We start from the raw sequence: 47,228 nt of genomic DNA, 5'->3' as shown, positions 1-47,228 counted from the left end.
ACATAGTAGTTTTTATATCGGATTATATGGTCAAACTTGGGTCAATTTTAAGGAGATTTGTATGGATTTGGTTACAGAATTAATAAGATTAAATCGCAATAAGTGTAAGTATTATCAACAAGGTCTAAGAGCTATGAGGCTTATAGAGTCTGTCTTGTAGCTGATTTCGTCCCCCCGTCAGTATCAAAAGTTAAAGCTTGAGTAACTTTATTTTGTTTCATTACCACAAAAGAAACACAATCAACTAAACCCCACGATTTATCTTGATGTTGTTTGTATAAATTTAATGCTTCTTCAAATAAATCAGGATTTAACCGGATAACTTCTACATCATCAGAATTTAAAAAGGTTTCCATTAATTCCACAGCTTCACTTTTATAATTACTCGATAAAGCATTACCAACTTCTAATAAAATTGCATCAGTTGTAATCAAAGGATAATTTTCACATTGTTGAGCTAATTCTAAAGCTCTTTGATGATATTGATCCCGTTTGTTTATTAAAGCTACAATAAACAGCGTATCAACAAAAATTTTATCCCTCACTTACATCTCTCCCTAAACTAACACTAACTTGAATCGAGAAATCTTCAGGAGCATCAATTTTAATGTTTCGTAATTTAGACATTAAACTAGGTTTTGTAACAGCATTTTCAGAACCACTTAACTGTTCAATAATTCCATAAACTTGATTAAGTTGTTCTTCTGTTAAATTTTTTAGTTTATCTTGAATCATTTGTTTTGTAATCATAGTAACTTACCTCAACTAACTATTATTAAGTACAATTATAGCAAATAACTCTCTAAATTTTCTGGTTTTGTACATTGTAGCATTTTTTAGTTTTGTGATGTCTGTTCATTACTCCAGTGTTAATTTGTGAGTAATAGATTGTGTCAGATTTTGAAGTTAATTGTTTAATTATTAAGTTTTACATTGTATACTTAAAAAAGTTTTGACGTTCCTAGACACACTTAAAGATGCATGTTATATTTATAATCGTATCTATTTTAGATTGTGTTATCAAAGGATGCAACGATATGATGGGGTGGTTGTTTGGGGCTGTTGCTAAAAAATTTGACAGTGCAACCAAAGAGGTTGTCAAAGAAAGTAGCCATAATATAAACCGTCGGATGTTTTTAAATTTGATAGCTTCGGGTGTTATGGTTTATCTGATTAAAGATTTTATATATCCAGAAATTGCTAGTGCTAATAATGATATCATCAATGAAAAATATCACGTCTTTATACCTTACGAAATTGCTAAAAGAGGTGGTATTCAAAAAGTTGCTTTGAGATCTGGAAATATTTGTCAGGTAAAAATTCCTGCTAGAATTATAGAAAATTATGAAATTTCCGTTCCTAAAGTTGGCTTACAAGGTAATGATATTACTTTGATTTTGCATACATTATACGATTCGCAAATTAGAATTGCTGACAAAATTTATCAAGAAATTGACCAAGCTGATTTTATTCGTAAAGATGCTACGAAAGAAAAAGCTAAACAGACTTATGAATTACTTGAAGATGGTGAGTATATAGAAGATATTGCTTCTCTTGATTTATTGCAATATCTTGTAGCTTCATCGAAATTAGATGAACAAATTCGACAAAGATATGATATAGCTTATCAAAATTGTCAGTTAAATATAATTGAAAATGCAATTGAATCCGCCTTATCTAAATCTGAACTTTCTGAAGACCAAAAGAAACGAATTAGAGGTACATACCAATACGTTAGGGCTTCAGAACCAGTTCCAGATTTTAGCTATCTCAAAGAGTTAGAAGCTATTATTGCTGGTTCGGATATTCCTATAGGAGTTAAACGTGCTTATTCACTTGCAAGTGCTAAATCTAGAGCTTTTACTGTAGATATAATTATTGTCAGGTTAATTAAAGAGACTCAGAATTTAAGCTTGCCAGAGAAACAAAACTATTTACTTACTTATCAAGAAATTCGGGATGGAAAAAAAATATCTCATCAAGAAGATTTGCCATTACTAAATAAATTTATCCTTGATTCTAATATTTCATATAGTAGCAAAGTAGTTTATTTGCTGGCACAAAATGTATTTCTTGATAAGGATGCAAAATCAGCAAAAGAAGACTTTGGTACAGTTGAAAATGTTGGTCGTTTTGTAACTAAAGCAGGTAGCTCAATTGTACCGATAGGTAGTGGTGTTCTCAATGTTTTAGGAGCAGAAACAGCAACAGGTGTAGTATTAAGTGGAGCGCCTATGACAGCTACTTTGGCATACTTAGGAGGTGGTTCTGTAGCTGCTGGTGGACTAGGAATGTTAGGAGGTTTAGCAGTAGTTACCGGGGGAGCAGCTTTAATTGGAGCGGCTGGAATACTATCTGTTGCGCTTGTGTCTCAAATGGACGGAGAAGACTATAAAAACTTAGGCATTGCAACAGTAACAGGAACTTTAGCAGGTGCAGGTGCAGTTCTGATTGCCTGGACTGCCGCTTCTGCGTTGGAGGTAGCAGGTACATTATCAGGAGCGGCCGCTATTACTACACTCATTTCAGCCTTGGGAGGAATTAGTGTCATCACAGGAGGAGCATCTTTAATAGCCTTTGGGGCTGGTTTTGTTGTCTGGTCATTCCTCAAAGGGCAAAAACGTAGAGATGCGAATATACTACACCAGCTAGAATCACGATTGTACACTTTAACAGAAATGCCAATCTCTCCTAAGTTAAAGGAATTTATTGAGTTTCTTAACCAGAAATTAAATAACGAGTATAAAATGGAGGGCTTTGAAATTGCTCCTAATATTACCTTAGATAAGTTATCAAATACTATATCTAGCTATGCGGCTTCCGTTATGGAATCTGATGAAAAAATATTAGCCTTAAAGAATACTAGCTTTTGGAATGATGCTAAAGAAGGTATTGTATTAACGAATAAAAAAGTAATTTGGAAAAGTGGGTGGTCAGCACCTGATTTTACTACTTTTTATACAATATCTGAATATCTAAAATTACCAGAACTGTCTAAAGAATCTGAATATTTAGTATTTCCAGAACTGTCTAAAGATGAAGAACAAACAAATTTACTTAGGTTAATGCAAGAAATAGGAGAAAAATACAGTTCTATTTAAAAGTGGAAAGTTTCTCATTTTTTAACTTGATGTTTATGTTTGAGAATGACAATTCTTTCCCGTTTCCTCGTTCCTAGTCTCTGACTAGGAATGCAGTTGATGAGGCTCTGCCTCAACTATCAGCACAAAATCGGGTAAAGTACCCTGTATCCTGGGATTGGAGGCAGAGCCTCCTGGTAGGTATTCCCAGTCAGAGACTGGGAACGAGTAATTGTCGCTTTTATCTATATAAACACATTTATTGAAAATAATTTCCCATAAGTCATGCAAAAACCGCAACCATCATATCCGCTTTCTGCATGAATACCTAAATTTCGTAACCTACTATACGAATTGTTATGAAAATTCACCTTAACGTAACAACATCGCAACTGTTACAACTACCAACCAGGAAATTACTATCAGTTATTTCCCCAAAGTGGCAAGTACATCAGCGAGAAGAACACGGATAAGCAGTTAATTAAGTCCTGTTCCTAATACAAAATCCCATGACAGAAACAGCAACTACCACCGAAAAACTCAATAAATTCGAGAAATTCAAAGCTGAAAAAGACGGACTTGCAGTTAAAAACGAAATAGAAAATTTTGCCCAAATCGGTTGGGAAGCAATGGACGAAAACGACCTTAACCATCGCCTAAAATGGTTGGGTGTATTCTTCCGTCCAGTGACTCCCGGTAAATTCATGATGCGGATGCGTTTACCTAACGGTATTCTCACCAGCAATCAGATGTCTGCTTTAGCAGAAGTGGTACAGCGTTACGGTGAAAATGGCAGCGCTGATATTACCACCAGACAGAATATACAATTACGCGGGATCAATATTGAAGATATCCCAGATATCTTTAATAAATTTCACAAAGTTGGCTTAACCACCATTCAATCAGGGATGGATAACGTCCGCAATATTACAGGTGATCCCGTCGCGGGTTTGGATGCAGATGAGTTTTATGATACCAGGGAATTGGTGCAGCAAATCCAAGATATGCTCACTAACAACGGTGAAGGTAATCCAGAATTCAGCAATCTTCCCCGTAAATTTAATATTGCAATTACTGGCGGAAGGGATAATTCAGTTCACGCCGAAATTAACGATTTAGCTTTTATTCCCGCTTTTTGGGGAAATGAAGATCAATTACCAATATTCGGTTTTAACGTCCTTGTCGGCGGCTTATTTTCAGCAAAACGTTGTGAAGCTGCTATTCCTCTAAATGCTTGGGTATCTCCCGCAGAAGTCGTATCATTATGCAAAGTCATTGTTGAGATTTTCCGAGATCATGGCTTACGTGCAAATAGACAAAAAGCCCGGTTAATGTGGCTACTTGATGAATGGGGTATAGAAAAATTCCGAAATGAAGTAGAAAAGCGTTTTGGGAAATCATTATTACCCGCAGCAGCTAAAGATGAAATTGACTGGGAAAAACGGGATCACGTGGGGATATACAAACAAAAACAACCTGGATTTAACTATGCAGGTTTAAATATTCCCGTCGGGCGATTGTATGCTGATGATATGTTTGAAATTGCCCGGTTAGCCGAAGTTTATGGAAGTGGAGAGATCCGGTTTACCGTAGAGCAAAATATCATTATCCCCAATATTACCGATTCCAGTTTAACAACATTTTTCACCGAAGCGATATTAGAGAGATTTGCAGTTAATCCTGGTTTATTGATGCGATCATTAGTATCTTGCACAGGCGCACAATTTTGCAACTTTGCATTAATAGAAACCAAAAACCGCGCCTTAGCAATGATTAAATCATTGGAATCTGAATTAACTTTATCTCGTCCTGTGCGAATTCATTGGACTGGATGCCCTAATTCCTGCGGACAACCCCAAGTAGCAGATATTGGCTTAATGGGAACTAAAGTGCGTAAAAATGGCAAAATGACGGAAGGTGTAGACATTTACATGGGTGGAACAGTTGGGAAAGATGCACATTTAGGAACTTGTGTACAAAAAAGTATTCCCTGTGAAGACTTACAACCCGTGTTAAGAGAAATACTCATTCAAAACTTCGGCGCAAAAGTTCGGGAAGAAGCCTTAATTTCCCATTAAATCAATCGCCAAAATCCAGACATAAACGTAAACCCAAATAAAAACTGACTAAGAGTTTATAATGAGCAATATTTCTCGCAGAAAATTTATTATTACCTCAAGTGTAGCAGCAGCAACTTCTATCTTGGTACACGGTTGTTCATCTAGTAACTCTAAGTCAGCAACAACAGATACTGCTGCTTCTTCCACTGCTAAACTGGCTAACAATTCCACAGTTAGCAATGCCCCAAAAGTAGAAACAACCACAGCCAAATTAGGATTTATTGCTTTAACAGATTCCGCACCTTTAATTATTGCTAAAGAAAAAGGTTTCTTTGCTAAATATGGCATGACTGATGTTGAAGTCAGTAAACAAAAATCCTGGCCAGTCACTCGTGATAACTTAAAAATTGGCTCATCTGGTGGTGGTATTGATGGCGCACACATTCTTACACCCATGCCCTATCTTCTCACCATGAATGATAAAGTGCCAATGTATCTATTGGCGCGATTAAATATCAATGGTCAAGCGATTTCAGTTGCTGAAAAATTCAAAGAGTTGAAAGTTGGTTTACAAAGTAAATCACTGAAAGAATCAGTAAATAAAGCCAAAGCAGATAAAAAATCCATCAAAGTTGCCATGACTTTCCCCGGTGGTACTCACGATTTATGGATGCGCTATTGGTTAGCTGCTGGCGGTATTAATCCTGATCAAGATGTCATTTTGGAAGCAGTACCACCACCACAAATGGTAGCCAATATGAAAGTTGGGACTGTTGATGCTTTTTGTGTAGGAGAACCTTGGAACGCTCAATTAGTCAGCCAAAAATTAGGTTATACCGCTTTATCTACAGGTGAATTATGGAATGATCATCCAGAGAAAGCCTTTGCTATGCGTAAAGATTGGGTTGATAAAAATCCGAATGCGACACAAGCAATATTGATGGCAATTATGGAAGCACAACAATGGTGTGATCAGCCAGAAAATAAAGAAGAAATGTGTAAAATCTGCGCTGATAGAAAATACTTTAATGTTGCTGTGGCTGATATTTTAGAACGAGCTAAAGGTAATATTGACTATGGTGATGGACGCAAGGAGCAAAACTTTGCATATCGGATGAAGTATTGGGCTGATAATGCTTCTTATCCCTATAAGAGTCATGATACTTGGTTTTTAACTGAAGAAATTCGTTGGGGTTATTTACCTAAAGATACGAAAGTGAAGGAAATTGTTGATCAGGTAAATAGAGAAGACTTATGGAAAGAAGCTGCTAAGGCTTTGGGTGTAGCTGCTGCGGAAATTCCAGCCAGTTCTTCTCGTGGTGTGGAAACATTTTTTGATGGTGTGAAATTTGATCCTGAAAAACCGGAAGAATATTTAAAGAGTTTGCAAATTAAGAAGGTGTAATTGTAGGTTGGGTTAAGCGAAAGCGCAACCCAACAATATCTACTAGATTAATTGGATTTTTGAGTCTCACGCAGAGACGCAGAGACACAGAGAAGAGAAAGAAAAGAGATTAATTGTTGTGTAATCATTTTTATTAAGCTTTGCAGGAGAAATAAATGGCTGCTATTGTTGGAAGTCGTAGAATTAGTAGTAAACAGCAAAAGGTAATTAATAAGTTTTTGATCAATAAGGTTCTACCACCGCTGTTTGGATTGGTTATTTTTCTGGTGTTGTGGGAATTACTTTGTTTAATTCCTAATTTTCAATTACCTGGTCCGATAGAAACAATTCGTGAAACTTGGGACCCTTTTGTTATTCATCCTTTTTTTGATAATGGTGACAGTGATAAAGGTTTAGGTTGGCAGATATTGACCAGTTTAGGACGGGTTGCTTTAGGTTTCTCTCTAGCAGCAGTTGTCGGGGTTGCTTTAGGAATATTAATTGGCTCTAATACTTTTCTGTATAATGCTGTAGACCCAATTTTTCAGGTATTAAGAACTATCCCGCCTTTAGCTTGGTTGCCTATTTCTCTCGCTGCGTTTCAGCAAGCTAATCCTTCGGCAATTTTCGTAATTTTCATTACTTCGATTTGGCCGATTGTGATTAATACAACTGTGGGTGTGCAGAATATTCCCCAAGATTATGTAAATGTGGCTCGTGTTTTGCGTTTGCGTAAGGAAAATTATTTCTTGAAAATAGTGTTTCCGGCAACTGTTCCTTATATTTTCACGGGTTTGAGAATTGGCATCGGTTTATCTTGGTTGGCAATTGTCGCAGCAGAAATGTTAGTTGGTGGTGTGGGTATTGGTTCCTTTATTTGGGATGCCTATAACACGACTACAGAAACCAATATGAGTGAGATTATTATCGCTTTGGTATATGTCGGTTTGGTGGGATTAGTTTTAGATAGAATGGTGGCTTTTGTTGCCCAAAAGGTTGTAACTACAGAACAAAAATAATTCGTCGTAATTATTTGAATTACCTGTTCCCTGTTCCCTATTCCCTGTTCCCTATGAAGACTTTTTTAGAAATTGACCATGTAGACCGAATATTTAACCTCCCCGATGGTGGTAAATATATCGCCTTAAAAAATATTGAATTGAAAATTTCTGAAGGTGAATTTGTTTCTTTAATAGGACATTCTGGTTGTGGTAAGTCCACTTTACTTAATATTATCGCTGGTTTAGATCGAGCCAGTATTGGTGGTGTGACGTTGGAAGGTCGGGAAGTGAGAGAACCTGGTCCCGATAGAATGGTAGTTTTTCAAAATTACTCTTTACTTCCTTGGTTAACTGTTCGAGAAAATATCGCTTTAGCTGTGGATGAAGTCTATCAAAATCTACCTAAAGGAGAACGTCGAGGAATCATAGAAGAACATATTGATATGGTGGGGTTGCGACGTGCAGCTAACAAACGTCCTAGTGAATTATCAGGGGGAATGAAACAGCGAGTGGCGATCGCTCGTGCTTTAGCTACCCGTCCGAAGTTGTTGTTGCTAGATGAGCCTTTTGGCGCTTTGGATGCTTTGACAAGGGGCAATTTACAAGCACAATTAATGCAAATCTGTAATGAACACAGAATTACCTGTGTGATGGTGACACATGATGTCGATGAGGCTTTATTGTTGAGCGATCGCATCGTTATGCTTACCAATGGACCAGAAGCACACATTGGGCAAATTCTCGAAGTTCCTATCCCCCGTCCTCGTCAGCGTTTGGAAGTAGTTAACAATCCCTGTTATTACGACTTACGGAATCAAATAATCTACTTTCTCAACCAACAAAAACAAGCGAAAAAACGTCAAAAACAACCCACAGCACCAGCAATTATTTCTAACAACAACTTAGAAAAAGTTCATTTAGAAATTGGCTATATTCCCCTCACTCAAGCCGCGCCTTTAATAGTCGCCAAAGAAAAAGGTTTCTTTGCTGAATACGGTTTAGAAGTCAACCTCAACCCTGAAACTAGCTGGAAAGACATAGCCAAAGGTGTAGCAACTAGCAAACTTGATGCTGCTCAAATGGTAGCAGGTATGCCCCTAGCCATGACTTTAGGTGCAGGAGGTAAAAATGCGGTGTCAATGGTCACAGCCATGACCCTCTCCCGCAATGGTAGCGCCATCACTTTCAGCAAAGAACTACTCAACGCTGGGGTCAAAAACCTAGCAGACTTTCAAACTACCATCAACGCTGACTTAGACAAAACCCACACCTTGGGAATTGTCCATCCTGCATCCATGCAAAACCTGTTATTGCGCTATTGGTTAGCAGAGTCTGGAATTCAACCTGATGTAGATGTCAGTTTGATGGTAATTCCACCAGAAGAGATGCTAACCGCCCTCCAAGACGGGAAAATTGATGGTTACTGTGTTGGTGAACCTTGGAATTCTCACGCAGTTGATCAAAATGTGGGTTTTATCACCGCTATCACATCAGAACTTTGGAATGGACATCCAGACAAAGTATTAGGAGTACGAGAAGATTGGGCGCAGGAAAATCCCCAAACACATTTAGCTTTAGTAAAAGCCCTATTAGCAGCTTGTGAATACTGCGACGATATTCGCAACCGGGAAGAAGTTCTCACCTTAATTTCTCAACCTGACTATCTTGGTAGCAATTCTCTCCATCTTCGTCCAGGTTTAATAGATGCTTACAAGCATAATCATCATCAACAAACCCAAACTTCCCATCAGTTTTATTTCAATAAAGCTAACTATCCCGACCGTAACGAAATGCTATGGATTTTAACCCAACTAGCCCGTTGGGGTTTAGTAGCTTTCCCCAAAAACTGGGTAGAAGTAATTGATAGAGTTTGTCGTCCAGATATATTTGGTGCAGCCGCAAGAGAAAGAGGCATTTTAGATATTGGACGGGAAGAACCCATTCAATTATTTGATGGCAAAGTTTTTAATCCTTCAGAACCAATAGAGTATCTAAAAAGTTTGGAAATCAAACGTCAACTTCGAGTTGAAGAAGTATTTATTTAGTAGGGGCGGGGTCTCCCCGCCCTCGTTCGCTCGTTCGCCCATAATAATGAATTGTAATAATTTAGGAATATATCATCATGACCACAATAAACTTTAATCACAAAACCCAAAGCCAACAATTACAAACTCAGAAAAAAGAAGACTTTCTAGTAATTGAAGGTGTTAATAAAATTTACCCCACGTCCGAAGGACCTTACACCGTACTAGATGACATTAACCTGAAAGTACGTGAAGGTGAATTTATTTGTTTGATTGGACATTCCGGCTGTGGAAAATCAACACTCCTCAACATGGTTTCTGGGTTTAATAAACCTACCAACGGTGTTGTCTGGTTACAAGGTCAACCCATCACCGAACCAGGGCCAGACCGAATGATGGTATTTCAAAACTATTGTTTACTACCTTGGTTGAATGTTTTTGATAACGTTTACCTAGCTGTTGATGCCGTATTTCCCAGAAAAAGCCAAGCTGAAAAGCGGGCAATAGTCAGAGAACATTTAGCAATGGTAGGACTAACAGAAGCAGCCGAAAAGAAACCCGGTCAAATTTCTGGAGGGATGAAACAACGAGTAGCGATCGCTCGTGCTTTAGCCATCCGTCCCCAACTCCTCATTTTAGATGAACCCTTCGGCGCTTTAGATGCTATCACCAAAGAAGAATTACAGGAAGAACTACTGCAAATTTGGTCAGAACATCAAGTCACAGTTTTAATGATTACCCATGACATTGATGAAGCACTTTTCTTAGCAGATAAATTAGTCATGATGACAAACGGCCCTGCGGCAAATATTGGCGAAGTCTTAGAAATACCCTTCTCTCGTCCTCGCAACCGTCGCCGCATCATGGAAAACCCAGAATATTACAATCTGCGAAACTACGCCCTAGATTTTCTCTATCGTCGCTGCGCTCATGTTGATGAGTAATTGGCATAATTCGTAATTGGAAAAAAGCCACAGGAAACAGGTAATTCTTCCCCATTTCCTATCTCCATAAATAAGTATGGCTACGCAAGCTATTTTAAATCAACAGGAAACTTTAAATGCTAAAAGGATTATTTTCATTAAAAGGACGCTATCGAATTTTACATCAGACATGGTTTGCTTTCTTTCTCACCTTTGTCTGTTGGTTTAACTTTGCACCTTTCGCTACCACAATTGGTAAAGAATTAAATTTATTACCTGAACAAATTAAAACTTTAGGTATCTGTAATTTAGCTTTAACAATTCCAGCCCGAATTATTATTGGGATGTTACTGGATAAATTTGGACCCAGAATTACCTATTCCATATTATTGATGTTTGCTGTTGTTCCCTGTTTAGCAACAGCATTAGCCCAAGACTTTAACCAACTAGTTATCAGTCGCTTATTAATGGGAATAGTCGGTTCTGGATTCGTTGTTGGTATCCGCATGGTAGCCGAATGGTTTCCTCCCAAAGAAATGGGAATTGCTCAAGGTATTTATGGCGGTTGGGGTAACTTTGGCGCATTTGGAGCAGAATTTGCTTTACCAACAATTGCAATTGCAACCAGCTTTTTAGGTGGTGGTGGTTCTAACTGGAGATTAACAATTGCATTAACAGGAATTATAGCCGGAATTTATGGCGTAATCTACTACAACAGCGTTCAAGATACACCCATTGGTAAAGTTTACAAAAAACCCAAGAAAAATGGCTCCTTAGAAGTAACATCGATTAAAAGCTTTTGGGCGATGATTGTTTCTAACTTCGGGTTAATTTTCGCATTAGGCTTATTAGCTTGGCGCTTAGAACAAAAAAATATTCACTTCCTTACACTCAGCCAAATGTATATAGCTTGGTTGGCGTTAGCAGGATTATTCGCTTACCAAAGTTATCAAGCATATCAAGTTAATCAAGAATTACTAACTGGACAAAAAACCTACCCTGCAAATCAACGTTATCAATTTGGTCAAGTAGCATTACTAGAATTTACCTATATCACCAACTTTGGTTCAGAACTTGCAGTCGTTTCCATGCTACCTTCCTTCTTTGAAAAAACCTTTGGTTTAGAACACGTAGTAGCCGGAATGATCGCCGCCACCTATCCCTTCTTAAACCTAGTTTCTCGTCCTAGTGGTGGTTTAATTTCTGATAAATTAAAATCTCGTAAATGGACAATGACAATTGTTTCCGCTGGGATTGCTTTTGGCTATTTAATGGCGCACTTCATTAACAAAGATTGGCCTATCCCCTTAGCAATTGCTGCGACAATGTTTGCTGCTTACTTTGCTCAAGCAGGTTGTGGTGCAACTTACGGAATAGTCCCATTAATCAAAAAAGAAGCAACTGGACAAATAGCAGGAAACGTTGGCGCTTACGGCAACTTTGGTGGCGTAGTTTATCTCACAATATACAGCTTAACTGACCCATCAACCCTATTTGCCACAATGGGTATAGCCGCCATGATTTGCTCATTTATGTGTGCATTCTTCCTCAAAGAACCGAAAGATTCATTTGCATCTGATAATGAAACTGAAGAAGAAACAATTAATCATCAACCGATTTTAATAACCGAAGAATAATTATCTCACGCAGAGGCGCAAAGGTAACAAGACAAAGAAAGTAAAAACATCCTGAAAATCACACATTCCTCTTCTCTCTGTACCTCTGCGTCTCTGCGTGAAATAAAAAAAATATAACTACCATGAATGAATTCACAAAAACACTTTGTCCTTATTGCGGTGTTGGTTGCGGTTTAGAAGTTTCCCCACCAGCACAACATGGAAAAGCCACAAATCGAGATAGTGAAGGAACTCCAACTTGGCGGGTACGTGGTGATAAATCACATCCATCTAGTCAAGGAATGGTATGCGTTAAAGGTGCAACAATTGCTGAATCTTTAGATAAAAATAGATTGCATTATCCCATGATACGCGATTCTTTAGATCAAGAATTTCGTCGTGTCAGTTGGAATGAAGCTTTTGATATTATTACCCAACGGATGCAAACATTGCGCTTGAAGCAAGAAACAAATTCTATCTGTATGTATGGTTCTGGACAATTTCAAACAGAAGATTATTATATTGCTCAAAAATTACTTAAAGGTTGTTTAGGAACTAATAATTTCGATGCTAATTCCCGTCTTTGTATGTCTAGTGCGGTGGCTGGGTATATTCAAAGCTTTGGTGCAGATGGACCTCCTTGTTGTTATGACGATTTGGAATTAACTGATTGTGCTTTTTTAATTGGCACAAATACAGCAGAATGTCACCCGATTATTTTTAACCGATTAGCAAAATATCATAAAAAAAATCGTCATGTAAAAATGGTTGTGGTCGATCCTCGTCGCACTCCTACCGCAGAAGCAGCAGATTTACATTTAGCTATTCGTCCTGGTACAGATATTGATTTGTTGAATGGGATTGCTCATTTATTAATGCGCTGGAATTACATTGATACATTATTCATGGATGAGTGTACAAGCAATTTTCCAGCTTATGCCGAAGTAATTCGCCATTATTCGCCGGATGTGGTAGCTAGTCGATGTGGTATTAGTATTGAAGATTTAGAAACGGCTGCTAAATATTGGGGAAAATCGAAATCGGTACTTTCTTTATGGTCAATGGGTGTCAATCAATCTTCAGAAGGTACGGCTAAAGTTAGAACTATTATTAATTTACATTTAATGACGGGACAAATCGGTAAACCAGGTGCGGGGCCTTTTTCTCTCACTGGTCAACCTAATGCTATGGGAGGAAGGGAAGCGGGAGGTTTGGCGCATTTGTTACCGGGATATCGTCTGGTAAAAAATGAACAACATCGGGCAGAAGTTGAAGATTTTTGGGGTTTAGAAAGAGGTAAAATTTCACCTGTTCCTGGTTTAACTGCTTGGGATATGATTACTGGTTTGGAATCTGGAAATGTGGGTTTATTGTGGATAGCTGCAACTAATCCCGCTGTGAGTATGCCAGATTTAGAACGCACTAAAAAAGCTTTATTAAAATCTCCTTTTACTATCTATCAAGATGCCTATTACCCTACGGAAACATCAGCTTATGCTCATGTTTTGTTACCTGCGGCACAATGGGGTGAAAAAACTGGGATCATGACTAATTCGGAAAGAAGAGTAACGTTGTGTTCAGCTTTTCGTCAACCACCAAGAGAAGCAAAACCAGATTGGGAAATTTTTGCAGAAGTAGGAAGACGTTTGGGTTTTGAGAAGGAATTTGCTTTTAATAATTCGGCGGAAGTGTATGCGGAGTTTGTACAATTAACTCGTCAGCGTCCTTGTGATATGTCGGGTTTGAGTCATGAGGTTTTACAAACAAAGGGTCCCACTCAATGGCCACACCGAAAACAGGACGTTCTTATGCGCGGACGCGAGGACGCAGGGAAACGTCTTTACACTGATTTACGCTTTCATACTCCTGATGGACGCGCTAAGTTTGGGGCATATTATTCAAAAGGACTCGCGGAACCACCTGATGAGAATTATCCTTTTGTATTAACTACTGGGCGACTTTACGGACATTGGCACACCCAAACGCGCACTGGTAGAATTGAGAAAATTCGCCAAATGCATCCCCAACCGTTTATTGAAATTCATCCCCGCGATGCTGCGACGTTGGGAATTAGTGATAATCAGTGGTTGGAAGTGCGATCGCGCCGTGGTATAACTAAGTTTCCTGCTAAAGTTACAAAAGCTATTTCTCCAGGTACTGTTTTTGTCCCCATGCACTGGGGTAAGCTTTGGGCAGATGATGCTGAAGCTAATGCACTGACTCACTCAGAAGCTTGCCCAGATTCTTTACAACCAGAATTAAAAGCTTGTGCTGTGCAATTAGTACCTATCTCTGTAGAAATTACTAGCAAAAATTATCAAGTTTTGTCCTCACAATGGTAAGCTGCTTAATATGTTTCCTAAACTGGGAATTATTAACTTAACCTAATATTAATATTCAATAGTTATGATTAGGTTTTTTGATACATAATTTCCTAGGACTTAATCATGAACCAGCATCTTGGATAATAAAGTCTTAAATATAAATAAATACATTTTTTATAATCAGTCAATGTGGTTTACTTAGATAGTATAAATAGCCTTTCTTATCCTGTAGATAAATCTAGAGGATTTTTCTTTTATATTGATAGTTTTTTAGTTGATTTTAAACAGGGTACTTCAAATGAGTAAACTAATCAAACAATTGATAGAACTTACCAGCGATAAAAACTTCATGCACCTCATCGAAATTGTGGAGGTCATAGTTTCAAAATTGCTATCTCTACTGATGGTAATAGTAATTTTTGCGACACTGGCTGATTTAACAATTTTTATAGCTAAGGAGATACTTTCCCCAGCAGAAGGCAGTTTTAGTCAGGCATTGTTTAAAACGTTTGGATTATTTCTAAATGTTCTGATTGCTTTGGAAATATTAGAAAATATTACAGGGTACCTAAAAAAGCACGTTTTACAAGTTGAATTAGTTATTGTTACTTCTTTAATTGCAATTGCTCGCAAAATTATTATTCTTGATTTAAAAGTAACTGAAGGTATAGAAATTATAGGTTTAGGTATTGCTATTCTTTCCCTATCAATTAGTTATTTTATAATTCGGAGTAACAATTCTGGAAAAGAACATTAGAACAGGTTTGAATTTTATGTCCAAGTTATTTGAATTTGAAACAGAATTTGTTGATAATCTACGTTGCATACCGATGCAAGTACGTTACAAATTAGATACCTGTGGGATCAAACTCAGATTATCTGAGTGGAACCAGATGAATCTAGCAGAACGTAAAGCTTTAGTCGAATTACCCTGCTTAACAGCAATAGAGATTCAATCTTACCAAGAGTATCTACAAAAATTAATTTTAGAACTTACAGGTAAACCACCTGCCCAATTACCTATTGAATCACTTCCCCCTTGGATGGATGCTACAACTATACCACCTAGCCTTCAAGAGAAAGCACAAGAAATGGGTGTTACTATTACGTTACAACAATGGTTTGCTTTAACACCTTTACAACGTTTTTCTCTGATTAAACTTAGTCGTTCAGGACATGAAAACAAAAATTTTGCCTCAGCAATGGCAGAATTTAATCTGTTTTAGTAAATCGATTTTAGATTTTGGATTAACCTCATAGATAAACATAGAATATTGAATATAGTTTGCTTTATATCCCAATATAAAACATTTATTGTATCAATGTTTTTTGTTTTTTTGAACATAGATATAGTAATCCTCTACTGATATGGAAGGGAATATTTTATTGGTTCCCCTGACTAGAAAATGAGAAATCTTTCCTGCTTCTGGGTCAGGAGTAAAACAACTAATATTGTACATTTGTGACTTTCTTTGTTTTGAATTTTTAATTTTGTATTTTGAATTGGAGCGAAGCGACGGTTAGTGAAGCTATAGTGTATTTAGCAATAGCTGTGGCTGTTGATCTGACTAAGGTTAAATCTACTACCAAAAAATTTGATAGCTTAGGGTGGCGTAAGCCACAGAATTTGTATAGACACACTCACTAACTCGATGACAGGCAACAACGCAAGACATAATGCATTTCTGCGGCTAGTGTCTAGTAATGGAGTAACTTCTGGGTCAGAATCCCGCTACTCACTGCTTCCCACTAAAGAGATGGTCATTGGACGTGACCCCAGCTGCCAAGTTGTCTTGGATGCCATGATGTACCGGATGGTATCTCGTCGTCATGCGGTGGTTCGACCCCTTTCGTTATCTCCAGATAGCAGATTCAGCTGGGTGATTTGTGATTTGAATAGTGCCAATGGAACTTTGTTAAATGGACAACTGTTGCAAGGTTCTCAGGAATTGCACCCAGGCGATCGCATTTCTCTAGGTGCAGATGGTCCGCAATTCATTTTTGAGTATGAATTTCCCTCTCAACCAACTGTGATGTCAGCTAACCACGGGAAGGCACTACCATCTGCTAAAAATAAACAATCGCCATCACAGCATGATTCAGTTAGCTTCACACAACTGTTTCCAATTATTTCCACTGGGAAAGATTTAACACGAAAAGCTTACTTAGTACCGGGAATCCTGACAGTAGTATTTGTCGTGCTGATGTTTGCTACGGTAGGCAATCCCCAAGCAAATCAATTGATTGTTGGGTCTTACATTGCCTTTGCTGCTTACTACTTTGTGTACCAACTTTGTGGGAAACCGAAACCTTGGTGGGTACTCATCTCTATGGCATTGAGTACAACGCTGATTTTGCTTAGTCCTGTATTAGATTTTCTGATCTTTGTATTTCGCGTTATCCTTCCTGGAAGTTTGCCCTCATCTCAAGAGTCAATCACCTTCACAGAATTGCTGGTGCGGATGTTTTTTGGTGCTGGGTTAATGGAGGAATTACTAAAGGCATTGCCAGTATTAGGCGCTTATTTCATAGGTAACTCATTGCCATCACCTTGGCGCGAACGGATCGGCGTTTGGGAACCACTAGATGGTATTTTGCTAGGAACTGCTTCGGCGGTGGGTTTTACTTTACTGGAAACTCTAGGTCAATATGTGCCTGTGATCACCCAAAATGTCACCCAACAAGCAGGGGTAGGTGCAGGTCAGTTGGTGGGTTTGCAGCTACTGATTCCGCGAATTTTAGGCTCTGTCGCCGGACATATGGCTTACAGTGGATACTTGGGCTATTTTATTGGTTTAGCTGTTCTTAAGCCGCTGATGAGTTGGCAGATTCTCTCTGTTGGGTATTTAAGCGCTTCCGCACTTCATGCTTTGTGGAATGCTACAGGTTCAATCAATGCTTTGCTGTTGGTGGTAGTTGGTGTTTTATCTTACGCTTTTTTGATGGCAGCAATTCTGAAAGCAAGGGCATTATCTCCAACGCGATCGCAAAATTTTGCAACTCGCTTTCTCGAACCAAAATAAAACATTTCTGGGGTCATTGGTGATTGGTGATTCGATTTTGAATTTCGGATTTTGGATTGTATTTAATTAACTCCCATCTAAAATCTAAAATCTAAAAATCTTCCCATCTCCTCATCTCCCCAGTCCCTCACAAGTGTCAGCTTAATGATTTTCTATGCCTTAGGTTATACCAGCTTAGATGTTAGACTTAGATTTTAGTAAAGCAGCGCCCAGAACCAGCGCTTTCCTCCATAAGTGAGTGCTTAATCTGAAGGGATTGTCAAAGACTTACCGCCTCAGCTTTGGAGTTTTATATCTGTCGGCATCATTTGTCAAATTGGTATTAAATAGGCCAATGATGGTAATCAGTTTATACGTATTTTATGCTGAACCAAATATGAATAAAAAATGAAAATTCAGCCAGCGACTTTAATACACAGAAAAACAGAACTACAAAGAGTTGAAAATAACTATCGACTTAATTTGATCTCAGCCCAGTGATGAGAGAAAAATTTAGGATTCAGTCTGCAAGCTAGAGAGTTGTTTGAAGGCATAGTCAGCGATTGCTAAACTAACTTTTGCTTGTTCTATTTCTGATAAACTTGTCCACTCTCGATTTTCAATATTTTTGGTGACAAATACCAAGTTTTGTTGTTCGTTACTTCGCATGGCATAGGCAAAAGGACGAGCTAAGACTAGCAGATCATCTGTTCCCCAATTTGGTAGTAAAGCTTGCACACATTCCACTAGTTTATCACTAGCAGATTGTTCTAAAGTGATAATTTCCGCAGCTTTTTGGGCGATGGCATTTAGCCAATTTGAGGGTACAGAGGTAGAAAAAGCCCTATGTAAAGCGGATTGAAGACGATTAGATGGCTGTTGATCATGGTCAATTTGAGAATGGGCAACTTGAGACCAAATGTCATCTAGATGGTGATAAAAATTCTCCGCTCTGGTAGTCAGGTCTTCTGCTAGTAAATCCTGACACTCAAACTGCTGCTCTAGTTGGGAAAAATAAGCTTCTGATCCTTCATCAGCGGGATTCCAGGGATAAGTAGCATCTTCAGGTTGTAGTAGTGCTTCTAATAAATCTAAATCTACTGAAGATGGAAAAACAGAGCCGATATCTAAACCATTGATTTTATTAATCATGTTTCACCTCACAATTAATTGATTAGCCTTGTTGACAGCTACAACTTGAAGAATCAAATTTCCGCAAAAAACAATGATTGTTTCTCTATATCAAAAGTAGTGGATTGAACCCAATGCCGAGAACAGAAATTTTCCGGTTGAAATTATTCCTTTAGGAATTTTTAATTAAGAATTCCCAGGTTTCACCTTTAGCGTTGCCAAACTTTAATTGCATTCCCGATCTTAGAGGCACTTCTTCTCGGAGGATTTGTTGCCAGCCATTTGGACCTAAACACCAAGTTGTACCATAAGTTGATAAATCTTGCAGGTAGTAAGTTTGCACTGATGTAGTACCAGTGAGAGTATTTCGGCATAAAATTTCGGCATGGCGTTTGGAAATATAGAGTTCAGGGATGACAATATCATTATCCTTAGTGCGACCAATACGGGTGACACCAGAACGCAATAACCAAGTTTTACCTTCTGGTGAGAGCGATCGCAATGATGCTGTGGTTTTTGGGGAACCAAGTCCAGATATAGCAGTATCTGGTAATTCTGTAATTCCTTCATCAACACTCTTAATCAAGTCACCATTAAAATCTGGATGCAGGTAGAGAACTGGTAATGTCCAAGCCGGTTGATTGAACTTATATACTGTTAACAGTTCTTGCCTTGCTGCTGCCATTGCTTCATCAATTGGTTTACGCGATCGCAATGCTTCTGTAAAAGCTTGAATAAAACTGTGACTTTCTTGGTCAGCGATTTTATCCCGCATTGCTAATACCGCAGGTACACCATGACGGATGAGTACTTCTGCTAAACTACTGGCGGGTATGACTTGTTGATTAATTTTCGCTGGTTGCGCCCCCCAGCAGGCATTAAAGACCCCCAACTTGACACCTGTACGTGTTAATACTTGCGCTAATTCTATACCATTGAGGGTCATATCTGACCCCAAAAATAATAAACCACCATCTGGAGCAGGTAGACCGTGGCCAGCGAAAAAAAAGACATTGTAGGCTTTGGTTTCTAACTCTTGAATTAACTGTTGTGGAGTGGGTTGCAAGAGTGTCTTCACCATACAAGGCGCGTAAGCATTTTTTCCTAATGGACTACTATCTGACAATATTTTTTCGAGAATAGCCGCTTCTTGTTCTAATTGCAGATTGTCATCATGTCCTAAAACCAATAAAACATTTAAAGCTGGATCGGTTCGCAAATTTGGCAGAGGTTCAACTTCACTAGTAGTGCGACTGAATAAAATGTCTTGGGAAAGAGATATTGCCGATTGGCCAGGTTCACGCTGCATAATTTCCCAAGGCAGAGCAATGAGATCAGGGTCACGAATTTCTAAGCGAAAGCGCAACCGTTTATTCTGTCCCATAGCAATACCACGACTACGTTCTAGACTACCAAGAATTGACCCATCGAATACCCAACGCCATAAACTGATGCCCAGGTATTGCATCAAACGACTACTGTAAGGACTGGTGGATTGACCGACCACCGGTAAATTAAAATCAATGGGTAATGTATTTACTCCTGGTAATGTCGGCAATGAAACAATATCCAAGGGATTATGACCAGCAAACATCTGTTGCCATTCTTGCCAAATTTGACTAAGTTCAGTAGAAAAAACACAGTCACGCAAAACATAACCACTGGGATAGGGAGCTTTAACCACCCAAATAGCGAAGTTATCAGTGCCAGTATTTACCAGACGGGCGATCGCCAGATTCAGGCAGGACATGGATTCAAGAAACTAAACTTTAAGAACAAATAATTAACAATAAACTTAGTCCAGGCAGAAATTTTTACCTGGTAATTTTTTATTCGTTTATCACCTGCATTATAAGATAGTGTGGGATACCGAAAAGGTATTGTTCACTAAGGTGCAGGTGGTTGATTAACTGGTGGCGAGAAATCTTGCTGGTTTTCCAGGTTTGTTGGTTGTGGGTTTACAGATGGATTTACTGGATTAGCAATCGGAGGTGGTAGCTGCCGTTGGATTTTGATCCAATATCCCAGTGAACCAGATGCTAAAAGTACCCCCAGAAGAACTAGCAACTGTAGCGGTAATTGAGACGTGCGAGTCGGCTTGGTTTCTGGAATGACTTGAGTTTGCTGGTGAGAGTTTTCCAAAACTGTGCCGTTTGTGATTTTTTGTGTCAAATCTACCGTTTTGCTAGAGGAAATAGCAGGAATGTCCGCGTTGAGCGTAAAATTGGGTTCGGAGTATTGGACTTGATAATGTAATAAAGCGATGGTGACATTATCGTGTCCATTTTTGGTATTAGCGATTTCTATAAGTCGCTGGGCAACATCTTCTATATTTGTATCGCCAGAAAGAATAGGTAAAATTTCTGTTTCCCAATATTCTTCTACGCGGTCAAAATCACTCAAACCATCGGAGGTGAGTAGAAAAACGGCATCTTCATCAAGAATAAACCTTTGGGAGGTGGGATGCAATGAAGCGCTTTTGCTCATCCCTAAAGCTTGCACCAAAGAGCCAGAACCACTATGTTGTAATGCTTCGCGGTATACAGCATACCCTAACCGCACTTCGCGGGAAGCCACATCATCATCTAGGGTAACTTGATAACAACCTTGGCGCGTAATCCAATAGGCACGACTATCACCAATATGGGTGATATACATTTCGTGGGCAATGGGCAAAGCCATTACCAAGGTGGTTCCCATCCGTTGTCGCCCTTGACGATGTTCCGTGTCATTGCGCTGGCTAATTTTATCATTAACGAGTGCTACAGCCTGTTCCAAATCATTCAGTAGCAGTAAGGGATCGATGTTTTCATAAGGAACTGAGGTTAGTTCGATTACCTGTTGCTGAATGGTTTCAATGGCTAAAGTTGATGCTATGTTACCTCCTTCATGTCCACCAATACCGTCACAGACAATAGCTAAGGCGTTTTGCTGTGGTGGTTTACTGACAACGACACCAGTAGGGGGGTAACAAGCATCTTCATTACGTTGACGACTAGGGCCTGTGTTAGTTTGGGTGACAATTTTAATGGTGGTTTGTGCTGGAGAAGTGCGTCCAGTGCCACCTGTCCCTAATTGTGCTAGTCCTTGATCTAGAACTGTAATTAATTGCTCAGATGAGTTGATTTTGCCCTGAATTAGAGCATCACTAATTTGTTTGATAAATTCAGCTATGGCTGGCTTGGCATCCTTCAGCAGTGATTGCCAAAATTCTCCCAATTGTGACAATGTTGGTGCTGGTTCTGAATCCAAATGCAACTCCAGTAACCGCACTAATGCCCCTTCAACTCGCAATAAATTGGCATCTAATAAGCTGGAAGCTACTCCTTCGGTTAAAAGAGGTTGCCACAAATGAGCTAATTGCCAGAGCCAATTAATTTGCCGGATTGATGAGGCTTCACCCCAAACAGTGGTTAACTCGCTGCACAGATGTACTTGAGAGCTTATACTATCAACTAACAGAGGCGGTTTTTCCAGAAGTAATATTTCTGGCTGCAATTGTTCTTTATTTACAGTTAACACCCCATATATTTGCGGTATGTGTAAGCGGTAGGGAATTAGTTTGAGATAGGCTTTAATTTTCTGGAAATTATCTAGTTCAGGTATTTGGGGTAGTAAACCAGGCTTGAGATCAAAAATAATAGATTGACCAATGACTAGATAGCGATCGGCTAAAATTTCTCCAGGACTACCCAGACTTAAATTATCCCCCACAGCCCACAAGTAACGCTTGGGTAGTGGTGTGGAACATCGCTGGCAAAACTTGTGTGTCAGGGGGTTAGCAGCTTGACAATATTCATTTGGGCAGTAGAGCGTTGCCGCGTCATTTTCCATATTTGTCGCACCGATCAGCGATTGGCAATTTCTTCAACAGTATTTGCTGCGGCAATTTAGACCGCTTATGTTTTCGTCCTCAACACATCCAACTTTGGATTGTGATTTTAGCTGGTGACTAGCAGTCGTTGCTAATACTTATTACTACTTCACTTATCCCAATAGCATACTCCTAAGTCAACCCTACAGCCTCATCATAGCTTCTATTGCTCTGGGACTTTCTACCATCAAAGTAACTAAATTTCACCCTGTCAGCAAAGCTTGACTTGGGAAGATGGAAGGGGCTGAAAAGGCAGGGAAGTTGGATGTTCCTTGCAGCACCCTTACCCAGCCCTTCAGTCTGCTGTTTACTAGGGACTAGGGATTCTCACTTTGGTTAGTCCCTAAATTGTTGGTGAGTTACAAAATTTATAAATCACCAACAATAATTATTCCCCTTATTGATTTGAGTTAGCTGCAACTTGGGGTAGTCCCATGCTGTAGTTAGTAACGCGGCTAGAGAGATTGTAGCTAATTTCGCCTTTTTGCAGAAGCGATCGCAGATAATGCTCCAAGTCTGACCCAATACGACGCAAGTTATAATCTGTTAGGTCTACACCACTGGAGGCTTCTACTAGTTCATCAAACTTGCGATAAACTTTTTGCAGAGCATCTTCATTCCAGTTAAATTCATTGTCTGGGTCAACATCTAAGGTCAACACCTGATTACTAGGAACTAGTTCATCTTTGTCCATTTCAGCCGCAAAAATGCGAATATGGCGGGTTGTAGACTTGAGCAGCATCGGGTTATCCATAAAAAGGTGTAAGATTTCGGTTAATTACACTGCAATCATTTTAACTGCTGTGCTTGGGCTTAATTCCTCCAACTTACAAGCTGTGATTGCAGTTTTCACGAATTTTGGGAAATATTTAGTTTGCATTTATCAACATACTGTCTGGGGCGATTGCTGCTAGGGACAGAAAACTAAACGATTGAAGCAGGTTGTGCAGCTAGTGCTTCAGTTCAACTGAAAGAAAAAATTAACAAGGTTCCAAGCCTTTTCCTCCAGTATATATCAGGGAAGTCTTAATTCTTAACAGGCGGCAGGGTTGAAAGTCTGTCGGTATTTGAGTTTTATATATCCTTGACGGCAGCGTAAGCCATCACCTATGCCTTCCTTAAGGGATACAGGTATGACAATTAACTTACAAAAGTGTCATACCTTTAAAAGAAATTTATTACCAGTAACCTGTTCTCAAGTTCCAACTCTGAGTTAAATATCTACAAAGCGAGCAGTATTGACAGGGGGAAGAAACAAGAATTTTTCTTTTTGGCTGATGCCTTCTCAGTGCTGCTAGTAATCTTTAAAACTTGCTATCCTATTTGGTAAAATTCTGGGCTAAAATAACTTAATTCAGTATGTATGTGATTCTCCAGAAAGAAATTTTTACAATTCATAACTTTACCGATTTAGTCTCAATAAATTTACTGAGAAAAAAGCGTACATCTAGTAATTGTACTTATAATAGCCAAAATGACATATAGCTCTAATCAAATGACAAAACTCAGCGTTTATGCTTAAGTATATATACTTAAAAATTCATGATAAGTAAAACTGTTATTGACGTTTAGATAAAGTTGATGTAAAAACTTTTAAAAAGGTCTGGCAAGTTCTTACAGAAACTTTATTGTATGGAATCTTAAAAACTGAATAATAGTTTATGAGTAACATATGCGATAACTAACACAGGATCATCAAAACTGAGCCGAAAATATAGCTGGAACAAAAGCAGGGGGAGTTAAATCGAATGCAAATGTGATGTATAAGAAAAAATTCTTAATTCAAATACTTCTTTGTATTCAAAAAAATATAAAGAGTTTTTTTCCGGATATCTAGTTTCTCACTCGCATGAACACCAAGTAAAGGAATCCTCAGACTATGAACTCCAAAGCATTACCACGCCAAATAAATAATCTCGAAGTGGGTGTTTATGAATGCGAAATTCATCTCAAATTCCGGTTGATTGAAGAAAAAAGTCTATTGGGCGATCGGGAACAACTTTTGCAGGTGCTACTAGATGCGCTAACTGAGGGATCTGACGACTTTTTGGAGACACTACAAGCGTCTGTAAAAGCGCAGGAGGTTTCTGAGTTCAAAGCCTCGCCTCAAATGAGACGTCAACTGATGCGCTTACGGAACTTTGCTGATAATAGCCAATAACTAAAGCTGTACTTTTGAGAAGTAGCAAATTCTGATTCGGGCATCAAATAGTAAATTTATTTACGTTGTCCCCTACCTATTTGCTATCATTACTAGTCAGCTTGTATAATCAGACTCTACAGATACAAGTGAGAAGATCACCTAAGGGAAGTTCAAGCAAGTATCTACATCAGCCCTTAATAATAGTGCACTACCAACATACATGGATGTCTACTTAAGGCAGTCATCCCTTGCTTCAAATTTAGGTTAGGGTTGTTGAAAGTTTATTTTCCGATAAATTTCAACATTAGGAGGGTTCCGCTTCAATGATAAGAACCCACATATTATCTATTGTTAGCAAACTTCGCAGGGTGCATCTTCCCAATTTTTTGATCAAACCGTAACGCCAAAAACAAAGTTTTTTTGGGTTAAAAACGGATACGGAGTACAAAAATTATCAAGAAAATCAAGCTCTATTGTCAAAAATAATATTTTTTCGAGACTTGCAAATAACGAAGTCGGGCAAGATTTTTTTGGAGAGCAGACAATATTTCTGTACTAATGTTTTACATCATGTCTGGTTGATTAGCGCTAATTCCCGTATCTGTGCAAAAATCGGTAAACTCTTTTTCCTCTGCGGTTCCTTAATGATAAGTCTTTAGCCGAACACGATATTACATATCTAGTAGAGAGAAACAATAAAACTGACCAGCTGTATTTACCCTATGACTATTCGTTGCGCCCCACAGATCAACCCTGACAGCTGGTCACTTTTTTCCGACTTACTAAGTTGCAGATTTAAATTACAGGGGAGCGATGTGCCTTGAAAGAAGTTTAATTAGCCAGTCCATGTTCTAAAGCAAAACGAACTAACTCTGTACGACTATTAGTGCCGGTCTTACTAAATAAACGGCTGACATATTTTTCGACATTGCGAACGCTGGTTTCTAAGCGTCGAGCGATTTCTTTATTCATCAATCCTTCTGCTACTAAGTTTAAAACGCTTTGCTCTCTGGGAGTCAAATCGATTTTGAACGGCGGTGGGGAGTAAGAAATTGCTGTTCGGGGACTTAACAAATCTTTAATTTTGGAAATTTCCTGGGCTAATTTGGCAATATCCATGTTTTCTCCATCTTCACTTGCTGCTGGTGCTTGAGCAGAGCGACGGATCAGCAAGTTTTCGATAATTGCCACTAATTCATCAGGATCGAAGGGCTTGGGTAGATAAGCGTCAACACCAGCTTGATAGCCTTGAATGCGATCGCCTGTCATGCCTTTAGCAGTTAAAAATACTACAGGCATTGCTTGAAAGCGGGGGTCATCTCGCAGTTGTTTAAGAAACTGATAACCATCTACTTGGGGCATCATGATATCAGAAATCACCAAATCTGGTGTATTTTGCTGCATCAAGTCCCAACCTTCACGGGCGTTACTGGCAGTTTGAACACTGAAACCGCTTTCTTGCAAATACTCTTTCACGGCTTCCCGCAATCCTGGTTCATCATCTACCAGTAACAGTTGTGCTGACATTGAAAATTCCTTTAAGTGTACCTTTTTCTAATTTAGCGAAAGTTGAGAGATTTTGGGTACAGGAGATTGAGGAGAGTTAAAATAATTCGTAATTTGTAATAGTGCCTACGGCAGGCTACCGCCAACGTAATTCGTAATGGGGATTTAACCCCAACACAAAACTTGCTTATTTATAGAACTGGGGGACTTAAACCCACGGAACTACTTAAAAATTCCTGAAAAGCTTGTGTAATCTGCTTTTTAAATTGTCAATTGTAAATTTTGAATTTTAAATTCTGCCCCAGGTAGTATGAATTGAGACTTGTGCATTCATCCTCTTAATCTACTACCTTAATTAGTCCTCTCTTTAAGGCATCAAATACTTTATTAATTTGCTTCATATCATGATCGCTTAAACCTTCTTCATGTAAAAGGTTAGACATCATTATATATTGATCTTGACGTGTAATTCGGCGATTACTAAATATGCGTTCCAAGATCGCCTCTAAGTTAATTTGGGGTGATTTATCTGTAAATTGCATATTTTTTACCACTGCTTAATATAATTTTCATACTTATTAATTGCACAATAACAAAATTTGACTAAGTTGCCATTGGTAGCTTTACTTAAACAAAAAAAATTAGCTAATTACTACTGGGTAACTTTGTACTCTGCAAATTTTCGGTAAAATAACTTAGCACTTTAAGAATTAACAAACTTGATAGTATGACAATAGCACAAATAGGTATTATAGGTGGCAGTGGTTTATACAAAATGGAGAGCCTTAAAGATGTGGAAGAATTAGAGGTACAGACTCCCTTTGGTTCACCATCAGATGCTTTGATTTTAGGTACACTAGGAAAAACTAGAGTTGCTTTTTTAGCTCGTCATGGTCGTAATCATACGCTTTCACCTTCCGAGTTGCCATTTCGCGCTAATATTTATGCAATGAAGCAATTGGGTGTGGAGTACTTAATTTCAGCTAGTGCAGTTGGTTCTTTGAAAGAAGTGGCGAAACCACTAGATATGGTAGTACCAGATCAGTTTATTGACAGGACAAAAAATCGAATTTCTACGTTTTTTGGTGAAGGAATTGTGGCACATATCGCTTTTGGTGAGCCGATTTGTAAAAATTTGGCTAGTGTGGTGGCTGATGCGATAGCTTCTTTAAATTTACCAGATGTGAGTCTACACCGTGGCGGTACCTACGTGTGTATGGAAGGGCCGGCTTTTTCTACAAAGGCGGAATCGAATCTTTATCGTAGTTGGGGTGCAACGGTAATTGGGATGACAAATTTACCTGAAGCCAAGTTAGCCAGAGAAGCGGAAATTGCTTATGCAACTTTGGCGCTGGTGACTGATTATGATTGTTGGCATCCAGACCATGATAGTGTGACAGTAGAGATGGTGATTGGTAATTTGCAACGCAATGCGCTAAATGCTCAAAAAGTAATTCAAGAGACTGTGAAGCGGTTAAGTGAAAATCCGCCTTCTAGTGATGCACATTCGGCGTTAAAGTATGCGATTTTGACGAATTTAGATAAAGCACCGGCAGCTACTAAGGAGAAGTTAGGGTTGTTGTTGCAAAAATATAGCAGGAGTCAGGAGTCAGGAGTCAGGAGTCAGGAGTAAAACCCTCTTGTAGTGAGAGTTTCATTATCAATTGATGTCCTAACCACCCTGTCCACGGCTATATTTGTAAAGATGACCTCAGATTAGAAGCTTGGGGCTACAAGAAATAAGCCTACCTCCGCAGGCTAAATACTTTTTTGATGTTTTTAATCCGCCTGTGCAGACTTTCTTTATATAGCCCCGACTTTTAGTCGTTCGCCGCTTTTGCTACTGTTCAATCAATTTTTTAAACCGTTTATCGTCTTTAAGTGCATCAAATTCTGGATTATTTTTAGCTAATTGTTTATGCTTTTCTGGTTTTAAATTAACTGCTTTTTGGAGATTGTCTAAAGCTAAATCATAATTACCCAGCAAGGAATAACAGCGTGCTATATGATGCCAAGACCAAGCATAATCAGGACGAATTTCTAGGGCTTTATTATATGCAGATATAGCCTCATCATATCGTCCTAAATTTCTCAAAGCATTACCAAGACCATGCCAAGCTATATATTCATCTGATTTTAGGAATATGCCTTTTTCAAAAGAGATGATTGCTTCTTCATATTTGTGCAATTTTCTGAGTGTCCAACCGCGATTAATCCAGGCTGCATAAGAATCAGGTTCTTTTTGAACTACTAAATCATAAAAAGGTAATGCCTCTGTATATCGACTTTCAGCATAGAACGCGTCACCTTGCTTTAAATAATCATTATTACTAAAAAATAGCTGCGGATTTCCAGCTTTCAGATTTTCTAATTGAGTGGTCAAATCTTGAATTTTTTGCTGAATTTCTGGATGGATATAATCTTGAATTAATGCTGGTGAAGGCGTAAGTTCTGATAATTCTTGTAAAATTTTTTCTTTTTGATTTTGAGCGTCTAAAAAAAGATTTTTTAATTCTGATAATTGCTCAATAAAGTCTAATTTTAAAGTTTCTAATTCTTGTTTAAAAGCTGCTGTTTGTTTTTGCAGTTCTGCTGCTACTTCTTTCTTTAATTGTGTTTCTACTTCTGTCGTTAATTGCTGTTTTGTCTCCGCTACTAATTCGCTAATGACACTACGACGTAATAGCCAAACACCAGCCGCAGCCAAGATTGGTAACAAAGTCAGCACAACCAACAAGATATTCAGTATGGTTGTAGTTCTACTAAAAGCCCGATCTACTTCTTCCTGAACTCTATCGCGGATCTCTTTCTCTTGCTGTAATTTTTCCAGTTCCTTTTGCTGCTGAGTCGAAACTACTGGATTAGGTACAAGTTGGGGTGAGTTACTTGGCTTGGGTTGGGCTATAGCAATAGTAGCAGATAAGATCAAAAGGGCAACTGTTAATCCAACCAGATTTTTAATCCTCATGAAATCTTAGTAAGTGTAAATTTAAAATCCATTGTCATCTACACAACTAGAATATCCGATTCCGTGTTTACACGACTTGAAAACTAAAATTAAGACTTGCCCAATTATTCACATCTAAAATATAGGAGTCTGTAGCAGTTCCATTCATTTCAGTTTTGACTTGACTAGCGTTATGCAAGTCTTGCAGCAAGGCTTGGGCGACTTCTAAGGGATTAACTAATGGACTAATAGGCTGTTGGTCAGCAGTAGGATACTTAGCAGTTCTTAAAGCTTCGAGGGTTTCACTCAATGGTGAAGTACTAAGAATTAATTGATGTTCACAAAATAGAGGGCGTGTAGGTAGCATCCAGCCAATGGATGTATCACTTTGTGGTATCCTCCGAGTCTGGCCAGGGGCAATGACTATTTCTTGTAAATAAGGTTTGCTGTCTGAGACTTCTTCGGGGGCGATTTGCCAAGGGTAAAAAGAAATCGCACTTTTAGTATTATTTAACCCTATCAGTATTAAATATATAGAGCGATCGCTCAAATTTTCCACTCGGTACTGCATTCGACTCCCGGTAGGAACGGTGGGAATGCCTTTTCCTGGAGTTGTAAATGCTTTGTTAGTAGCAGTTTCCCCACTCCGACTGCGCCCGGTTTCCCGTTGCATAACTACACGTGTTGAGATATTGTTAATAATCTCTAAAGTCCCTTTCACTGGTAAGCGGGAAGAACCTTCATTTTCTGTCAGCCGCCATAACTTTGCAGCTAACAGTGTGGAAAATTGCGGTTTTAATCGCTGTACTGCTACTTTTACAGCTTCTCCAGCTTCCCCAGCAGTATTGAGAATTAGTTCACCACCGACAGAAAAAAGACCATAACGGCTAGGAGTTTGTTGCAGTTTACCAAATACATAATTTGCTGGCTGTTCTGCTGCTATGTTGGCAATGCGGGTAATTGCCGCAAAGGCGCTGGTTGCGTCTACTCGCTCAATTCTTTCTAACTCAGTATCTAAGGCTACGGTTAAATTAATATTTCTCGGTAATACGCGTACTGCTTCTTGGACAAGTTGTCCTACTTGTAGCGTGGTAGTAGGTTCTAGAGATATTTGTGCTTTTGCGGTTAATCCCGTTCGTGACTTTAATATTAGTTGTTCTCCAGTAGCTAGAGTTAATCGAGAATTAACACCGTAGTATTCTAGAACCTGCGGGGGTAAGCCAGCTAACCATAACTGGACTGTTTTACCGTCTTCATCTACATCTGTGACAACTGCTTCCGCACCGCTGCTTTCTAGGGGGAGATGATCCACAATCAAAGCAGTTTGAGGATTTTTTTGCTCACTCAATAAACCGGGCTGCTGTTGAATACCGAGTTTGTAAATAGAACTACTCACATGAGAAAGAAGAATTTGAATAGTTGTGGCTGGGGTAGCTTCCCACAGATATTGAGTCAAAGCATAGGTAAATAATCCGGCACTAAAGCCAGAAAAAAGCAATTCTCCAGCTTGCTGATTTTCGTCAGAGGTGGCTTTCAGGACAATAGCATTGTTGGCGGCTGAGTTCTGGGTTTTGAGTTGTTGGAGAAACTCCAGTTCTTCGACTGCTAACTTTGCAACTGGTAATTCTGGACGGGTGCGAATTCGCCAACTTGAGGGCTGTGATGTAGTTGGAGCATAGTAACTAGTATCTAATACTGCGGTTACTTTGTCGCTGGGGAGCGATCGCAATAATAATAAAAGTGTTTCTTCTAATAAATAGTTGACAACGCGCCTGTTTTGGATATTTTTTTCATCAACTGGGATAAGGGCATTCTGCACAGTCTCTGGCAAAGTCCCCAATTTCACACGACTGCCATAACCACTAAAGTGGAATACAACCACATCTCCAGCTTTTGCTTGCTTACCCAAATGATCGAAAAAAGCCGCTTCAATAAATTCTCGGCTGGCTTGTTCCTCAGTTAAGGTGAGAATATCTGAAGCTGCAAAGCCAAAACGGTGAATCAAAAGTTCCCTTTGCAATTCCACATCAGTCAGACAACCACCCAAGGCGGGACTGTGTGGATATTTATTAATGCCTATTAATAACGCCAACTTCCGAGGGCTGGGTTGTGCTAAAGCTTGATAATAGCGATCGCCCAAAGTCAACCACTCAGCCTCAGTCAATCCCAGTACCGCCAGTAAGCGGCTTATTCGTTCTAAAAACGCACGCCGTTTCATAATTAGCTATCAGCCATCAGCCCATCAGCATAATAGCTTAAAGGGCTGAAATCTGTAGAGTAAAGTTTCTGATGATACTTTTTGCTAATTCCTAGTCAGTTTTAAGCTAATACTGCTGGAACACGCATTGCCCTTGTTAACTCTGCTGCTACTTCAGGACGAGAAAATTCTGGTGGGGGTAATTCACCACGACGTAGCATTTCCCGGACTTTTGTCCCCGACAGGTGAACCCGTTCCTCTGGTTTGCTAGGACTGGTTTTAGTTGTCGCCATTTGTTTGGTGCGTGTGCAATAAAAAGCGTGTTCAAACTTCATTGGCACAATGCCCAATTCATCAGGCGCAAACTCATCAAAGATATATTGAGCATCATAAGTGCCGTAGTAGTCACCTACACCAGCATGATCTCGACCAACTATAAAATGTGTACAGCCGTAATTCTTGCGAACTAAAGCATGGAAAATTGCTTCTCTTGGCCCAGCATAACGCATCGCCGCTGGATTAATAGCCAAAATGACTCTATCTAAAGGGTAATAATGTTCTATCAAAATTTCATAGCAACGCATCCGCACATCAGCGGCGATGTCGTCTTCTTTAGTCGCTCCCACTAATGGGTGTAAAAATAGACCATCTACAGTTTCTAAGGCGCACTTTTGAATATATTCATGGGCGCGGTGGATAGGGTTGCGAGTCTGGAAACCAACTATAGTTTTCCAACCCTTCTCCTTAAACATTTCCCGTGAAGCGGCGGGATCAATTTGATAGCTGGGAAAATGAGGGTGGGAATCACGTTGTAATAACCAGATATCACCTGCAAGATTGACAGAACCTTGATTGTAGACTACCTGCACACCGGGATGTTTAGCATCATCAGTGCGATAAACATTGATAGCTTCGTGTTTTTTATCGTAGGTATATTTTTCGGTAAGTTCTAAAACCCCAATAAATTCGCCATCAGGGTTATCCAAACGCACTAAACCACCTTCTGTCAAAGGGGTTGCAACTTCTTCTGTAACAGATAGTGTAATTGGTATTGACCAGACAAGACCGTTAGCCAGCCGCATTTCTGCTACTACTCGGTTGTAGTCTTCTTGGTTCATAAAACCTGTGAGCGGACTAAAACCACCGATTGCAATCATTTCTAAATCAGAAACGGCTCGCTCATCCAGTGTAACTCTTGGCAAAAAGTCGGCTTTGGAGAGAAATGTTTCCTTTTGTGCGGGTGTAGCAACCCGGTTAACCAACTCTCCACCGTGGGGGGCAATGGCATCTTGATGGTAACTCAACGTGATTCTTTCCCTATAATTGTTGCGAACTATGTATTAATTTATCAAATTGTTGGTACATATAGTACAAATTCTTAAAACTTTTTGTTAATTGCCGGTCGGGAAAAGTGAGATTCGGAAGAGTAAATGTATATTTAATTACGCTGCTAGGATTCGCTGCTGCTATAGCAATCTTATCCAGTGGCATAAATGGCACAATTAAAATAATTCGTAATAGTGCCTACGGCAGGCTAGCGCCAACGTAATTCGTAATTCGTAATTCGTAATAAAGTTTTGCAACAGGGATTTAGAACCCGACACAAAACTTGCTGCCTGTAGAGGCAGGGGAATTAAACCCCCAGAATTGGTTAACAATTAAAAATTGAAGACCGTTGCAGTAGGGGACACTTACCCCAACTCAACTGAGATAGGACTTACGCAAAACAGAACTAAAGTAGCGGTAATTCATGAATTACCGCTACACAGGAATAAGGTTTTCAGTCACATCTTGCGTAAGTCCTATGAGACTAAGTGTAGATATAGGGGTCTTAAACTCTTGAATTTACGATAAATTGTCCGAGTTTCTGCTAAATATTCTCGTCATTTATCAGATTTAATCTAATAGGATTTTTGACTATCTGTAAGATTCAATTTACCATTTATAAGGAAAATGCCGAAAACCCTTGAAGGTGCGTCCGACTCAGGAGGACACACCTGTGCTGTCTTCCAAGGGATGTAGCTTGCTTCCCGAAGGGTAGGCTAGTTGCAGGATTTATCCTGCCCTGACCTTTTGTATATATTGTATAATAAATAATTGTCGAAACCAAATAAAGTTGATTGTTAAAAGTTAAATCAATGCTAGTCCTAGAATACAAAGTTAAAGGGAAACAACATCAATACAACGCCATAGACGATGCTATCCGTACCACCCAATTCATTCGCAATAAAGCGATAAGATATTGGATGGATGCACCACGCGAGCTAAAAATTGATAAGTTTACCCTGAATAAGTATTCAACAGAACTACGCTCATATTTTAGCTTTGCTGCTGAATTAAACTCAATGGCAGTACAATCGGCCGCAGAAAGAGGATGGTCTGCTATATCAAGGTTTTACGACAACACTTCGACAAAGCTCAGTGACCATTGTAAATCTAAAAAATCTGGGAAAAAAGGTTTCCCAAAATTTCAAAAAAACTGTCGTTCCGTTGAATATAAAACATCGGGATGGAAATTACACAAAACCAAGAGACGTATTACCTTTACTGACAAGAAAGGTATTGGTGAACTCAAAATATTAGGGAAATGGGATATTCAATCCTACGACCTTAAAGATATTAAACGAGTGCGTTTAATCCGGCGTGCCGATGGATATTATCCACAGTTTTGTGTGGGAATTGATGTTGTAGATATTCAAGCAAAAACGGGTAATGAAATCGGTTTAGATGTTGGTACAGAGTCGTTTTATACCGATTCTAATGGACATCACGAACCCAATCCTCAGTTTTTGAGAAAAGCTGAAAAATCAATCAAACATTCTCAAAAGTTGAAACCGCTACTCTGCTTGGTGCAAGCCTGGTCGAGCAAGTTTTGACGGGGAATGTAGAATCCCCGCGTCTTTAGACCGGGGAGTGTCAAAATAGCAGTTTCATGTAATTCTGCAATAGATATAGGAATCCTATTTGAGTTTTGTGAAAGTGCCTGCGCTTTGCACTTACAAAACGACCTACTCATCTACCTACCTTCTTTTCCTTCTTACCTATTCCCTATTCCCTATTCCCTATTCCCTACTGTATTTTCATAACTACCCATACAGGCATCACCCGCATAGCTATTTACCATGCTTCAGTATCCCAATCTCGAAAAAGCCTTAAAATATCACTTTGGTTATGATCAATTTCGCCCCGGACAAAGGCAAATTATTGAAGATGCACTGCACAATCGGGATTTAATGGTAGTGATGCCGACTGGTGGGGGTAAGTCTTTGTGCTTTCAATTACCTGCACTCCTGAAACCAGGTTTAACTGTGGTGGTGTCACCGTTGATAGCTTTAATGCAAGACCAAGTGGAAGCACTGCGAAATAATAACATTTCTGCCACATTTCTCAATAGTAGTCTCAACGCCTATAAAGTTCGCTCTCGTGAAGAAGCGATCATGAATGGTAAAGTTAAATTACTCTATGTCGCCCCAGAACGTCTGATTAGTGAGAGATTTTTGCCGCTTTTAGATGTAGTTAAAGAAAAAATCGGAATTTCTACATTTGCTATTGATGAAGCCCATTGTGTTTCTGAATGGGGACATGATTTTCGCCCAGAATATCGTCAATTAAGATTACTAAGAAAACGTTATCCTGATGTGCCTACAGTTGCTCTGACTGCTACCGCTACAGATAGAGTCCGGGCTGATATTATTGAACAATTAGGATTAAAACAACCAAGTATTCATATTGCCAGTTTTAATCGTCAAAATCTTTATTATGAAGTTCGTTCTAAAAGTAAACGTGCTTACGCTGAATTATTAGAAATAGTCAGAGAAAATGAAGGTTCAGGAATTATCTATTGTTTAACGCGCAAAAAAGTTGATGAATTAACTTTTAAATTACAAAATGATAAGGTTTCAGCCTTGCCTTATCATGCTGGATTAAGTGATGATGAAAGGTCAAAAAATCAAACTCGATTTATTCGGGATGATGTGCGGGTAATGGTGGCAACAATTGCTTTTGGGATGGGAATTAATAAACCTGATGTGCGGTTTGTAGTTCATTTTGATTTACCCCGTAATTTAGAAAGTTATTATCAAGAATCAGGTAGGGCTGGTAGAGATGATGAACCTTCTAGATGTACGTTGTTTTTCAATTATGGTGATATTAAAACTATTGAATGGAGTATTAATCAAAAAACAGATCCGCAAGAACAGTTAATAGCTAAACAGCAACTACGACAAGTAATTGATTATGCAGAAGGAACAGATTGTAGACGCACAATTCAATTAGGATATTTTGGGGAAAGATTTCCTGGGAATTGCGGGAATTGTGATAATTGTCGTTATCCCAAACCTATGCAAGATTGGACAATTGAAGCCATGAAGTTTTTATCTTGTGTAGCACGGTGTAAAGAAAGATTCGGGATGTTACACATTATAGATGTTTTGCGGGGTGCGAAAAACCAAAAAATTGCCCTAAACGGACATGATCAACTGTCTACTTACGGGATTGGTAAAGATAAAACTGTAGATGAGTGGCGAATGTTAGGGCGATCGCTTTTACATCAAGGTATTTTAGAACAAACCCCCGATGGTTACTCGGTTTTGAAGCTTAACGCCCTGAGTTGGGAAGTAATGCGAAAACAGCGTCCAGTCTCCATTGCGGTTCCTGTAGCGCAGAAAATTACCTTCGATGAGGGAAATATCAAAGCCGCAGAGGTAGAAATTCTGATGCACAGATTGCGATCGCTTCGTAAACAAATCGCTGATGAACAATCTGTGCCACCTTATATGATATTTCAGGATTCCACCCTGAAATTAATGGCACAAATCAAACCGAAAACTTTAGATGAACTTGGTAAACTTGATGGCGTAGTTAGTTACAAATTAGCCCAATATGGCGATAAGTTTTTAGCAGAAATTCAAGCCTATCGTCAAGAACAAGGTTTACAGCCATCAACAGCTAATCAAGTTAATTACACACCAGTTAATAACTTTCCTTCTGATACAGAATTAACAACACTCCAATTATATCAGCAGGGTTTTAGTATTGAAGAAATTGCCCAAAAACGCAATATTCGCCCCACAACAATTATCCGTCATTTAGCAGATTTAATCGAGAAAAATCAACCTGTAGATTTAAGTCAGTTAGTAACTTTAGAACATCAACAGAAAATTTGGCAAGTTTTAGAAGTTCTCGGTGATATTGCGCTGACTCCTATTCGAGATTATTTAGGTGAAAGCTACAGTTTTGACGAAATTCGCCTAGTTAGAGGCAAGTGGAGACGAGAAAAACTCAAGTAATATAGCAGGTGATAGGGGACAGGTGACAGGTGACAGTCTGAAGAGTCTTTTGGTGTCTAGGTTTTATAATCAGTTGGTGTCCTAACCGCCCTGTCCGTTGCTATAACTATCTGGTTTTAGTCAAGTAGCTAGTTATTTGCGATTGTCGATTAAATCAATGTCAATTTCTTTTACTATTTTGACAATTTGATTAAGCATGAACCATTAAATATTGTCCATTACCATTGTATTCACCGTCGCAACTTGCAAAATTAGCAACAAACCAAATCAAATAAAAGCGCCAGATTCGGCGAAATTTGGCATAGTCAATACCGTAGTCTAAATCTTTGACTATCGCCTGAGAATCATCAAAGTTTTTCAGCCAACTAGCAAAAGTTTTGGAGTAATTAGAGCCATTAAGATACCATCGATCAATAGTTTTTAGGTCTTTATTGTGGCTGGGAATTGCATCGTATTTCCAGTAACGCCCATGAGGAAAAATGTATTTGTGGGTAAAAACGCTAGATATATTATTGGGAGTGCGGACTGTGATAATGTGAATAAAAACCCGACCGTTATCCTTGAGAAAAGATGCCAGCTTTTGGAAAGCCTTTGTTAAATTACCTACATGACAAAAAACACCGATTGAGAGAATTTTGTCAAATTTTGTCTCAAATTCGGCATCGTTCAAATCTCCTTCATAGAGAGTAAAACGACCAGAACTAAGGTAACTTTCAGGATCTTGCATTTTCTGGCGCATATACTCACATTGCTGGTGACTCAAGTTAATTCCTGTAAACTTGACATTGGGGAATTTGGCAAGAATATAATTTGCTACGCAGCCCCAACCACAGCCAAAATCTAAAATATTATCACCATCTTTAATCTCTAGTTTTTCAATCACATCATCAAGCATTTGCATTTGTGATTGTTCGAGATTGGCTGCTCCTTTTTCCCACAATCCCATACTGTATTTAGGATAAATGAGTTTTCCATCACCTAACATGGGATTCAGCATAGCTTGAGGCAAATCATACTGAATCTTCATTAAATCCCGCGAACCTTCGGCGGTATGCTCCGTTTCTGTTAATACCCATTCGTAGGGTGCAAGGAGGGATGGAAAATACTTAAAAAAGACGGGCATACAACTATCAAAAAGCGATCGCAACACAGAATCTGGTACTTCTAATCCGTTGATGTAAGACTCTGCTACTGCCATTTGTACAGTATTAACTGTACTAACTGCGAGGCGAGTTGCTCGGTAGGCAATTTGACTTTTGGTATGCACATCTCCCACTATGGGAATATGTTTTTCAATGTTTTGTAAAATTGTTGATGAACTCATCTTTATATTGGGTTTTAAAGATGCCGCTATTCTATATCAATAAAACCAAGTGGAAATAACATTAAAAAATAGATATTCCCTTAGATAGATCGTAGGAGAAAAACAGGAATAATAAGTATATTTATTTCTTTACTATGGCGTACAACTAGATAAAGGTCGCCAAGAACGTTGAGAAAACTGACCTGTAGGTTCATAAGCCAAAAGCGTTACTTCCCCCTTTTCATTCATCACCCAACCTCTGGCCGGGACTGGTAATGGGTAATTGGTGATTGGTAATTGGGAAAATTCTTGACCTCTGCCCCCTACCCCCTGCTCCCTGCTCCCTTCCACCCAAGCAAACTGCTGATAATTACCGCTCAGAGCATCATTAGGACTCGGTGGCACTCCCCCTCTTCCAGTGATAGAAAACTCGCTCCCTGCGCCTCTTGTACAGGGATTAGCTGCAATTAAAGTATTAGGGTCAACGACATTTTGCGGTATTTCCACCAACCCTTGGGCGGGATTCACCCCAGAAGTGCTAAAGGTGACAGTCCCTTGTAAAGAAGGCCCTGATACTTGGGAAATGGCGGCGATGTCACTGGTAGTCAGTAGTGATGTGGGACTTACCTGTAAAGCTGCAAATTGGGCATCTGTCAGCCCTAAACGGTCTCTGACTTGTTCTCGGCTAACGGCTGTAAAACCAAATATATTCGGTACATTAACCGTAACTTTACCACCTTGGGCTGTACGAGCATTGGCTGTAATGTCGCTATTTTCTTGGGGAAATGCTAAAAGAATGTCGCTGTTGATATTGATGTTACCACCGTCAGAACTACCGGCATCAGTTGTAATTGTGCTGGACTCACGTAACTGTAATTCTTTGGCTGTAATATTAATGTTTCCCCCACCGCCCGCGTCCGTACTACCATTAATGCTACCTTTGTTACTTAGGGTAATGGCATCGCTAATAATATTAATACTTCCAGCCGTCCCTGTTCCTAAAGCCTGAACATTGATTGTGGACTCATTTTGGACAAGTAATTGCTGAACATTCAGATTTAATGAACCTGCATTTGCTGTTGCGTTGGGATTAGTTAAATCACCGACAATTCCCACAGAAGCTTGGATTCTACTATTTAATCCATCTGACTTTTGACTTCCCAAAAGCTCTACCTGCCCAGCATCAATGGTAATATTTCCGGCATCACCTGTACCTAAAGAACCTGCTGAAATTATTCCCCCATTCCGCAGAGTTAGCACTGGTGTAGAAAGGTAGATATCGCCTCCTCTACTGTTAGAGTAAGTATCTGTACTGAGGAAACTAATACTTCGACCCCCATTAGCTAAAACCCCAGATACACCATCTAATTCTACCGATTCAGTTGCCCTAATTGTTAAATTACCCCCAGATCCACCGATTGGATTGAGTAAGATGTTACCAATAGCTGCGCCACTAGTTAAGGTAATTCCCGCACCCTCAGAAGCAAATAATCTTTTAGTATCAATAGTTATATCACCGGCTTTGCCAGTTGAACCAAAAGCAGTTGTACCGATAAGAGTTTGTGTCACACTACCAGCAGGAGTGCGTAATACTTCTACTGATTCAGAGGCTTGAATATTGATATTTCCTGATGCACCTTCACCGCGAGTTAAGCTGGCAAGAGTAGAACCATCACGCACTATCAATCGTTCTGAGGTAATAGAAATGTCTCCTCCTGTGCCAGTGCTTTCCCGAAAAGTACCGCTGTTAATGGCAGAACTGACTAATTCTACGACTTTGGCACGGATATTTAGTTTTCCCCCATTTGGAGAGCTATAAGTTCCAACCCCTATGGCTACTCCATTTTCCAAGAATAGATTTCCGGTTTCAATTGTCAAGTCTCTGGTAATCCCTGTACTAAAGCTACTACTAGTCAAAACAATTGGTAAGTCAAAAGGGTTTACTGTTCCACTAATCAGATATGTAGCTATCAAGTTTTGCAGACTAGGAAACCCCACACCACTGAGTTCTACAGCGTCTGTAGTGCGGATATTTAAAGCTCCTCCTGTACCCGCACCAAAGGTTGAGGTAGATATTTTTGCTCCTTCCTGAGCGCGGAGTTTTTGAGCATTGATATTTATGCCTTTCCCATCTATATTTCCTAAAGTTAAGGCGAAAATGCGGGAACTATTGAGGAGAATATTGCCACCTTTAATATCTACTTTTCCACCACCAATACCGCTAGTATTAATAAGTGAGTTGTCGGTTATTTCAATATTGCCAAAGTTTTGAATATTATCATAATTTAAAGTCAGATTTTGTGGAGTTAGCGTAAAATTTACTAAACCAGTACTAGCCACACTACCCAAAATAATTTGTCCATTATTAGCAGTTAAATTACCATTATCAAGTTGAATATTCCCCCCAATTAAACCTAATGTTTGACCATTGTCTACTGCTAAACCAAGATTATTGGATATGGGGATAGGTTGGGATACTTGAGGTAAATTTAATGTTCCTACAGCTTGGGATTGATTGATAATTGTGCCAGGATTTTCTCTAAATCTCAACCCCAGAGGAATATTGACAGTTAATAGAGGTGCTTGAGGATTATTACTGCTAAATTCAAAGCCGTTATTAAATACCACACTATCGGCTGTAGAAGCAAAAAAAGAACCACGCAAATCTAATTGGGCATTTTTGCCAAAAACAATTCCTTGGGGGTTTAATAAAAATAGATTGGCATTTCCTAAAACTCCTAACGTTCCAAAAATGTTGCTAGGATTACTACCTGTGACGCGGCTAAAGATGTTTGTGATATTATTAGGATTAGTAAAATAAACTCCTCTACCTTCACCAACATTGAATTCTTGGAAACTATGAAACAGATTAGAACCACGAATTGCTCCACCTTCAATTCGGTCAGATGGTAAATTATTGATAGTATCAGTAACAGTTTGGGAATTTTCCGAGCCGAGGGTATTATCTGGAATAATTTGCGCTAAGGCTGGTAAGTTAATAAGTAAATAGATGGGAAGTAGTCTCACGCAGAGACGAAGAGGCGCAAAGGAAAATTTTTTAGTCATTTTTTAAAGTTATTTGTTATCAAAATACTTCTCTCAAACTGTCTTCACAAGATTAAACTCTTGAATTCTCTCTGTGTCTCTGCGCCTCTGCGTGAAAAAAAGTATTTTCATGATTTAAAAAAGAAAATAATTAATAGTAAAATAAACACCTTGATCTTGTAAAGTTTTATTATTTGCTTTCACATCAATTAAGGGGATACCATAATCTAAACGGGTATTTAAGCGATCGCTCATTTGCCAGATTAACCCTAAACCTGTACCTAATAAACTATTAGATTGGGAATTTGCTTTTTCTCCAGAATAGTTCCACCCAATTCCAAAATCAATAAAAGGAGCAATTTGAAAAACACTTTTTATTTCTGGTACGCGCACAATGGGGATGCGTAATTCGGCAGATGTAATGACACCGCTATCTGTTAATATTAAATCTTGACGATAACCTCGGACGCTCTTAGCACCACCAATTCCTATCTGTTCTAGGGATAATAATGAATCTGAGGATACCTGAATATCGGAACGCAGAATTAACAAGGTTTCTGGTGCTAATAACCGCACATATTGCCCTTGTCCCCGCCACGCCAAAAAGCGACTATCTGGTGCATTATTATTTACTGTAGCACCGAAAATATCTGTACCGAGGGAAAATTGCGATCGCGCTGCTAAAACTTGACGAGGACTCCGTTGCACATATTCTTGAAAAAACCGCAACGCGGAAACGCTGGTTTCTCCCTGATTATTAGCCCCTGGAGACAGAGGAAATCTTTCATTTAACAGTGAGGTTTGGCTTTCCTGTCGGGAAAAAGTCAGCCCTAAAGCTAATTCTTGATTTGGCTTTTGGACTATGGGTTGACGATATGTGAGTTGGTATGTACGTGATTTTCCTTCAATATCCAGACGATTAAATGGCTGTTCAATCACGTTAGTATTAGTTATACCTGCTGCAAATTCAATTGTGCCATTGCGGGCATTGATGGGTAAAGTATAACTACCATCAAAGGCATTACTCCCGTCACTGTTGGTGTAAGATACCTCTAATCCATCACCCAAACCCAGTAAGTTACTTTGATTAATCTTAATCCCCCGTCGAAAACTACCCACGCTGGGAGAACGATTGTTATCAGTAAATATTTCCCCACTGAAGGTATCTGCTTCTTTAACTCGCACTTGTAAACGACTTTGTTGGGGACGGCTCCCTGGTTGGAGTTCGGCAGATATATTAGTAATTAGGGGGTCTAGTTGCAGTATTTGTAAGGCTTCTAGTAATCGGTTGCGGTTGAGGGGTTTTTTGGTGGCGATTTCTAAACGCGATCGCACATAATTAGCATGGAGGCGACGATTACCAATGATATTAATTTCTGTTAGTTCCCCTTCGATAATCTGAATTTTTACCACTCCTCCGGTTCTGGGAAAGGTTTGATTAGCGGAAATTACCGCACCAGAATTAATGTATCCGGCTTCGATATATTTTTGCGTTACCGCTGTCTCTACTGCTATGAGTTCAGCAAAGGTAATTTCTCTAGCTGTAAAGGGCTTGCTGACTTCCGCAAGTTGGCGATCGCTAAAAGCAGTATTTCCCTCAAATTCAAAGCCTTCTACGCGAATTGTCCCTGGAATTTGGGGCGATATTTCCCCCGGTTGCAGAGTGGGTGGATTTGTTTCTAAAGGAGTAGGTTGAGATTGTTCTGGCTTGACAGGGGTTAATTCTGGTTTTTGAGGAATAATAGGGTTAGGTAGTTGAGCGATATTATTTGTCACTGCCAATTTTTTTAAATTAGCAGCATGGCTAATAACCGTCTTTGTTGCGCTTTTAGCTGGTTTTTCTAGTAACGTGACCAGGGATACCACCGTAACCCAAAATAGCATTTTTACTCCATAGATCATATTTAGACACTTTGCGGAATTCAAAATAGACCCTCCGAGGGGTACAAAATTCAAGAAGAAAACTCTTAAGTAGGTAGGCAGAATAAAACTAAACTGTGTAAAGAAAAGTAAACAAGGCTAAAACCCTTTTTCCCCCTGCTCCCTGCCCCCTGCCCCCTGCCTTATCCCAACGACAATTTTTAACGCCAACCTACTTACCAATCACCAATTACCCATCACCCATCAATTCAGTATTAACAAGTATTTATGCTAATGCAATTATGTAAATTAATACTGAACAGCTAATTAAATTAAATTCAAATTATACAGATAAACCCGTTAAATTAGTGAAAGTAATAAATTTATACTCAGGCTAAATCAAAATGCGTCTAGAGCAGTTGCAAGCCTTTTTGGCGATCGCTCAAACTGGTAGCTTTCAACAAGCTGCAACAAAATGTGGTGTTACTCAATCCACTATCAGTAGGCAAATTCAGGGATTAGAAGCAGACTTAGGAATAGAACTATTTCATCGCAGTACCCATGCCAAATTAACGTTAGGGGGTGAACGTTTACTTCCCCGTGTCCGCAAAATTTGCCAAGAATGGGAATCTGCTACACAAGAGTTAACGGATTTAATGGGGGGAAAGCAACCAGAACTATGTATTGCAGCGATTCATTCTGTCTGTGCTTCTTACTTACCGCCAGTGTTACAAAAGTTTTGTCATGATTATCCAGAAGTACAATTGAGGGTAACATCATTAGGAAGCGATCGCTCTCTCAAAGTCCTCAAAGATGGTTTAGTCGATTTAGCAATTGTCATGCACAATCGCTTTTTAATCTCTGGCAAAGAAATGGCGGTAGAAGTGCTATATGATGAACCTATAGAAGTCTTAACCGCAGCAAATCATCCCCTAGCTGGCTATGAATCTATCCCTTGGTTGGAGTTAATTCGTTATCCCCAAGTAGTATTTAAAGATGGTTATGGAATGCAACGTCTAATTCAAGATCGATTTGAACAGATGGAAGCTAAACTTCAAGCAGCTTTGGAAGTAAATACTTTAGATGCTTTTCGGGGAGTAGTTCGTCAAGGAGAACTGATTGCATTACTTCCCCATTCAGCATTAATAGAAGCCAGATATGATCCTACTCTTGCAGTTCGTCCCCTAGCCAATAATAGTAATTTAGCTGATAATTCGAGTTTAACTCGTCGCGTAGTCATGGTAACAACTCAAGACCGTCTTCAGATTCCCCCCATTCAACACTTTTGGCAACTCGTCAAGGATAATATTCATTTACAACTTAACCAACAACGTTCTGTTTCTTAATTTGGAATTTGGGGAAAATTCCTCATTAACCTGACTGCTGTATCTACTAGGAAATACATCTATGATTGACCTTTACTATTGGACTACCCCCAACGGCCATAAAATTACAATATTTCTGGAGGAAGTTGGACTTCCCTATAACGTCATTCCTATTAATATTGGTGCAGGAGATCAGTTTAAACCGGAGTTTCTGAAGATTTCCCCCAATAATCGCATTCCTGCAATTATTGATCACCAACCTAGTGATGGTGGTGAACCTATTTCTATTTTTGAGTCTGGAGCAATTCTAGAGTATTTGGCACAAAAAACTGGAAAGTTAATGCCAACAGATATTCGCGGTCGTGTAGAGGTTCTGCAATGGCTATTTTGGCAGATGGGGGGATTGGGGCCAATGGCTGGGCAAAACCATCATTTTAGCCAATATGCCCCGGAAAAAATTGATTACGCCATTAATCGCTATGTCAATGAAACAGGACGATTATATGCTGTTTTAAATAAACGATTGAGCGATCGCGAATTCATTGCTGGGGATTATTCCATTGCTGATATTGCCAGCTATCCCTGGATTGTACCTTACGAACGACAAAGTCAAAAGCTGGAAGATTTTCCTCACATACAACGCTGGTTTGAAGCAATTAAAGCCCGTCCAGCAACTATTCGAGCTTATGAAAAAGCCGAGGCTTTCAAAAATCAGCAAATCAGCCCCGAACAATCACGAGATTTGTTATTTAATCAATCTGCTAATAGTGTGAAGCTGTAATCAGATTTTATCAAAAATTCTACCTCTTGAATTGCTCGTCAACAGGAATCTGATAGCCATTAGCAAGCCTATTTGTCATATTCGCTGCTCCTGTAATTGCCATCAGTTCACCAAATACTTGATCACTCATACCTTTAGCACGGGCTGCTGCGGTGTGTGAGCTAATACAATATTCACAGCCATTTGTAACGCTGACAGCAATGTAAATTAATTCTCTCACTAATGGATCTATTTCACCAGGACTCGCCATCACTTCTTTAAGTGTTTCCCAGGTGCGCCGCAAAGTGGGGGGATGATTAGCTAAGGCTTTCCAAAAGTTGTTGATATAGTCAGTTTGACGAGTAATGCGGATATCATCATAAACTGCGCGTACTTCGTCGCTGGCATCTTCATATTCGATGAGGTTGGTCATAATGTTAAGTAAGTGAAAATCAGCGAATCTTAAATATTTCCCAAGGAAGAAATATAAAACTATTTTACAGTATTGTGTAAAATATTAATATCCTAAACAATTGCTTGCTTAATATCTTGGATGAATTCATCAATTCTGGCATGGGTTGTATTCCAAGAACACATTAATCTCACACCTCCAACACCAAGAAAACTGTAAAATAGCCAATTTTTCGCTCGTAAGCTGGTAACTACTCTTTCTGGCAAATTTGCATAAACAGCATTAACTTCTCTAGGGAACATGATTTCAATCCCTGCTATTTTTAACAATTCATTCTCTAAATATTCAGCACATTGATTAGCATGACGGGCATTTTTTAACCAAGCACCTGTTTCTAATAAACCCAGCCAAGGAGCCGAAATAAATCGCATTTTTGAAGCAAGTTGCCCAGCTTGTTTGCAGCGATAGGCAAAATCTTCTGCTAATTCTTTATTAAAAAAAATGACTGCTTCCCCTAATGCCATGCCATTTTTTGAGCCGCAAAAACACAAAACATCTATGCCACTTTTCCAAGTAATTTCCGCAGGGCTTTTATTCATGGAAACTACTGCATTCGCAAAGCGTGCGCCATCCATGTGAATTTTTAAATCATGTTTTTCTGCCAATGCTTTAATAGCAGCCAGTTCATCTAGAGAATATAAAGTCCCTAATTCTGTTGCTTGAGTTAGGCTAATGACTTTACGTTTAGGATAGTGAATATCGGTTCGCTTACCTAATAATAAAGCTTCTATTGATGCTGTTGTTAATTTGCCATTTTCGCCTGGAGCAAGGAGAAGTTTAGAACCATTAGAAATAAATTCTGGCGCTCCACATTCGCTAGTTTCAATATGTGCATTTTCATGACAGATGATACTATGATAAGACTGACATAAAGCTGCTAATGATAACGAATTTGCAGCAGTGCCATTAAAGACAAAAAAGACTTCGCAATCTATTTCAAATAACTCTCGAAACTTATCTGAGGCTTTTTGAGTCCATTGATCATTGCCATAGGCAGGTGCGCTACCTTGGTTTGCTTGCAGTGTGTATTCCCATGCTTCTGGACAAATTCCAGAGTAGTTATCACTGGCAAACTGTTCTAAATTAAAATTCATTATGTTGTGTGTGATTTACAATTTTTTAGTAAATATCCTATTTTAACGAAATTATTAACAAGAATTCAAGAACCCATTTTTGGAGTCAGGAATCGTCCTAGATTACCTTAGCTGAGAAACTTAATCACTAATGAGAATTGATCAATGAGTAATATATTTAGAGAATTTATCCAAAAAGTAGGTAGTGGAAGTCATACATCCGAGAATTTAACTCGTGCTGAAGCGGCTACTGCGACAAAGATGATGTTATTAGGTGAAGCGACACCAGCCCAAATCGGCGCATTTTTGATTGCTCACCGTATCAAACGTCCCACAGGTGAAGAGTTAGCGGGGATGTTGGATGCTTACTATGAACTCGGACCTAAGTTGCAACCAATAGCACAACCTGTGATCGTTTTAGGTATACCCTATGATGGCAGAACTCGCACCGCGCCAATTAATATTATTACGGCTTTATTATTGGCTGCTGTGGGACAACCGGTAATTATGCATGGAGGAAACCGCTTACCAACAAAATATGGTTTACCTTTAATAGAGATTTGGCAAGGTTTAGGAGTAGATTGGACTGGTTTACCACTGGAACAAACCCAGCAAGTTTTTGAGAAAACAGGAATTGGCTTTGTTTACACACCAAAGCATTTCCCTTTAAATCAAACTTTATGGGAATACCGCGATCAACTTGGTAAACGTCCACCATTAGCGACAATGGAGTTAATTTGGTGTCCCTATGCTGGGGATGCTCACATCATTGCTGGCTTTGTTCACCCACCCACAGAAGCGATGTTTCAAGTGGCTTTGGGGTTAAGAGGGGTAACAAAATTTACCTTTGTCAAGGGATTAGAAGGCAGTTGTGACTTACCGCGCGATCG

The 47,228-nt window shown here is 39.1% G+C and carries 33 protein-coding genes and 2 pseudogenes (1 of these 35 only partly in view); 19 read left to right on the top strand and 16 right to left on the bottom strand.

Annotated elements, in window-relative coordinates; genetic code table 11:
* Positions 1-160, top strand: a pseudogene (locus H6G68_RS27220) (IS4 family transposase); the annotation flags it as partial.
* Here H6G68_RS27220 and H6G68_RS14970 read toward each other — a convergent pair.
* Both H6G68_RS14970 and H6G68_RS14965 read right to left on the bottom strand, forming a co-directional pair.
* Entirely contained in the window at positions 141-545 is a 405-nt protein-coding gene (locus H6G68_RS14970; RefSeq protein ID WP_190907353.1) for a PIN domain-containing protein, read from the bottom strand. The pseudogene H6G68_RS27220 and the gene H6G68_RS14970 sit on opposite strands and share 20 nt — an antisense overlap.
* Positions 535-750, bottom strand: coding sequence for a hypothetical protein (locus H6G68_RS14965; protein ID WP_190907352.1), 216 nt, complete (start codon positions 748-750; stop codon positions 535-537). The genes H6G68_RS14970 and H6G68_RS14965 overlap by 11 nt, the downstream gene beginning before the upstream one ends.
* A gap of 227 nt (positions 751-977) precedes the next feature.
* Between H6G68_RS14965 and H6G68_RS14960 the strand changes: the two genes are divergently transcribed.
* The 11 genes from H6G68_RS14960 (at position 978) to H6G68_RS14910 (ending at position 17,435) form a co-directional block, all read left to right on the top strand.
* Positions 978-3,101 (top strand): hypothetical protein, encoded by a 2,124-nt coding sequence (locus H6G68_RS14960; RefSeq protein WP_190907351.1) that lies wholly within the window; start codon positions 978-980, stop codon positions 3,099-3,101.
* A gap of 488 nt (positions 3,102-3,589) precedes the next feature.
* Complete coding sequence (locus tag H6G68_RS14955) at positions 3,590-5,158, top strand: ferredoxin--nitrite reductase (protein ID WP_190907350.1); 1,569 nt, start codon at positions 3,590-3,592, stop codon at positions 5,156-5,158.
* Between the two features lie 61 nt (positions 5,159-5,219).
* A complete protein-coding gene (locus H6G68_RS14950) occupies positions 5,220-6,545 on the top strand; it encodes a CmpA/NrtA family ABC transporter substrate-binding protein (RefSeq protein ID WP_190907349.1) in 1,326 nt (441 codons plus the stop codon).
* Between the two features lie 155 nt (positions 6,546-6,700).
* A complete protein-coding gene (gene ntrB, locus H6G68_RS14945; protein ID WP_190907348.1) occupies positions 6,701-7,543 on the top strand; it encodes a nitrate ABC transporter permease in 843 nt (280 codons plus the stop codon).
* Positions 7,544-7,596: 53 nt separating this feature from the next.
* Positions 7,597-9,570 carry an ABC transporter ATP-binding/substrate-binding protein gene (locus H6G68_RS14940; protein WP_190907347.1) on the top strand — a complete coding sequence of 658 codons (1,974 nt, stop codon included), beginning with the start codon at positions 7,597-7,599 and terminating at the stop codon, positions 9,568-9,570.
* Between the two features lie 77 nt (positions 9,571-9,647).
* Entirely contained in the window at positions 9,648-10,493 is an 846-nt protein-coding gene (locus tag H6G68_RS14935) for a nitrate ABC transporter ATP-binding protein (protein ID WP_190907346.1), read from the top strand.
* Positions 10,494-10,609: 116 nt separating this feature from the next.
* Positions 10,610-12,109: a NarK family nitrate/nitrite MFS transporter gene (locus tag H6G68_RS14930; RefSeq protein WP_190907345.1), complete on the top strand. Its 1,500-nt coding sequence runs from the start codon at positions 10,610-10,612 to the stop codon at positions 12,107-12,109.
* Between the two features lie 122 nt (positions 12,110-12,231).
* Positions 12,232-14,430, top strand: a complete 2,199-nt coding sequence (locus H6G68_RS14925) for a molybdopterin oxidoreductase family protein (protein ID WP_190907344.1) — start codon at positions 12,232-12,234, stop codon at positions 14,428-14,430.
* 280 nt (positions 14,431-14,710) lie between these two features.
* Complete coding sequence (locus tag H6G68_RS14920; RefSeq protein WP_190907343.1) at positions 14,711-15,169, top strand: phosphate-starvation-inducible PsiE family protein; 459 nt, start codon at positions 14,711-14,713, stop codon at positions 15,167-15,169.
* A gap of 16 nt (positions 15,170-15,185) precedes the next feature.
* A complete protein-coding gene (locus tag H6G68_RS14915) occupies positions 15,186-15,638 on the top strand; it encodes a nitrate reductase associated protein (RefSeq protein WP_190907342.1) in 453 nt (150 codons plus the stop codon).
* Positions 15,639-16,064: 426 nt separating this feature from the next.
* Positions 16,065-17,435 carry a PrsW family glutamic-type intramembrane protease gene (locus H6G68_RS14910; protein ID WP_127051839.1) on the top strand — a complete coding sequence of 457 codons (1,371 nt, stop codon included), beginning with the start codon at positions 16,065-16,067 and terminating at the stop codon, positions 17,433-17,435.
* A gap of 492 nt (positions 17,436-17,927) precedes the next feature.
* Here the strand turns inward: H6G68_RS14910 and H6G68_RS14905 are convergent, their stop codons facing one another.
* The 4 genes from H6G68_RS14905 to ndhM all read right to left on the bottom strand — a co-directional run bounded on the left by H6G68_RS14905 (position 17,928) and on the right by ndhM (position 23,173).
* Entirely contained in the window at positions 17,928-18,566 is a 639-nt protein-coding gene (locus H6G68_RS14905; RefSeq protein ID WP_190907341.1) for a hypothetical protein, read from the bottom strand.
* A 151-nt stretch (positions 18,567-18,717) separates the two neighbouring features.
* Positions 18,718-20,295, bottom strand: a complete 1,578-nt coding sequence (locus tag H6G68_RS14900) for a CHAT domain-containing protein (protein ID WP_190907340.1) — start codon at positions 20,293-20,295, stop codon at positions 18,718-18,720.
* A gap of 137 nt (positions 20,296-20,432) precedes the next feature.
* A complete protein-coding gene (locus H6G68_RS14895; RefSeq protein WP_190907339.1) occupies positions 20,433-22,379 on the bottom strand; it encodes a protein phosphatase 2C domain-containing protein in 1,947 nt (648 codons plus the stop codon).
* A 437-nt stretch (positions 22,380-22,816) separates the two neighbouring features.
* Positions 22,817-23,173, bottom strand: coding sequence for an NAD(P)H-quinone oxidoreductase subunit M (gene ndhM / locus H6G68_RS14890; RefSeq protein WP_127051843.1), 357 nt, complete (start codon positions 23,171-23,173; stop codon positions 22,817-22,819).
* Positions 23,174-24,298: 1,125 nt separating this feature from the next.
* On the opposite strand from ndhM, the gene H6G68_RS14885 reads away from it, so the two are divergent.
* Positions 24,299-24,580 (top strand): Npun_R1517 family heterocyst differentiation transcriptional regulator, encoded by a 282-nt coding sequence (locus H6G68_RS14885; protein ID WP_016948939.1) that lies wholly within the window; start codon positions 24,299-24,301, stop codon positions 24,578-24,580.
* 813 nt (positions 24,581-25,393) lie between these two features.
* Here H6G68_RS14885 and H6G68_RS14880 read toward each other — a convergent pair.
* Together H6G68_RS14880 and H6G68_RS14875 are read right to left on the bottom strand one after the other, a co-directional pair.
* Positions 25,394-26,089, bottom strand: coding sequence for a response regulator transcription factor (locus tag H6G68_RS14880; RefSeq protein WP_190719914.1), 696 nt, complete (start codon positions 26,087-26,089; stop codon positions 25,394-25,396).
* Between the two features lie 317 nt (positions 26,090-26,406).
* The gene (locus tag H6G68_RS14875) at positions 26,407-26,610 is read right to left on the bottom strand and encodes a hypothetical protein (protein WP_190907338.1); all 204 of its coding nucleotides are present in this window, start codon (positions 26,608-26,610) and stop codon (positions 26,407-26,409) included.
* 185 nt (positions 26,611-26,795) lie between these two features.
* On the opposite strand from H6G68_RS14875, the gene H6G68_RS14870 reads away from it, so the two are divergent.
* On the top strand, positions 26,796-27,701 hold the full coding sequence (locus H6G68_RS14870) for an S-methyl-5'-thioadenosine phosphorylase (protein ID WP_190907337.1): 906 nt from the start codon (positions 26,796-26,798) through the stop codon (positions 27,699-27,701).
* Between the two features lie 207 nt (positions 27,702-27,908).
* On the opposite strand, the gene H6G68_RS14865 is transcribed toward H6G68_RS14870, so the two are convergent.
* The 3 genes from H6G68_RS14865 to sat all read right to left on the bottom strand — a co-directional run bounded on the left by H6G68_RS14865 (position 27,909) and on the right by sat (position 32,516).
* A complete protein-coding gene (locus H6G68_RS14865) occupies positions 27,909-29,036 on the bottom strand; it encodes a tetratricopeptide repeat protein (protein ID WP_190907336.1) in 1,128 nt (375 codons plus the stop codon).
* Positions 29,037-29,103: 67 nt separating this feature from the next.
* A complete protein-coding gene (locus tag H6G68_RS14860) occupies positions 29,104-31,233 on the bottom strand; it encodes a caspase family protein (protein ID WP_190907335.1) in 2,130 nt (709 codons plus the stop codon).
* A gap of 101 nt (positions 31,234-31,334) precedes the next feature.
* Complete coding sequence (gene sat, locus H6G68_RS14855; protein ID WP_190907334.1) at positions 31,335-32,516, bottom strand: sulfate adenylyltransferase; 1,182 nt, start codon at positions 32,514-32,516, stop codon at positions 31,335-31,337.
* Between the two features lie 834 nt (positions 32,517-33,350).
* Here sat and H6G68_RS14850 point away from each other — a divergent pair.
* Together H6G68_RS14850 and recQ are read left to right on the top strand one after the other, a co-directional pair.
* Positions 33,351-34,040, top strand: a pseudogene (locus H6G68_RS14850) (RNA-guided endonuclease InsQ/TnpB family protein); the annotation flags it as partial.
* 294 nt (positions 34,041-34,334) lie between these two features.
* Positions 34,335-36,500, top strand: coding sequence for a DNA helicase RecQ (gene recQ, locus H6G68_RS14845; RefSeq protein ID WP_190907333.1), 2,166 nt, complete (start codon positions 34,335-34,337; stop codon positions 36,498-36,500).
* 190 nt (positions 36,501-36,690) lie between these two features.
* On the opposite strand, the gene H6G68_RS14840 is transcribed toward recQ, so the two are convergent.
* From H6G68_RS14840 to H6G68_RS14830, 3 genes are all read right to left on the bottom strand, one after another.
* On the bottom strand, positions 36,691-37,824 hold the full coding sequence (locus H6G68_RS14840; protein ID WP_190907332.1) for an SAM-dependent methyltransferase: 1,134 nt from the start codon (positions 37,822-37,824) through the stop codon (positions 36,691-36,693).
* A gap of 132 nt (positions 37,825-37,956) precedes the next feature.
* Positions 37,957-40,869: a two-partner secretion domain-containing protein gene (locus H6G68_RS14835; RefSeq protein ID WP_190907331.1), complete on the bottom strand. Its 2,913-nt coding sequence runs from the start codon at positions 40,867-40,869 to the stop codon at positions 37,957-37,959.
* Between the two features lie 114 nt (positions 40,870-40,983).
* Complete coding sequence (locus H6G68_RS14830) at positions 40,984-42,732, bottom strand: ShlB/FhaC/HecB family hemolysin secretion/activation protein (protein WP_242045274.1); 1,749 nt, start codon at positions 42,730-42,732, stop codon at positions 40,984-40,986.
* A gap of 380 nt (positions 42,733-43,112) precedes the next feature.
* Here H6G68_RS14830 and H6G68_RS14825 point away from each other — a divergent pair, with 380 nt between their 5' ends.
* Entirely contained in the window at positions 43,113-44,054 is a 942-nt protein-coding gene (locus H6G68_RS14825; RefSeq protein ID WP_190907330.1) for a LysR family transcriptional regulator, read from the top strand.
* Positions 44,055-44,115: 61 nt separating this feature from the next.
* Positions 44,116-44,814, top strand: a complete 699-nt coding sequence (locus H6G68_RS14820) for a glutathione S-transferase N-terminal domain-containing protein (RefSeq protein ID WP_190907329.1) — start codon at positions 44,116-44,118, stop codon at positions 44,812-44,814.
* 19 nt (positions 44,815-44,833) lie between these two features.
* Here the strand turns inward: H6G68_RS14820 and H6G68_RS14815 are convergent, their stop codons facing one another.
* Together H6G68_RS14815 and H6G68_RS14810 are read right to left on the bottom strand one after the other, a co-directional pair.
* Positions 44,834-45,226: a carboxymuconolactone decarboxylase family protein gene (locus H6G68_RS14815; protein WP_190907328.1), complete on the bottom strand. Its 393-nt coding sequence runs from the start codon at positions 45,224-45,226 to the stop codon at positions 44,834-44,836.
* Between the two features lie 92 nt (positions 45,227-45,318).
* Entirely contained in the window at positions 45,319-46,359 is a 1,041-nt protein-coding gene (locus tag H6G68_RS14810) for a threonine aldolase family protein (RefSeq protein WP_190907327.1), read from the bottom strand.
* Between the two features lie 144 nt (positions 46,360-46,503).
* Between H6G68_RS14810 and H6G68_RS14805 the strand changes: the two genes are divergently transcribed.
* Positions 46,504-47,228 carry the 5' portion of an anthranilate phosphoribosyltransferase family protein gene (locus tag H6G68_RS14805; protein WP_190907326.1) on the top strand. 316 nt of this gene lie beyond the right edge of the window, so the window shows 725 of its 1,041 coding nt (coding positions 1-725); it begins with the start codon at positions 46,504-46,506; its stop codon lies beyond the right edge, outside the window.

It is taken from the genome of Anabaena catenula FACHB-362 (assembly GCF_014698735.1).
In the GTDB taxonomy this organism is placed as follows: Bacteria; Cyanobacteriota; Cyanobacteriia; order Cyanobacteriales; family Nostocaceae; genus Anabaena; species Anabaena variabilis_A.
The sequence above is the reverse complement of the archived record's forward strand: the minus strand, read 5'-3'. Positions and strand labels throughout refer to the sequence as shown.

Excerpts from the sequence above, each read along its gene's own strand:
- H6G68_RS14965 (WP_190907352.1), bottom strand. The coding sequence starts at position 750 with ATGATTACAAAACAAATGATTCAAGATAAACTAAAAAATTTAACAGAA.
- H6G68_RS14960 (WP_190907351.1), top strand. The coding sequence starts at position 978 with ATGCATGTTATATTTATAATCGTATCTATTTTAGATTGTGTTATCAAA.
- H6G68_RS14955 (WP_190907350.1), top strand. The coding sequence starts at position 3,590 with ATGACAGAAACAGCAACTACCACCGAAAAACTCAATAAATTCGAGAAA.
- H6G68_RS14950 (WP_190907349.1), top strand. The coding sequence starts at position 5,220 with ATGAGCAATATTTCTCGCAGAAAATTTATTATTACCTCAAGTGTAGCA.
- ntrB (WP_190907348.1), top strand. The coding sequence starts at position 6,701 with ATGGCTGCTATTGTTGGAAGTCGTAGAATTAGTAGTAAACAGCAAAAG.
- H6G68_RS14940 (WP_190907347.1), top strand. The coding sequence starts at position 7,597 with ATGAAGACTTTTTTAGAAATTGACCATGTAGACCGAATATTTAACCTC.
- H6G68_RS14935 (WP_190907346.1), top strand. The coding sequence starts at position 9,648 with ATGACCACAATAAACTTTAATCACAAAACCCAAAGCCAACAATTACAA.
- H6G68_RS14930 (WP_190907345.1), top strand. The coding sequence starts at position 10,610 with ATGCTAAAAGGATTATTTTCATTAAAAGGACGCTATCGAATTTTACAT.
- H6G68_RS14925 (WP_190907344.1), top strand. The coding sequence starts at position 12,232 with ATGAATGAATTCACAAAAACACTTTGTCCTTATTGCGGTGTTGGTTGC.
- H6G68_RS14920 (WP_190907343.1), top strand. The coding sequence starts at position 14,711 with ATGAGTAAACTAATCAAACAATTGATAGAACTTACCAGCGATAAAAAC.
- H6G68_RS14915 (WP_190907342.1), top strand. The coding sequence starts at position 15,186 with ATGTCCAAGTTATTTGAATTTGAAACAGAATTTGTTGATAATCTACGT.
- H6G68_RS14910 (WP_127051839.1), top strand. The coding sequence starts at position 16,065 with ATGACAGGCAACAACGCAAGACATAATGCATTTCTGCGGCTAGTGTCT.
- H6G68_RS14905 (WP_190907341.1), bottom strand. The coding sequence starts at position 18,566 with ATGATTAATAAAATCAATGGTTTAGATATCGGCTCTGTTTTTCCATCT.
- H6G68_RS14900 (WP_190907340.1), bottom strand. The coding sequence starts at position 20,295 with ATGTCCTGCCTGAATCTGGCGATCGCCCGTCTGGTAAATACTGGCACT.
- H6G68_RS14895 (WP_190907339.1), bottom strand. The coding sequence starts at position 22,379 with ATGGAAAATGACGCGGCAACGCTCTACTGCCCAAATGAATATTGTCAA.
- ndhM (WP_127051843.1), bottom strand. The coding sequence starts at position 23,173 with ATGGATAACCCGATGCTGCTCAAGTCTACAACCCGCCATATTCGCATT.
- H6G68_RS14885 (WP_016948939.1), top strand. The coding sequence starts at position 24,299 with ATGAACTCCAAAGCATTACCACGCCAAATAAATAATCTCGAAGTGGGT.
- H6G68_RS14880 (WP_190719914.1), bottom strand. The coding sequence starts at position 26,089 with ATGTCAGCACAACTGTTACTGGTAGATGATGAACCAGGATTGCGGGAA.
- H6G68_RS14875 (WP_190907338.1), bottom strand. The coding sequence starts at position 26,610 with ATGCAATTTACAGATAAATCACCCCAAATTAACTTAGAGGCGATCTTG.
- H6G68_RS14870 (WP_190907337.1), top strand. The coding sequence starts at position 26,796 with ATGACAATAGCACAAATAGGTATTATAGGTGGCAGTGGTTTATACAAA.
- H6G68_RS14865 (WP_190907336.1), bottom strand. The coding sequence starts at position 29,036 with ATGAGGATTAAAAATCTGGTTGGATTAACAGTTGCCCTTTTGATCTTA.
- H6G68_RS14860 (WP_190907335.1), bottom strand. The coding sequence starts at position 31,233 with ATGAAACGGCGTGCGTTTTTAGAACGAATAAGCCGCTTACTGGCGGTA.
- recQ (WP_190907333.1), top strand. The coding sequence starts at position 34,335 with ATGCTTCAGTATCCCAATCTCGAAAAAGCCTTAAAATATCACTTTGGT.
- H6G68_RS14840 (WP_190907332.1), bottom strand. The coding sequence starts at position 37,824 with ATGAGTTCATCAACAATTTTACAAAACATTGAAAAACATATTCCCATA.
- H6G68_RS14835 (WP_190907331.1), bottom strand. The coding sequence starts at position 40,869 with ATGACTAAAAAATTTTCCTTTGCGCCTCTTCGTCTCTGCGTGAGACTA.
- H6G68_RS14830 (WP_242045274.1), bottom strand. The coding sequence starts at position 42,732 with ATGCTATTTTGGGTTACGGTGGTATCCCTGGTCACGTTACTAGAAAAA.
- H6G68_RS14825 (WP_190907330.1), top strand. The coding sequence starts at position 43,113 with ATGCGTCTAGAGCAGTTGCAAGCCTTTTTGGCGATCGCTCAAACTGGT.
- H6G68_RS14820 (WP_190907329.1), top strand. The coding sequence starts at position 44,116 with ATGATTGACCTTTACTATTGGACTACCCCCAACGGCCATAAAATTACA.
- H6G68_RS14815 (WP_190907328.1), bottom strand. The coding sequence starts at position 45,226 with ATGACCAACCTCATCGAATATGAAGATGCCAGCGACGAAGTACGCGCA.
- H6G68_RS14810 (WP_190907327.1), bottom strand. The coding sequence starts at position 46,359 with ATGAATTTTAATTTAGAACAGTTTGCCAGTGATAACTACTCTGGAATT.